This is a genomic window from Sporomusa sp., from assembly GCF_035561155.1.
Classification (GTDB): domain Bacteria; phylum Bacillota; class Negativicutes; order Sporomusales; family Sporomusaceae; genus Sporomusa.
In genome coordinates this window covers 1-57,671 of sequence record NZ_DATMYD010000010.1, presented here as the reverse complement: position 1 = coordinate 57,671, position 57,671 = coordinate 1, and the positions used below count along the sequence as shown (strand labels likewise).

Genomic DNA, 57,671 nt, shown 5'->3' with positions numbered 1-57,671 from the left:
GCTGAGAAACAACAACACTCAGGTTATTTACTACTTTATCTCTTCCATTACCATGGGTATCCTTCTGGAGAATCTCATTACTATTTTTGCCGGCAGTAACTTTTATTCCTATCCGCAATTTTTTTCGAGTGCTTCCCTGGCATTTGCCGGTTTGACCATTGCAGTACCTGACCTATTAATGCTCATCTTCTCATCTTCGTCACTAATCATCTTGCTGGGCGTACTCTATAAAACCAAAATCGGTTTGGCCATCAGGACAATGGCGTATGATGTGAATACTGCCCGTCTTATGGGTATGGACCCTAATGCTGTAATTGCTGCCACCTTTGTGGCCTCAGGCATCCTGGGGGGGATCAGCGGTGTGTTCCTGGGAATAAATTACACATTGTATCCGCAATTGGGCCAGTTAGTTGTAAAAGGGTTTGTAGCTTCGGTAATCGGCGGTCTGGGCAGTATTACCGGCGCAGTTATCGGCGCAGTGCTCCTGGGGGTTGTTGAGGTAATGCTGATTGGTCTTGTCGGTGCCGGTTGGGTACCTGCCTTTGTATTTATGATTATGTTGTTATTCCTCCTGGTACGTCCGCGCGGTATTGCCGGTATTATTGTCCAGGAAAAAGTATAAGGAGGGGTTAGCATGGAATATATACTGTCATCACTGACATTTACCGGGATAACCCTGATCGGTGTTCTGGGCGTATACCTTATTACCGGTTTAACCGGCCTATTTTCGCTGGGGCAGGCGGCATTCATGGCGGTAGGCGCTTATGTTTCAGCGGTTTTGGTAAAAACATTTGACCTGCCCTTCCCTGTTGCTGTAATTGTGGCAATAGCGGTTGGGTTGTTGGCCGGTCTGCTGGTAGGCTTGCCTACCGTTAAACTGCGCCGGGACTATATCTCGCTTGTAACCTTAGGTTTTGGTGAAACCATTATTGCCGTTTTGAACAACTCAACCAATATTACCGGTGGCGCCATGGGGCTATCAGGTATTCCGCAAATTACCAACTTTCCCATTGTGTTGGCCAGCGTCATAGTATGCTTACTTATAGTTATCAGCTACAAATACTCTAAATACGGACGCCAGTGTCTGGCGCTCAGAAGTGATGAACTTGCTGCCAAAGCAATGGGGATTGATGTTAACAAACTCAAGCTGACCACCTTTCTCTTGGCAAGTGCTATGACTAGCTATGCCGGTGTATTGTACGGCTTTTTCACCTCCTATGTTGAACCAGGTGCTTATGGTTGGCAGGTGTCTGCCGAATGGACGATCATCGTCTTTGTCGGTGGTATAAATAGTTTAACAGGCACCATTGTCGCCACCATACTCCTTACCGGACTACCTGAACTACTGCGAGCTGCTTCTGAGTGGCGGATTGTCGTGTACTGTGTCATCGTGCTCTTGATTATTAACTTCCGGCCGAAGGGAATCTTCGGCGAGTTTGAATTTAGTTTAAAGACAATTAAAGCCTGGCTGGGGAAAGGAGCAAGCGCGTAAATGACTGACTACCGTTTAGACGTACAAGGCATCAGCAAATCTTTCGGTGGGGTAAAAGCCATTGAAGACTTCTCCTTCCAAGTGCCTGCCCACGATATTGTCGGCATTATCGGTCCCAATGGCGCCGGCAAGTCAACGTGTTTCAACCTCTTGACAGGCGTATACCCGCTTGATACCGGTAAAATACTGTTAGACGGCAAAGATATCTCGGGTTTACCCCAATATGAAATTACTAAAAGCGGTATTGCCAGGACTTTTCAAAATATCCGGTTGTTCCATGGTCTTAATGTTCTGGAAAACATCATGACAGCTGCCGATCCTTACTCGACTTATGGGTTATGGGATGTCTTTACCTTCAGTGATAAAAAGAAACAGCGTGAAACAGAGGTGCGTGAGCTTAGCCGCAAATATCTGGAGATTGTTGGCCTTAAAGGCTATGAGGAATACAAACCTGAAAGTCTTGCCTACGGATTACAGCGCAAACTTGAGATTGCCCGTGCTTTGGCCACAAATCCCAAAGTGCTGCTCCTGGACGAACCTGCAGCCGGTCTTAATCCGAGTGAGGTGCGTGATTTTATCGGCTTGATAAAAAAGCTCAATAGCCAGTTTGATTTCTCTATTGTTATTATTGAACACCGTATGGAAGTTATCATGGAACTGTCTTCCCGCATTTTCGTTCTAAACTTTGGTAAACTCCTGGCCAGCGGCACTCCGGCTGAAATAGTAGCCAATAGGGAAGTTACCGAGGCTTACATGGGAGAGGAGGACGAAGCATGCTTACTATAGAAAATCTGGTGGTCTCCTACGGTCATATTCAGGCACTGAACGGCATTAGTTTAGACGTTCCCCACGGAAAAATTATCAGTATTATTGGCTCAAACGGCGCGGGTAAGACCACACTGTTAAACACTATCTGCGCTATTGTAAAGCCGCAAAGCGGTACAATTAAGTTTGAAGGCTGTGAGCTTGGCCGTGTTGCTCAAAAAATCGTTAAGCAGGGTTTGGTACACGTGCCTGAAGGCCGGAAAGTTTTTGCCGGGTTATCAGTAAAAGAAAATCTGCTGGCAGGCGGCTATATTTTGAAAGACAGCCAGCATGTCGCCCGCAATGTTGAGAAGATGTTTGATATGTATCCGATTTTGCGCGAACGCCAACACCAGCAGGCCGGAACGCTGTCAGGTGGTGAGCAGCAAATGTTAGCCATCTGCCGTGGTCTGATGTCAGAGCCCAAGATGATCCTGCTGGACGAACCGTCCCTTGGTCTGGCGCCATTGGTAGTAAAAGGGGTATTTGAACTTATTGCACAAATACGCGACCAGGGTATTACTGTTATGCTTGTAGAGCAAAACGCCAAAAAAGCATTGGCACTTTGCGACTATGCCTATGTGCTGGAAAACGGCAAAATTACCATGCAAGGTCCGGGTAAGCAGCTGTTATGTGACCCCGCGATAATGAAAGCCTACTTGGGCGAGAAATAGAGTATTGATACTATATGGAACTAACTCAGCAGGAGTAGATATTATGAAAACGATTAATTGCGATGTCTTGGTAATCGGCGGTGGCGGCGCAGCGCTTCGTTCGGCTATTGCCGCCAAAGAAGCGGCTCCCGGGAAAAAAGTCACTATTTTGACCAAAGGGCGTTTGGGTCTAAGCGGCGTAACGGCTACTGCCTGCTCAGACCGAATGGCGTTTCATGCCACGCTAGAACATACCGAACCACAGCATACCGACATGCCGGCTTGGCAGTATCATGCTGACGACATTTACCGCATTGGCGGGCAGGTCTCTGACTATAATCTTGCTGCCGTTATGGCCAGCCGTTCAGGGGAGGCTTATCGCTACCTGGAGACTGCCGGTGTGCCGTTTGTTAAAAGAGACGGGGTGGTTGACCAGTTTGTTACCGACGGCTCGGACTACGCCCGGGCTTGCTATACAGGCCCTAAAACAGCGGTGCATATTGAGCAGGCCCTTGTGCCGTGTATTGCCCAATTGGGCATTGAAGTAATCAATTATGCCATGGCGGTTAAGCTGCTAACAGAGAACAGCAGAGTGATTGGTGTAGCGGCAGCCGATACCAGGGCGAAGAATGCCGAAGAGGCATTGTTTATTGTCGAAGCAGGCGCGGTTATTCTGGCGACCGGCGGCGGCGGCTTGATTTATGAGAATAATGTGTTCCCCGGCGGTATGACCGGCGACGGATATGCTTTAGCCTATGCTGCCGGCGCCGAACTTGTCAATATGGAATTTATACAGTTTGGCATCGCATCGGTGCGCACCAAGCTTAACTGTTCAGGCAGTATGATGCGCTGTATTCCCCGGCTGATTAACGACCAGGATGAAGAATTCTTAAAGAACTATTTCCCGGCGGGAACTGCTTGGAGCGAAATATATGACGTACTGTTTAAAAAAGGTGCCAGCTGGCCGGTGTCGTACGAACACACTACCCGGATAATTGATGTAGCGCTGTATAAAGAAAAACAGGCAGGCCGTAAAATTTTTCTAGATTTTAGTAAAAATCCCGAGGGGTTTGACTTTGCTATGCTGTCAGCCGACAATCAGGCCCGCTACCGCCGTGAAATGACAGTGGAGTTAACTCAAACAGACCGGTATGAATCGCCGATCAACCGCCTGAAGGAAATCAACCAAGCCTCTATTGACTGGTTGATGGAACGCAACATTGACCTGACAAAAGGCGAGTTGCTGGAAGTAGCTACATGCGCTCAGCATTATCAGGGCGGTGTAAAAATTAATGAATTCGCACAGACTACCATTGCCGGACTATATGCTGTAGGTGAAACCGCCGGCGGACAGCATGGTGCCAACAGGCCGGGGGGGAATGCGCTGTTAGATTGTCAGGTCTATGGCGCAATTGCCGGGGAAAACGCAGCCAAGGAACAAGCTGGAGACCCAAAGGGCAATTTGGCTGATAGTCCTGAAATTCTGGCATTGCAAACAGAGCTGCGGCAGGCGGTTCATGGTAGAGCGGCTGCCCAACTCAGAAAAGCAATTAAGCGCATCATGGAAGGCGCGGCCAGCATTGTCCGCACTGAAGACCGCCTAGACAAAGCGATTGCCGAGCTGGCGCAATTGGCCAAACAGCCGGTAGCCCTTGATGACAACGGCGTAGCTTACTATTTCGAAGCGAAAAACATGTTGAAAGTTGCGGCGATGGTTCTTGCTGCTGCGCGCGAACGGGATGAAAGCCGCGGGCCTCATCTTAAGTTTGCCTGTTACCAGGATGATCAGCCCGTTCCCCGCAAAAACGGTGAGTGGGATAAGTATGTTGTTATCTATGCCAAGAATGGTCAGCTTACATTGGAACACCGTCTGCCGAATCAGCCTAAAGCATGATAACAGCTTAGCCCTGCTTAGTCTTGTGATTAACAGTCACTTTTGCCTAAAATATCTGTAAATATGTAAAGACCTGCGGCTAGCTCGCAGGTCTTTGTGCAAATGGTGTAGAATTGTATATTCGCATGACGCGAAAGGGAGGAATACCATTGCCGCAAATCATAACACTTGGTGAAAGTATGGTCATGATGGTCGCTGACCAGAGTGATTCCTTGCAGTTTGTTACAAGTTATTCGCGGAAAATTGCCGGAGCAGAATCTAATGTTGCCATTGGCCTGGCACGGCTGGGCCACGATGTCGGCTGGATCAGCGCAATTGGCGACGATCCGTTTGGCACCTATATCCGGAACACCATTCGTGGTGAAGGAGTCGACACTTCCCGTGTACAGATACTGCCCGAATATCCGACAGGCATGCTGATCAAAGAACGTAACGAAATCGGCGATCCTAAGGTGTTTTATTACCGGCGGGGTTCGGCAGCCAGTCATATTACTCCCGATATGGTGGATGAAAGCTATTTTGTTGAAACTAAAATTCTACATGTAACCGGAATCTTTCCGGCACTTAGCGAAAAGTGTCTGGAAACGTTGCTTAAGGCAATAAGCATTGCAAAAAAACAAGGGGCATTAGTAACCTTTGACCCTAACATCAGGCTGAAACTATGGAGCAAAGAACAAGCCAGAGAGACTTTACTCAAGCTGGCAAATCTGTCAGACCTGATTATGCCCGGACGTAAAGAAGCTGAAGTCTTGATCGGGACAGGCGACTGGGATCAGGTTCAGCAATATTTTCATGCTGCGGGTAACCGTTACATCGTTATGAAAGACGGACCGGACGGCGCCTTTTATTCTCACCGCGAAGGCGAGGAGACGGTCGAAACTGGCTACGCGAAAGGTTTTCCGGTGCGTAGGGTTGTAGATACTGTGGGAGCCGGTGATGGTTTTGCCGTAGGCGTATTATCAGCTTTGCTCGAAGGTCTAAGCCTGAAGCAGTCGGTCATTCGCGGTAATGCAATTGGTTCGTTGGCTGTTACTGTTCAAGGCGATGTTGAAGGCTACCCCACAAGGCGTTAACTCGAAGAATATCTGGAAGAACACTAAGCGAGTATTTAATTTAAAAAAAACCTCTTGACAAAGTACAACTGTGCCTGGCATAATGTATACAAAGTTACATATCGCGTAAGGAAGTGCGTCTAGGGTTCCGCTGTTTAACAGGACTGGGCCGAGCGATGCAAAACACGGCAGATACCGTGTTACACCGTGAGTATAAAAGGCTCTGCGGAAAGTTTCTTACTTTTTATTAAGTAAAACTTTTTCGCAGGGCATTTTTGTAACTTTTAACAGGAAAATAATGTAAAAAGTAATGACTGGGATTAAAGCTTGCGTGTAAAACCTGCTCAGAGATGCCGGTGGTTGGTGTGAACCGGTGCAGGAATGTGAGCCGTTACGTCGCCCAGGAACTCTTTTGCCGAGCACATACCGTGTGATGCAGTATGTTTTAAGCCAAAGCGGCCCGTCCGTTATCCGGGAATGAGCCCAAAGTAGGGTGGTACCGCGCGTTTAGGCGCCCCTATGACAGATTCGAATCTGCCATAGGGGTGTTTTTATTTTTCTCAGATGATGGTAAATGTGCTAGCATCTAGGCATTTAATCATCTTAATGAAAGTGGAGGTGGTAATTGTGCAGCCCAGCGTTCTTTCGGTATTAGTACACAATCAGCCAGGGGTTTTGGTCAGAGTGGCCGGAATGTTTTCCAGACGGGGTTTTAACATCGACAGTCTGACAGTCGGTGTCACACAAGACCCGGAGTTTTCCCGGATAACGGTAGCTGTCTGCGGCAACCAGGCGTTTATTGACCAAGTGAAAAAGCAAATTGAAAAACTGGTAGAGGTAGTGGCTGTGCAGATTTTGCCGCTCAATCATTCTGTGGTTCGGGGCTTGGCGCTCTTAAAGGTCAAAGCCGGCGATAACCGCTCTGAGATACTTAAACTGGCTGAGGTTTTCCGGGCCAATGTCGTCGATATTTCCGGCAGCACTGTTACGCTTGAGGTTACAGGCGAAGAGAGTAAGATTACTGCATTAGCAGAACTGTTAGCCCCTTACGGACTTTTGGAAACCATCCAGACCGGCCTTGTAGCGCTGGAACGGGGTGAAAATACAATTTATCAATATGAGGAGAGAGAAAATTATGAGCAAAATGTATTATGAACAAGACGCACGCTGGGAACTTATTCAAGGTAAAACAGTAGCAGTTATCGGCTACGGCAGCCAAGGCCATGCCCATGCGCTGAACCTGAAAGACAGCGGTGTTAAAGTTATTGTAGGTCTCCACGAAGGCAGCAAATCCGCGGCAAAAGCGCGTGAAGACGGCCTGACTGTTACTGATGTTGCTCAGGCAGTGTCCTGTGCCGATATTACCATGATTCTTATTCCTGATGAAAAGCAAGCTAAAGTATACGCTGCAGAGATTGCCCCCAACCTAAAACCCGGCTCAGCGCTAGCTTTTGCCCATGGCTTTAACATTCACTTCAACCAGATTGTTCCCCCGGCTAATGTTGACGTGTTCATGGTGGCACCCAAAGGCCCTGGCCACTTAGTACGCCGGGTATTTACCGAAGGTAAAGGCGTACCCTGTCTCATGGCCGTATATCAAGATTTTAACGGCAGCACTCAGGATTTGGCATTGGCATACGCCAAAGGCATCGGCGGTGCCCGGGCCGGGGTACTCACAACGACCTTCAAGGATGAAACCGAGTCTGATCTCTTTGGTGAACAGGCCGTACTGTGCGGCGGTGTAACAGAGCTGATCAAAGCAGGTTTTGACACATTGGTAGAAGGCGGCTATGAACCTGAACTGGCCTATTTTGAATGCTTGCACGAAATGAAACTTATTGTAGACCTCATGTATGAAGGCGGAATGGCAGCCATGCGCTACTCCATCAGCGACACGGCTGAATACGGTGATTATGTAACAGGACAGCGGATCATTACAGAAGAAACGCGTGCCGAAATGAAAAAAGTCTTAGCCGAAATCCAAAATGGCACCTTCGCCCGTAACTGGATCCTGGAGAACCAGGCAAATCGCCCCATGTTTAATGCCAAGCGCCGCCAGGAAGCAGCCCATAAGATTGAAATTGTCGGCACAGAGCTGCGCAGCATGATGTCTTGGTTAAAAAAATAAATTACCTGGGACTTGGGATCTCAGGATCGAGTAAGTAAAGTGGGACGGTTCCGGTGACTTAATAATTGCCTGAAACCAATAAGTCAGGGAACCGTCCCTTAATCACCGACAAGTGACTCAAGAGAACCGTCCCCGTGAGTCAATTATTAATGAAAGCGAGGTAATGACATGGAAATTCGGAGAATTCAAATATTTGATACTACCCTCCGGGATGGCGAGCAGACGCCAGGAGTCAGTCTGCAAACAGAAGAAAAGGTGGAGATTGCGCTAGCGCTGGCCAAACTACAGGTGGATGTCATTGAAGCCGGATTTCCGGTTGCCTCGCCTGGCGATTTCGACGCCGTGAGCCAGATTGCCGCCAGGGTAAAAGGCCCGGTAATTGCAGCTCTGGCCCGCGCCAATGAAAAAGACATAGCTACTGCTTATCAGGCCATTAAATTGGCTGAAAGGCCGCGGATACATACTTTCATTGCCACAAGCGATATTCATCTTGAACACAAATTAAAAATGACCCGGGCTCAGCTTTTAGAGCGTGTCGAACAGGCTGTGCGCTATGCTAAGAGTCTGACAGCTGATATCGAGTTCTCGGCGGAAGACGCATCCCGCTCTGACAGGGATTTCCTGTGCCAGGTATTTACCAAGGCAATTGAGGCTGGAGCTAATGTCATTAATGTTCCTGACACAGTGGGCTATACAACACCGATGGAGTTTGGTGCACTTATCACTTATATTCGTGAGCATGTGCCTAACATCAGTCAGGCCACGATCAGCGTACACTGTCATGACGACCTAGGTATGGCGGTGGCCAATTCGCTGGCTGCTGTGGCAGCAGGCGCCGACCAGGTGGAATGCACAATTAACGGTCTGGGTGAACGGGCAGGTAATGCTGCGCTGGAAGAAGTGGTTATGGCGATAAATACCCGCCGTGAGTATTATCGCGCCATATCTAATATTAATACACAGCAGATTTACCGGACGTCTCGCCTTGTCAGCACCTTGACAGGCATTGCCGTACCGCCTAATAAAGCGGTAGTCGGGGACAATGCATTTGCTCATGAATCTGGTATTCACCAACACGGCGTCCTTAATAATCCGCTGACTTATGAAATTATAAGCCCGGAAACGGTCGGTGTCAGCCGTAACGCCATTGTGCTTGGAAAACATTCAGGCCGTCATGCCTTTGAAGAACGCCTTAAACATTTGGGTTATGAAATCGACGCCGAAACCATCAACAATCTGTTTATTAAGTTCAAGGATCTGGCTGATCGCAAAAAGATGGTATTTGACAAAGATATTGAAGCACTCATTGTGGAAAAAGCTACCGTACGGCCAGAATGGTATACGCTCGCTTATCACCATGTAGTTAGCGGCAATCAGACACTGGCTACTGCCTCAGTGCAGCTTAAAACAAGCGCTGGAATATGTGAAGCTGCAAGCTGCGGTGATGGCCCGGTAGATGCAGCGTTTAAAGCGATTGAGCAGGCTGTTGGTTTTTCCGTTGGTCTCCACGATTACCAGCTTAAGGCAGTAACGGCTGGCGAGGATGCGCTTGGGGAGTCAACTGTATGGATTGAGCGTGATGGCCGTACCTTCAGCGGTCGGGGTCTCTCAACCGACGTTATTGAAGCAAGTGCCAAAGCGTATGTCAACGCAATAAATAAAATGCTGGCTGTATGCGGATTTCCCGCAATTGAGCAGGCTGCAGGGAGGTAACAACTATGGCTAGACCTATGACGATGACTGAAAAAATATTTGCCGCACATGCCGGTCTAAGTGAAGTTTCCCCAGGCGAGCTTATCAAAGCCAAGCTTGATTTGGTGCTTGGCAATGACATCACAGCACCGCCGGCCATTAAAGAGTTTGAGCAGATTAGCGATAAAGTGTTTGATAAAGATAAAATTGCCTTAGTACCAGACCACTTTACGCCTAATAAAGACATTAAATCAGCCGAAATGGCTAAAACAATGCGCGAATTTGCCAGGAAGCATAATATTACTCACTATTTTGAAGTGGGGCGGATGGGCATTGAGCATGTGCTACTGCCAGAGCAGGGGTTGGTCGCTCCCGGCGAGGTGATTATCGGCGCAGACTCCCATACCTGTACCTACGGGGCTGTCGGTGCTTTTGCGACCGGCGTTGGTTCGACCGACATGGCTTGCGCTATGGCAACTGGTGAAACGTGGTTTAAAGTCCCGGCCAGCATCAAGGTTGAACTGACAGGCAAGCTGGCTAAATGGGTATCAGGTAAAGATGTAATATTGAAGCTTATCGGCATGATTGGCGTTGACGGCGCACGCTACCAGTCGCTGGAGTTTGCTGGCGAAGGCGTAGCAGCCCTCACTATGACGGATCGTCTCACGATTGCCAATATGGCCATCGAGGCGGGAGCCAAAAACGGCATATTCCCGGTGGATGCTGTTACAGAGCAGTATTTATCCGGGCGGGTTAAGCGGGCTTACACACCAGTGGCCGCTGATCCAGATGCTGAGTATGTACGGACAGTTGCAATTAACTTAAGCCAGCTCACGCCGGTGGTGGCGCTGCCGCATCTGCCGGAAAACGTGCGCCCGGTGAGTGATATAGAGCCCACACCCATCAACCAGGTGATTATCGGTTCCTGTACTAACGGACGTATTGAAGATTTGGAGCAGGCGGCCGCCATTTTGAACGGACGCCAGGTTCATGACGATGTCCGGGCAATCATTATCCCCGGTAGCCAGGACGTGTACCTCGAAGCCGTAAAACTGGGCTATGTCGAGACCTTTGTCAAAGCCGGCGCAGTCGTCAGTACGCCAACCTGTGGTCCTTGCCTGGGGGGACATATGGGTATCCTGGCCAAAGGCGAGCGGGCCGTAGCGACGACCAATCGCAATTTCCGTGGACGGATGGGGCATGTTGATAGTGAAGTATATCTGGCCAGCCCGGCTGTGGCGGCGGCAAGTGCCGTGTTAGGGCGGATTGCCGGGCCTGAGGAGGTAGCATAATGCAATTTTCAGGAAAAGTATGGCGCTACGGTGATAATGTAGATACCGATGTTATTATACCGGCCCGTTATTTAAATACCGCGAATATGAAGGAACTGGCCGCTCATGCCATGGAAGACATTGACCCTTCCTTTGCCGGTAAGGTACAAGAGGGCGATATCATTGTGGCTGGCAAAAACTTTGGCTGTGGTTCGTCGCGGGAACATGCTCCAGGCGCTTTGAAAGCTGCAGGGATTGCCTGTGTGGTAGCCGAAAGCTTTGCCCGCATCTTTTACCGTAATGCGATTAATATCGGTCTGCCGCTGATTGAACTAGGGGAAGGCGATATTAATATTAAAGCTGGAGATACCCTGGCAGTAGACCTAGACGGCGGAACAGCCAAAAACTTAGCGACTGGCGAAACCTTTGTTGTGCCTTCGCTGCCTGGCTTTATCCAGGAGATTGCTCAGGCCGGGGGCTTGGTCAATTACACCCGCCAACTGCTTGCCACCAAGGAGGGTAATCATGAGTAACAAAAACATTGTCATTATTCCCGGCGATGGAATTGGTGCCGAGATCACAGCTGCAGCGTTAAGTGTGGCGCAGGCGGCAGCCGATAAATGCGGTTTTAGTTTTACCTACGAAACAAAGCAAGCAGGCGGGGCAGCTATTGATGCGTATGGCGTACCGCTCCCTGAAGATACTATCGAGGCGTGCCGCCGGGCTGATGGCGTGCTTTTAGGCGCTGTCGGCGGTCCTAAATGGGATAATGTCGCACCTGAGCTCAGAGCCGAAAAGGCTATCTTGGGATTGCGTAAGGCTCTTGGATTATATGCAAATCTACGGCCTGTCAAAGTTTTTCCCGCGCTGGCCGGGCAGTCGCCGTTAAAACCCGAGATTGTCAGCACGGTGGATATCCTGATTGTCAGGGAACTTAATGGCGGCATCTACTATGGCGCCCGCCAGGAGGCAACCGTGATTAACGGGGTTGAACAGGCGTGTGACAGCGAAATCTACAGTCGGCCAGAGGTTGAGCGTATTGTCCGGCTGGCCTGCCGGGCGGCCATAAGCCGCAAAGGCAAGGTGATGTCAGTCGACAAAGCCAATGTGTTGGCAACCTCCCGTTTATGGCGCAAAGTGGCTGTTGAAGTAGCGCAGGACTTTGAGCAAGTTGAACTAAGCCATATGTATGTTGATAACTGCGCGATGCAGTTGGTATTGAATCCGGGCAGTTTTGACGTAATTGTTACCGGCAATCTATTTGGTGATATTTTAAGCGATGAGGCCGCCGTGCTGTCAGGTTCGATTGGATTGTTGCCATCAGCTAGTTTAGGCGATGGTACTGGACTTTATGAGCCAATTCACGGTTCGGCACCGGATATTGCCGGCAAAGGGATTGCTAACCCATTGGGAACAATACTGTCGGCCGCGATGTTGTTTAGGTATTCGCTCAGCAATGAGCAAGCAGCTGTTATGATTGAACAAGCAGTTGAACAAGTCTTGAACGATGGTTATCGTACAGCAGATATTTATCAGCAAGGCTTTACCAAGGTGTCGACCGACGAAATGGGTCGGCAAGTAATCGCCAGATTGAGGTGATCAACTATGCTCATGACAGGTGCACAAGCTATTGTCGAGTGTCTGAGTAAACAGGGCGTAGACACGGTATTTGGGTATCCGGGCGGAACAATTTTGCCGCTGTACGACGCGTTGTACGGCTCGCCTGTTCGCCATGTGCTGACAGTGCATGAGCAGGGAGCCGCCCATGCCGCTGATGGCTACGCAAGAGCCAGTGGCAGGGTGGGGGTGTGTATTGCTACATCCGGCCCGGGAGCCACTAACTTGGTTACAGGTTTGGCGGCGGCCTTTATGGATTCAGTGCCGGTAGTGGCCATTACCGGTCAAGTGCAAACAAATCTGATTGGCCGGGATGCTTTCCAGGAGATTGATATTACCGGGATTACTATGCCGATTACCAAGCACAACTTCTTGGTCAGGGATATCAGTAAGCTACCGGAAACCCTCCGGCGTGCCTTTAACATAGCCCAGTCCGGGCGGCCTGGCCCGGTACTTGTTGACATACCGCGTGATATCCAGACCAATAAGCATGATTTTACCGATATTGACGCCGAGTATCCCAGGCAGATGCTTGTCAGGCAAGCTCCTGATTTACCGGCGCTGATCACAAAAGCGGCAGCCGCTATCAGCGCTGCCCAGCGCCCAGTTATTATCGCCGGGGGCGGTTGTATTAACGCCAATGCCGGCCAAGAGCTGATTAGATTTTCTGAGCAGTGCGGCCTGCCGGTAGTGACTACTCTCATGGGAATTGGCGCAATGCCCGGCAATCACCCCAATCTCTTGGGGATGACAGGACTGCATGGACTTAAGCAGGCGAATCATGCCGTGCACGCAGCAGATGTGCTTATTGTTACTGGCAGCAGGTTTAATGATCGGGTAACAGGCGACCGCGCCCGCTATGCCGATGGCAAGATCATCATCCATATCGATATTGATCCGGCAGAAGTGCATAAAAATGTCGATGCGGCTGTACCGCTAGTCGGTGAAATGAATAATATTCTCGCAGAGCTCACTCAGACTGTACGGCCAGGGGACTTGTCGGCCTGGTGGGAAACGATCAGGGAGTGTCAGGCGGTGTATAACACGCCTGCTGACGGGGATGAGTTTTCGGCTCCCTGGGTCATGAGTGAATTGAACCGCCAACTGAACGGTAAAGAGGTAATCTATGTTACCGATGTCGGCCAGCATCAGATGTGGGCGGCGCAGAAACTGGCTGTAAACAGTCCTCGCGGTTTCCTGACCTCAGGCGGTTTGGGCGCGATGGGGTTTGGCTTGCCGGCAGCCCTCGGGGCGCAGCTTTCAAGGCCGGATAAGCGGGTAGTTCATATTGTCGGCGACGGTGCCCTGAAAATGACGGGTTGTGAGCTTTACACCGTTTCTGCAGAGGGACTGCCGATTATCTCGATTGTTATCAACAACAACAGTCTAGGGATGGTTAGGCAGCTACAGCATTGTTTTTTTAATAAACGCTACTCGGCCTCGCTCTTACCTGTCCCGATGGACTTTACCGCTTTTGCCAGCGCTTTTGGCATTCCAGCGACAGTAACGAACAGCCCGGACGAGTTTAGTCAGGCGTTTGCCGCAGCGTGGCAACGGCCGGGGCCATCGATGATTATCGCCAATATTGCTACCGACGACCTGGTTTCACCCATGATTGCACCTGGTGGCGCCATGGATTCGTATGTTGATGTAGAGTGATGGGTATATATATTTATAGTATGGTGAAATTTTGCAAGAGCAGTGGTATCATATAGATACAACTGCTCTTGTTGTTTTTTCTTCGGCTTCTCGCCTTCGATAGGGGTATTGCGAAAGCCGTGTTTTCGTTAGCGAAAGGAGATACTATGAACACAACTGTTGTTCGCGCTGAAAACCTTGGCAAAACATATGGCGATTTTCGGGCACTTAAAGGGATCTCATTCACGATAGAGGCTGGACAGTGTTTCGGCTTCTTAGGTCATAACGGCGCCGGTAAGACAACGACAATGCGCATGATGTATGGCATGTCTACTGTTGAAGAAGGCGGACTGTGGCTGTTTGAACAGCCCATCAGGCTGACGCCGCCTGCAATTAAAGGCAGATTGGGCGTTGTTCCGCAGGAGGATAATCTTGATGATGATTTGACAGTCATTGAAAATTTGGAGGTATATGGCGTAGTTTACGGTTTAGACCGCGTCGAGTCCCGGGCACGCGGGAAGGAATTGCTCGGCTTCATGGGATTGGAAGACAAGGAAAACAGTGATATCGAGAGTTTGTCAGGTGGTCTAAAACGGCGTTTGGTGATTGCCCGGGCGCTGATGAACAGTCCGGAGATTGTCATCTTAGACGAGCCAACTACCGGACTTGACCCCCAGGCCCGTCATTTAGTGTGGCAAAAACTGAGGAGCCTCAAAGCTGAAGGGGTTACCCTTATTCTGACTACCCACTATATGGAAGAGGCAGTGCAGTTATGTGACCGATTAGTTATTATGCATGAAGGCATTATTCTTGATGAGGGCAGCCCGCGTGAGTTGATAGAACGCTGTGTCCTGCCCTACGTGGTTGAAGTGCATTTGCCGCTAGCTCAAGTGCCTGACGACGTAGAGGCTAAAGTAACGGCCTGGGGCGGCGAAGCAATCCGGGTGGTTGACGGCCTCTTTTTATACGCCGCCGACGGTGAAGCGCTGTGGCATCGTCTGGATGAGTGGGGGCTGCCCAAGCAGGCCTGTCTGTTGCGTCCAGCTAATCTTGAAGACGTGTTCTTAAAACTTACCGGCATGGGGAAAGAAGAGTAATGGCGATGCTGAAAATTTTCTACCGCCATATGGCGGTATTTCGCAAGATATGGTTTACAAATATTATGTTTAATTTTATTGAGCCACTGCTATACCTTACCGCAATGGGCTATGGTCTGGGGACGTTTGTTCAGGATATAAATGGCCTGTCGTATATTCAATATATAGCGCCCGGGATGGTAGCCTCGTCAGCCATGTTTGCCGCCTCTTTTGAGTGTACGTACGGCAGTTTTATCAGGCTCCACTATCAAAAGACCTTCCAGGCCATGCTGGCCGGGCCGGTGACTGTCCGCGACATTGTTGCCGGTGACATTTTGTATGCCACCTTTAAAAGTACGCTATTTGGGTTGGTCATCCTGACAGTAATTACCGTCCTTGGCCAGGTTCAGTCCTGGTGGGCGATCTTGATTCCGCTGTTTCTTGTGATTCCCGGTCTGACGTTTTCGCTCTTAGCGATATGTTACACTGGCATAACTGACAATATCGATAAATTCAATTATTATGTCACCTTATTCTTGACACCGTCTTATCTGTTTTCGGGCGTATTTTTTCCGATAAACTCTATGCCTGGCTGGGCGCAGGTGCTGGCTTGGTTTAATCCAATCTATCATAGTGTTGAGGTGTGCAGGGCCATGGCTTTAGGAAACATAAACCCCGGCCTGCTGGTGCATGCCGGGGTGCTGCTGGCGGTTGCCATAGTATTTATGCCGCTCGCAGTTAGGTTACTGACCAAGCGTCTTATTGTGTAAAAGTGTTTGGTTGCTATACCTTAAATCGCTCCACTGCACCGCGCAGGTGGTTAGCCATGGCACTCATTTCTTCGGCGCTGGCGGCGATCGTTTCCATCGTGGCAGTCGTTTCTTCTGTTGACGCCGAAACTGCTTGTGCGTTGGCAGCTGTTGTTTCAATACCGGAAGCTACCGAATTGATTAGTTGGATTATTTTATCTGAGGTGGCAACCTCATCGGCGGTAATATTACCAATGCTATCAATATCATGGACTGTGCTGTTAACGGCACTAAGTATATTATTCAAGGCTTCACCGGCATGGTTGACAGCTGATACGCCGTGTTCAACTTCGGTACGGCTGTGCTGGGTTGCGGCAACAGCTGCAGCCGTGCTTTCAGCAATTTTCTTAACAAGTTCGGCTACTTCGCTGGCGCCATGGTTAGACTGTTCAGCCAGTTTGCGAACTTCTTCAGCTACAACGGCAAAGCCGCGTCCGGCTTCACCGGCCCTTGCCGCTTCAATGGCGGCGTTTAAAGCCAACAGATTGGTCTGACTGGCAATATTGGTTATCGTGTCAGTCAACAAACCAATTTGCTCGGAATATTTACTTAACACAGCAATTTGTTCTTCTGTTTCGACGGTCTTTTCTTTTATTCCTGACATCCTGGTAACCGCTTCGGCTACCGTCCCGGAACCAGCGGTGGCCGTTTTCAGGGTAATTTTAGAGTTTCTGACAGAGGATTCGGCTAGCTTTCTGGCAATTTGAATCATGGATGATAATTCAAGCAGTACCTTGGAAGTATCTACTACCGCCTGGTTGCCGGATTCGGCTTCCTGGGCCACTTCCTGCACGTTGCGCGCCACCTCGGTGGCTGTTGATGATACCTCTTGGCTGGAGGCAGCTAGCTGCTCTGAGGCACCGGACAGTTCAACAGCAGCCTGACGTACTGTGCTGACAATCTTGCGCTGATCATCAATCATGGCATTAAAAGCCTGCGTCAGATGACCAATTTCGTCAGTTGAGTCCACGTGTTCCTGCACAGTCAGATTACCGTGCCCGACTTCGACTGTCATAGCCTGTAGCCGCTTAATGGGATTAACAATCAGCCTTGAGAAGAACAAGCCTAATGATAAGGCTAGAATAACCGCGGTAATAATCGATACCAGAATAGTTGTTGCTGCGTTAGTCGAATCCCGTTGGCCTTGTTCGTTAGCTGCGACAGCTTTTGCATCGCTGTAATCAGATAACTCTTTAAGTAGAACATTGGTGATATCTAAGTACTTTAACGCATTTTGTTCATAATTTTCATAAGCTAGCTGCTTTTGTCCGGCCATAACCATATCAAGACTTTTATTTCGGGCAGTGCGATAGGCGTTCAAGGCTTCTTTAAGCTTGACCAGCCTCTCTTGCTCATAATTATCCAGCGGGATTTTTTCATAGATAGTCATAAGTTCGTTAAATTCGGTAACCCGATTAGTAATTTCAGATGTAAGATGATTTTCGCGGGCTTTGTCGATATTGGGCAGGAATAATTCGACAATATTTGCTTCAATCGCCCGGGAGTGAGCTCTCATGGCATTCAGATATTTTACTGGCAGTAATCTGTTATCGTACATGTTATCTAGGCTGGTGCTTAGTTTGGCAGTAAAGTAATAACCGACATAGCCAACACAGGTCAAAAAGACGGTGACTAGCAATACTAGGCCAATTATTTTTTTGGCAGTCGCAAGATTTTTAACAAATTGCATAATAACCTCCACGCTCTTCATTGCTATATACTATGTAAAAAAACAGGCGCTGTGATATTCTCAGCTGTTTTCGACATACTTCTAGATATTTCCTTCAAAATGTGTTAGATTATTTGGAAATAATAAACCGCCAGTCTGCGGCAGCAGCTTGGCGGTTATGTAAATATCCCGGCAGGGCCGGGCCACATATTAACGAGAGCTAAGGTGACTTGTTTTTTTAAGCCTGTTAATTTTGGGGAGAGTGTCTGAGACGAAGGTAACCCGTCCGCAGGTGCGGCAATGGGTTGTACCATACATAGTATGGTCTAGATCAGTCTCAGGACACCCGGTAATTGCGTGCCAGAACCAGCGAGAAATAGACATTGTCTCACCCCTTCTTCAATAGTTTTCAATCCATTGTATCTTGCTGAGTACCTGATAGCAACAGCCGTGGCAAGCTGTAAAACAGCAACAGGAGGAGCACGGGTTTATTCTATGCTTATGGGTCGCCCAATCTCATAATTTGGCCGGATAGGGTACTGCTTCTAATATATGGTTATGAATTAGGTATTTATTTCGGATTTGCCGATGAAAATTAGAGAGAAGGTGAACTTATGAAGGCAGATAATCGTCATATAGCAACAGTTACCTTGGTAGGGGCGGCTGCTGGTTTTTTTCTGAGCTACCCTCATCAGCACACCTTCTGGGGCGCGCTGTTAACTAGTGGCTTTAGTGCCGCTATGGTCGGCGGCCTGGCTGACTGGTATGCTGTGACGGCGCTGTTCAGAAAGCCTTTGCAAATACCTTACCGTACCGCGATTATCCCGAGAAACCGCGACCGTATTTTTAAGGCAATTATTATTATGGTAGAAGAAGAACTCTTAACCGCCGATAATATCAGAGAAACATTACGCCAGGCTGGCTTAGCCAGGCTGATTATGCATTATGCCGGACAGGCTGAAGCCAGGCAGCAATTGCATATTTTAGCAGGTGGGTTTGTCCAGAAAGCCAGTGGTGCCATAGACACGGCTAAGATATCAGCCGCGATTGACCTGGTGCTTAGAGAACACAAAGATAAGGTAAAAATTGCGCCACTGGCTGGTCAGGCTCTGGACTGGTCGTTAGCAAGCGGTTTTGCAGATGAGTTGATCGATTTTGGAATTACGGAAATTAAACAGATGGCCCGCGAAAAATACATAACAGAAATTATCGCTACTATGTATAGCAGCGCCCTTAAAGACTATGCTGCCAGGCAGAACCAGCGCAAGTTTGCGGGTTGGATACTAGAGAACCTGCTCAGCCTTGATCCCGTCACAGTTGCTGGTATGATCCAGGAGCAGGCGGCAGGCTTGCTGGAAGGAATGTATAGCCGCGACCACCACCTGCGTCAGCGACTGAACGGCTGGCTTGTTAAGCTTGCTGATGACTTACAAACTGACGCTTTGCTCGGACAACAGGCAGAGGAAAAGTTAAGGCCAATAGCAGTAAAACTCGCAGAGCGACTGGCAGAGTATCAGGCTGCTGAACCAGAAATGGCTGCAGGTTGGTCTAAGTGGTTGGTCAGGCAGGCGGCAAAACTTGCCGACGACTTAACAGGTGATACTGGCAGGCAAGACCAGCTTGATGCACTGCTGGTTGACTGGTTGGTTAGGTGGGTGAATAAGAACCACGGTGAGATTGGGCGCCTTGTCGCCAGTTACCTGGAGAGCTTTAGCGATGCTGAGCTTGTAGACTATATTGAGTCAAAGGTTATGAACGATTTACAGATGATAAGGATTAACGGTTCTATTGTTGGCGGTTTGGTCGGTATAGTATTGTTCCTCATTATTTATGCAGTTGGGGTGAGGCCATGAGGGCGGTCAGGGGGCGGGCCAATCAAGCGCTGGCAGCGGCTGCCGGTTTATTTGTGATTGCCCTGGCGCTAACATCTTCTTATCCAGGCAACTGGTGGACTAATGCATTGTTAACCGTAGCTGAAGCCAGTTTGGCAGGCGGCGTAGCTGACTGGTTTGCAGTAACAGCACTATTTCGCCGTCCACTTGGCTTTCCTTATCATACTGCTCTTATTCCGCGGAACCGTGAACGGCTTATTGAAGGCTTAGCTCGTGCTGTGGAAAAAGACTTTCTTAGCAAAGAGTCTATAAATGTACGGCTGATCGAAGCTAACATTATTAAACAAGTGCTTACGCACACTGAGAGCATCAGCATTAGACCGTTTATCAGGCAAGCGGCTGATAAACTGATTGATGGGCTGGTACAGACATTTAATCCGGATACTGCCGTTAAATATTCCGAAAGAATGATTAAGCTTGTTCTAAAGCATCAATCAGCAGCGCCCCACGCTGAGGATGTTGTCCGTTGGTCTTTAGAGCAAGGCAGGGGACGGCAAATATATCTAGCGATTATCGGCGAACTTGCCATACTGGCGCGGGAGGAGAAAACCCGGGACACTATTTTTCTCTACTTGGAACAGGTCAAACAAAAAACAGCCAAGAAAAATTGGCTGTCCGCAATGGTTACTGGATTTATGGAAACCATTGATGGGATTAACCTGACAGATGCCGCCGATGCTTTACACCAGGAACTGATTAAAACAGTAGATGAACTCCAGGATGAAGATCATCCTGTCCGGCATTGGTTTGAAGATCAGCTTTCAGAGCTAACCATGAGGCTGGAAACGCCTGAGTGGGAAACGGCGATCAATGGCTGGAAAGATAGCCTGGTTACTCGAATTTCCCTTACTGAGCCGCTTACGGCATTAATTCAGGCTGTGCTGAATGCGCTCAGGCAGCCATCCGAGTATCGCCATTATGTGGCAGAATGGCTTGCTGGCCATGTAGAAAGCAGCTGGGAGCAGTTTAAACAGAGCCCCACGATGCAGATGCAGGCTGAGACCTATGTTAAGGTACTTATCAGGAACATGATTGATAACGAACATCATCTTGTGGGAAAGGTAGCAAGTCGTGCATTGCAGAAGCTTTCTGATGAGGATCTTAATCGGTTTATTGAAGACAAAGCAGGTGAAGACCTGGAGTGGATTCGAATTAACGGTGTTATCGTTGGCGGTTTGGCCGGGCTGGGGCTTGCAGTCTTTAAGGCACTAGTATAAAGAATAGTTCACGCAAACTGCGGGTCAACTGTGATGCCGTTTCAGGTGCCGTACTCTGTACAGCAGAATCATTTTCGGTCAGATCAAGCTAGAAAAGAGTCTCAGCATACATAGACGCTGAGACTCTTTTCCTATAATCTCATAGCTGCTTCTGCGGCTAACGGGGAGCGTTCACATTCTTCCGGAAGCATGGTAATCTGATAACAAAGCTTAGAGCCGATCATTTTTTCGCCGGCGTAGCACAGCCCATTTGACTGACTGTCTAAAAGTGGATTATCAATTTGTGCCGGATCACCCAGCATGATGATCTTTGTTCCTTGACCTGATCGGGTTAATACGGCTTTAGCCTGCCGGGGGGTTGAGTTCTGCATTTCATCAAACATGACCCAGTAGCGTTGTAGTGAGCGGCCGCGCTGATAGGCGAGGGCTTCAGTCTGGATAATACCTTTTTCAAACATCATACTTACGGTGTCTTCGGCTTGAGCAACATCTTTGTCATCGGTCATTGAGCAGCCGGACATTAAGGTAAACAGGTTATCTTTTATTGACCGCATATAGGGTTCTAACTTTTCCGACTCTGTTCCTGGAAGAAAACCAAGCCCCTCATCAAGCATACAGTGAGGCCGGCAGATCAAAATATGATGGTACTCTCTGGGACGACAGTCCATGTTTTTATATAGGCCTACCGCCAAAGAGTAAAAGGTTTTAGCCGTTCCGGCAGGGCCCTTGATAATTACGAGCGGTGCTTCTTCGGCGCTCATCATGAGACATTCCTGCATAAATATTTGTCCAACATTTCTTGGTATTACGCCAAAAGGATTACGGTTCCGGTATCTGAGCTGGACGATTTTTTGTCCGTCAAACCGGCCAAGAGCGGTATGACGGGCATTATCAGACGATTTTATTAGCAGAAATTGATTTGTGATAAAATGGGCAGGAGTCGTTAGTCCGGCGTTTTCATCATAGGCAAAAAGCTTTGCCGGGTCTAGGCAATTAACATCATCACGATAGAACTCATTAATAATCTCACTGGAGGTGTATACTGTCTGGCGGCCGGTATATTGTTGGTCGATACTTGCGACTTTGTCATTGCGGAAGTCTTCTGCCGGGATTTCAAGGATCGCCGCTTTGACCCGCATATTGGTATCCCGGCTTACAAGAATTGCCTGATAGCCGGTTTCCATTAAACCTTTGCATATTTGGAGAATCCGGTTATCGCCTTTTTCTTTGTCCCAGTGAACCGGCATTTCGGTACAGGTATGGTTGGCCTCAAGTCGCAGCACGCCGCCAAACTCATTAAGGGGAACACCCTCTAACAAGTTGCCTTGTAACCGGAACTTATCTATAAGTCTGCTGACGTGACGGCTATGGGCACCACGCTCACTGCTTTCCTTTTTAAAGCGGTCAAGCTCCTCAATCACGACTTCCGGGAGTACGATCATATGCTCATTGAAGGCGAATAAGGCATTAGGTGAGTGAAGCAAAACATTGGTATCAAGTACATAACATTTTGACATTAACTATGGCCCCCTCAAGTATGACGTAACGCTCTGGAATCAAAGCTATCCCCCTTCTTTATCTTTGCATAACTAAGGCTACGGTATATTGGCAAACTAGGTGCCTATGTTAAATTGTACTGGCGGTTAGGCTTGAGTATGTTAGTAATTTGTTAATTGGGTGTTAAATTCTGAACATGTGCCATATTCTGCACCACCTACCGGTAAGGGGCATATATTACAAAGAATTTGATGCATTTCCAAAAAAACATTCCCATGCTAATGATACGTAAGAATGACTGAGAATTTTGCAGTGCCGAAAGGACCAATTGGCAAAAGTTAAGTCCTTTCTTACTATTGTATGAGTGCTGGGGAGGGAAGGTAACCTGATTAGATGAGGTGGCTAAGATGAAAGCGGTTGGTTTGATTGGCGTAGGGCGCATGGGTAAAGTACTTACAGGCAAGTTAGCTGGTCATGTCAATCTTAAAATTTTTGACCGCGATGAGAACCGGCTGCAGGCGGTTGCCCAAGAGCTGGGTGTTTCAGCAGCCGCAAACCTTGAAGAGTTGGCTGATTGGGGCACGATACTCCTGGTCGTGCCTGACAGGGAAGTCATTAGTTTAATCAAAGACTTTAACCAGTTGGAACGGCCGATCAACATGATCAATGTGGCGACCAATGTGGCCAAACATGTGCTGGCAGTAACGGCTTCCCCGCAGGTTAGATGCATTGGGGCCAAATTTGTCGCGCAGGCGAGGGAAATGGCGCAGGGGGCTGAGCCTATTATTATTGTGGATGAACAGCCGGAGGAACTTGCCGCACTGGCCCAGGAGATATTAGCGCCGGCAGGCAAGATTATCCTTGGTCAGGCTGACTGTGTTACGTATATAAATACACAGGCTGCTGAAAAAGCGCTGACAGCCGCCGTGTTGCTTGAAGAGACACTGCGTTGCCAGCCCTACGGGAGCACCGATGTAATTAAAAGTGCCATTCGCCAGGTAGCCGCCGGGATAATGAAGGCCTATGCCGACGATGATCTTGGCCCGTTTGCCCGCGAGATTGTCCGGGCAGTAAAGGCAAAACTAGGTAAGTGATAAAGAAGAAGAGCTATCGGCAACCGCCGATAGCTCTTCTTCTACTTGGCTGCTGCCGCCTCTTATGGGGGTTCAGCGCCCTTATTATGCTCCACATTCTTCTAACAGTTTTTTTGCTTCGATATATAGGGCAATGCCTTGAGCCACTTTTTTCGCTTCCTTCATCGCTAGTACGACAGTAGCCGGTTCATGCACAACATCGCCGCCGGCGAAGACACCGCGCCGGGTAGTCATGCCATATGGGCGATCTTTGGTAATCACATAGCCCTTTTCGTTGACCTCAATGCCTGTGGTTGTTGAGACAATTCGGGCAGCCGGACGTTGGCCAATCGCCAAAATTACTTTGTCGGTATTGATCTTTTCTAAGCGCCCTGTCCCCCGGATATTTTTATCGTCGTCAATCTCCATTACTTCATACTCGAGACTGGTCAGTTTGTCTTGGCCAAAAAACTTCGTGGTACTGGCCAGCCAAATGAATTCTACGCCTTCCTCTTTTGCCTGCTGATATTCAGAAGGTAGGGCGGTAATCTCTTTTTCGGTGCGATGATAAACGACACTAGCTCTTGCGCCCAGGCGAATTGCGGTACGGGCAGCATCCATGGCTACATTGCCGGCACCAACAACAAGGACTTTATCGCCAAGCTGTACAGGCACTTCCCGGCGATCAACATTGCCGCCTCTGGCTAAAGCGACCATCTGTAAAAAGTAGCTGGCCTGCAGCACACCCGGCAAATCTTTGCCTGGAACATCAAGTGTGCGGGGCAAGGCTGTACCTGTGCCGATAAAGATAGCGTCATAGTCATCAGCAAACATTTCGTCAATCGTAATATCAGGCCCTACCAGAACTTCGGTGCTGAATGTCACACCCAGCCTTTCAATACGCTGGATTTCCCGCCGAACAACATCCTTTTTTAAGCGGAACTCGGGAATCCCGTATACTAAGACACCGCCAGGTTCGGATTGGCTTTCAAACACAGTAACCTCATAACCGGCTTTAGCCAGATCACCGGCCACTGTGAGACCAGCCGGGCCGGAGCCGATAACCGCTACTTTGCCCGCAAACTTGCTGGGCAGAGTATGCGCCGTAAGTTCCATTTCGGCGTCAAAATCAGCAATAAATTGTTCAAGCTTACCTATTCGGATGCCTTTTCCCTTTTTGGCCAGTATACAGGCACCTTCGCATTGCTTTTCATGCGGACATACTCTGCCGCATACGGCCGGGAGATTGCTGCGACGGGCAATAATAGTGCTGGCTTCGCCGACATTGCCTCTAGCCAGCGCGTCAATAAATTGAGGAATTTCATGTTCAATCGGACAGCCTGTCCGGCAGAGTGGGTTTTTGCAGCTTAAGCACCGCTTGGCTTCGGTAATAGCTTCACGGGGATTAAAGCTATTGTCAGGTTCATCAAACGAAAGTGAATTTTTAATTCTTGCATTGTCAGCCATAAGCCTAAGTCCCTCCTAACTCGTATCAATGGTGCATAAGAACTGTTTACCTAATACCCATACTTGTCAAAAAGGTTATACGATAATAATTGCAGCTAGGTCAATAGGCTTGTAACAATAGTACCAAAAGATAAAAGTCGAATCAAGTCGAATAATAAAGAAAAATAGCAAAGAGGCACGATCGACAAATAATGAGCGCTGTTGAGAACAATTGCCAGTCAAGCTAACAAAAGGTTGCTATGGTGGCTGCAAAACTCAAACAGGAGATAGTGGGTTCCGGATATAGGCAAAGGTTACAAAGAAGGCCAGGAAGCTTTATACGCTTCCTGGCCTTTTTCGTCCTGATAGAAAGTATAACTTTCTCCTGGATAAGGGCAACATTACCCCAAGGGCACAGGCGGCTTTTCCGCTTTCGCCAAAGGCTCGGCGAAAGCCGTGTTTTCTTTATCGTTATGTACCTTTTCGCCAACTGGCAAGTGCGCCTGTCCCCAGGCCGACGCCCATAAGTACCAGGATTAGTGCTATATAATGCTGCCATACCAGCTGTTCATTTAAGAACAGCGCTGAGGCGAAGAGGCCGACGACTGGCTGACCGTTTAAAAACAGCGAGGCTGTTGAGGCGCCAATATGATGAACACCGGTGTTCCACAATAGCGCGCCCAGGGCTGTGCTAAACCAACTGGAAAAGAGTAAAATGGCGAGTGGCCAAGGCTCAAAAGCGCCTTCGTACACCCAGACCGGGTTAGCAAATAAGCCGAGTAGTACCAGGGCAGGAGCTGCTACCAAGTGGCTGTAAGTCGTGACAATGAGCGGCGGGGCGTAAATCGTGCCATTTTTGACACACAGCGAACCGAAGACATAAGCGAGCATGGCAATGACCATGACGCCATCGCCCAAGAGGGTCGCTCCTACTGTATCAGCCTTGCCGGATATAATAAGCAATACCCCGGCCAGCCCTAAGACCACACCGAGTAATTTGTTCCGGCTAAGTGGTTCGCGAACAAGCCAACTGGCCAGCAGAGTGGTTAGCAACGGATTCAGTGCAAGTATCAGCGTAGCGTGCGTAGCGCTGGTTGCTTTTATGCCCCATGACAAGGCTATCTGGTGTAGGAATATATTAAACAGTGCCACACCGCAGATAGGCCCCCAGGCGGCCCGGGGTACAGGCTGCCAGCCGCCCGGATACAGTACAGCCGGCAGTAAGAAGGCAGCAGCCAGTACCATGCGAATACCGGCAAGAGCCAGGGGCGGATAATAATTGGTCAAATATTTAATCATAACGACATTGATGCCCCACAGGAAAATGACGGCAATCATCATCATGGTTATGCGATTATTATTCACAGGTAGTCTCCTTAGTATGGTTTACAGATCCACTATCACCGATAGTACCATGATGAATCAGTCTGAAGCAACCCTTTTATCGTAAACTAAAAAAAACACAAAATAGTCTAAAAAAAGTGTTATACCATTAGCAACATTCAGACTATAGAATTAAGTAAGACAAAATCTCAAACTAGATCCACAGTTAATTGAACTGCAAAATACAATTGGGGGGTACGGGTATGAATAAACTTAACAACCAGCTCCATCCTGCAGCTGCATTGCCTGAGCGGGTCATTCAGTTCGGCGAGGGCAATTTTTTACGGGCATTTGCCGACTGGATGATTCATCAGATGAATCAGCAGGGCTTGTTTAACGGCAGGGCCGTACTTGTGCAGCCCATTGCCGAAGGCTTATCTAAGCAGATCAACGAACAAGACGGGCTATACACGCTGTTCTTGCGTGGACTTAAAAACGGCCAGCCCTACGAGGAAAAAGAAATTATCAGCTCTGTGAGCCGTTGTATCAACCCCTATGGACAATGGAACGAATGTCTCGCCTGCGCCGAAAATGCGGACATCGAATTTGTTATCAGCAACACTACTGAGGCTGGGATTGCCTACGATCAGACTGATAAGCTGGAAAACCAACCGCCGGTATCTTTCCCAGGCAAGCTAACCGCTTATCTCTACCACCGTTTCGGCCATTTTAACGGTGATCCGGCCAAGGGTATGGTGATCCTGCCGTGTGAACTGATTGACCGCAATGGCGACAATCTGAAAAAAGTTGTATTGCAGTTAGCCGATGCCTGGCAGTTACCGGCAGAGTTTGCGAGCTGGATTGAGCAGCACAACTACTTCCTGAATACACTTGTTGACAGAGTTGTAACAGGCTATCCCCGTGATGAAATCAAAGAATTGGAAGCAAAGCTGGGTTATCAGGATACCATCTTAGACACCGGTGAACTGTTCCACCTCTGGGTTATTGAAGGCCCGGAACAGCTGGCTAACCGTCTGCCGTTTACTAAAGCCGGTCTTAACGTGATCTGGACCGATGACATGACTCCGTATCGAACTCGTAAGGTCAGGATTTTGAACGGGGCGCATACTTCATCAGTGCCGGCGGCCTTTCTGTACGGTCTTGATACTGTAGGCGAGATGATGGAGCATGATGTTATGGGTAAATATGTCCGGCAAATTGTTTTTGACGAAATTGTGCCGTCCATTAACCTTGATAAAGCCATGCTGGACGATTTTGCCGAAAGCGTGATGGAGCGGTTCCGTAATCCGTTCATTAAACATTATCTGTTAAGCATTCTCCTGAATTCATCTTCTAAATTTAAGGCCAGAGTGCTGCCGTCCATCCTGGAGTACAAAACTAAACATGGCAGCTTGCCGGTCAAGCTGACCTTCTCACTGGCTGCCCTGATTGCCGTATACAAAGACGGTCAAGTTGAAGGATCTGGAATGAAGGCCCGGCGCGAACAAGGCGATTTCGTCATGAAAGATGATGTACCTGTGCTGGAGTTCTTTGCTGAAGTGTGGACAGCGTTTGACGGCTCCCCTGAGTCGGCAAGCCAAGTTGCACAAAGAGTACTAGCCAATATCAGTCTATGGGGTCAGGATTTGACGCAAGTGGAAGGGCTTGTTGCCAAGACAGGCGACTACCTCTATCGCATTGCGACCAATGGTATGAGAGCCGCTGTACAAACGATTGTGGATTAAGGAGGTGCTGACTTGTCACACTTAAAAATTCATGAAAAAGATAATGTTGCCGTAGTTCTTCATCCTGCCGAGGGCGCTAAGGCCGGCAGAGGTCATAAAGTAGCCTTGACTGATATTCGCGCCGGTGAGCATATCATCAAATACGGTTTTCCTATTGGTCACGCCACGTCTGATATCAAGGCCGGCGACTGGGTTCATACCCACAACATTAAGACCAATTTAGGAGACATTCTAGAGTATCAATATCAGCCTGAGCCCGCAGCAGACCAGGCGACACGTGATTGCCCGACTTTTCAAGGCTATCGCCGGGCCAACGGGAAGGTTGGTGTCCGTAACGAAGTATGGATTATTCCTACCGTGAGCTGTGTCAATCAGAATATTAGGCTGATGGCCCAGCAGGCAACGGCTCGGTTTAAGGGCACGCCCAATGTCGATGGCGTTTTTGAGATTACCCATCCATATGGTTGTTCGCAGTTAGGGGATGACCATAGCAGTACACAGCGCATTTTAGCTGACTTGGTGCGCCATCCCAATGCCGGGGCTGTGCTGGTGGTTGGCTTGGGGTGTGAAAACAACTATATTGACGACTTTAAAAAAGTGCTGGGCGATTACGACCCTGAGCGGGTAAGGTTTTTGGTGGCTCAGGAAGTGGAGGACGAGATTGCCGCCGGGGTAGAACTGCTTGGCGACCTTGTCCAATATGCCTCAGGGTTTAACCGGGAAGCTTGTCCGGTGTCAGAACTGGTCATTGGTCTTAAATGCGGCGGCTCTGACGGGTTTTCAGGTATCACTGCCAATCCTCTGGTCGGCGCGTTCTCTGACAGTCTCCTTGCTTGTGGTGGCAGCACTGTGCTGACTGAAGTGCCGGAGATGTTTGGGGCGGAAACAATTCTGATGAACCGGGCTATCGATTGTGCTGTATTCGACAAGACGGTACAGCTGATTAATGACTTCAAAGCGTACTTCCAAGGCTATAACCAGCCGATTTATGAAAACCCCTCGCCTGGTAACAAAGAAGGTGGCATCAGCACACTGGAAGAAAAATCGCTAGGCTGCACCCAAAAAGGTGGAAGAGGCCGGGTGACAGATGTACTAGGTTATGCCGGGCAGGTTACTAAAAAAGGGCTGACACTCTTAAGTTCGCCTGGCAATGACATGGTTGCCGCTACCGCTTTGGCGGCTGCCGGCTGCCAGATCATCCTCTTTACTACAGGGCGGGGCACGCCGCTTGGCACAGTGGTACCTACTGTTAAAGTCGCTACCAACAGTGAGGTGTTTGCCCGCAAAACTAATTGGATGGATTTCGATGCCGGACAGCTGCTTGCCGGCGTGAGTATGCAGCAACTGAATGAGCAATTTTTTGCCTATGTCGTTGAAGTGGCTTCAGGTAAGCCAACCAAAGCAGAGCACATGGGTTTTAGAGAGATTGCCATATTTAAGAACGGTGTAACCCTGTAAGTCAGGCTAAAAAAAACACAAAATTACCTAAAAAAACTAATATACTAAATATTTTGAAAGAACAGTAAAATGTACAAAGAACCCTATGCGTAATTTTAATAAATATTGCAAGGAGGTATGACGTGGAGACGCTCAAAAAAATTGCTCTAGCTATAGATACCCTATTCGAAAGTTTTGCGCTTCTAGGCCTCGCCAGTATGATTCTTATTGTTATCACCCAGGTCATGACCCGGAAACTTTTCAATTTCGTATTCTTCTGGTCTGAGGAGATGACACTGCTTCTTTTAGTCTGGTTCGCGTTTATGGGTATGGCGATTGGCTTTCGTGAAGATTTACATCTTGGTGTTGACTCTTTTACTGCTTTTTTACCTGACATGGTTAACCGTATCCTTGATAAAATTATCGGACTCTCTATTTTTGGCTTCGGCGTGTATCTAATTGTTTACGGCTGGGATTTTACCGTCATGATGCACGAATCCACCTTGGCGGCCACTAAGCTGCCTAACAGTATACTGTATTTAGTTTTGCCTGTGTCCGGCGTTATGACGTGTGCTTATTCAGCCCTGCAGGTTGCCGGTTTTGATACCAAACGTCACAAAGGCAATGAAGTTGAAATGGGCGGCGCTATGGGAGGTGAGGAATAGTGGACCAGCAAGCAGTAGCAGTTACCTTACTCGTTGTTAGTTTTATCGGATTCATGGTTCTCAGATTCCCGGTAGCAATGGTACTAGCCTTTTCTACTATGCTGACTATGATTTACATGGATCTGCCGCTGGCCGTACTCGGCCAACAAATGATTCAAGGGATTAGCAGCTTTTCGCTCCTAGCCATTCCGTTTTTTATTCTTACTGGACAAATTATGGGTGAAGGCGGCTTGGCCGTCAGAATGGTTAACCTAGCATATCTGATTGTCGGACGCATTCGGGGCGGCTTGGCGCTTGTTAACTGCGTAGCCTGTATGTTCTTCGGCAATATCTCGGGCTCGGCGGTAGCTGATGCCTCTTCAGTAGGCTCTGTTATGATCCCGATGATGAAGAAAAAGGGCTATGATGCCGACTACTCAGTAGGACTAACAATTTCTTCAGCGATTCAAGGCGTTGTTGTTCCGCCAAGTCATAACCTGGTTTTATACTCTATTGTCGCTGGCGGCATCTCTATTAAAAGCCTGTTCTTAGCCGGTATTGTTCCTGGATTTATCTTACTTGGTACCCTTATGACTGTTGCCTATATCATCGCCCGTAAACGCGGCTATCAAAAAGGCGACCCAATTGACAAGTCTCAAGTTCCCAGTATCCTGTTCCATGGTCTTCTGTCTTTATCACCGGCTGTTATTATTCTCGGTGGCATTATCTCCGGTTGGTTTACAGCTACGGAGTCGGGTGCTATGGCTGCGCTGTATTCCTTTATTCTGGCTTTCGGCGTGTACCGTGAGGCACCGCTGTCATCTATGATTCCTGTGCTTAAGCGTACCCTTCGTACTGTGCTTATGGTGTACTTCTTAATAGCCGCCTCTGCGGCCTTTGGTTGGGTACTTGCCTACCTTAAGATCCCTATGCTTGTTACCGACTTCTTCATGAGCGTTTCAGACAGCCCAATTGTCATTATGATGCTGATCAATATTCTGCTGCTGATCTTGGGCGGCCCAATGGATATGGCTCCAATGATCCTGATTATGACGCCTATTCTGCTGCCTGTGTGTACTGCAATTGGCATTGATCCAGTACACTTTGGCTTGATTCTCATCTTCAACGCCGGCATGGGGCTCTTAACACCGCCGGTTGGTACAGTTCTATTCGTTGGCTGCGCTATTGGCGGGGTAACACTGTCCCAAGGAACTAAGGCGATGATGCCGTTCTTCTATGCCATGATTGCAGTCCTGCTGCTCATTACCTATGTTCCGCAGACTGTTATGTGGCTGCCCACAATGTTTAAATAGTAGGTACTATTAACTTATGGGGATTCATCCCAACATTATTTAAGGGGGATATTAATAATGAACAGAAAGAAACTGATTGCGGGTGCTCTGTCCTTGCTGCTGGCCGGTTCGCTTTTCGCTGGCTGCGGTTCCAAAGACAGCGGTTCGGCTGAAAAGAAAGCCGAAGGAGCTAAGTACACGTTCCGCTTAGCAGAAACCCATCCGGCCGATTACCCCACTACCCTGGGTGACAAAAAATTTGCCGAACTGGTTAATGAACGGACAAAAGGCCGCATCAAAATTGAAGTATTCCCATCCTCTCAGCTTGGCGAAGAAAAGGCTGTTATTGAGCAAGTACAGCTTGGTGCCATTGAGTTTACTCGCGTAAGCTCCTCGCCACTGGCTGAATTCAACAAAGCCTTTGGTGTATTCTCACTGCCTTATATCTTTGACAATGACGCTCATATGTGGAAGTTTCTTAGCGGTGAAGCCGGTAATAAGATGCTTGACGGTCTGGAAAAATCAAAAATGAAGGGCCTGGCTTACTATAGCTCTGGTTCCCGCAGCTTCTATACCAAGAAGCCAGTCGCCAAGGTTGAAGACCTGAAAGGTCTCAAAATCCGTGTGCAACAAAATAAGATCAATATGGATCTCATTAGTGCTCTGGGTGCCAGTGCTACCCCCATGCCTTACGGCGAAGTATTCAGCGGCCTGCAGACCGGCGTAATTGACGGCGCTGAAAACAATTCGCCCAGCTATTTGACTGCTAACCACTATCAAGCAGTTAAGAACTTCATTCTGGACGGACACCAACGTGTTCCTGAAGTACTCTTAATCAGCAAAGTGACTTGGGATAAGCTGTCTGAAGAAGACCGCAAAATCATTAAACAAGCCGCTATTGATTCAGTAGCAACCCAACGAGATCTGTGGGAGAAGTTTGAAAAAGAATCCATGGACAAACTTAAAGCCAACGGCGTAGTAGTTACTGAGGTTAACGACGTTAAACCGTGGCAAGCAGCTGTTAAGCCTGTTATTGATAAACATGGTGAGAACTACAAAGAAGAATTGGCTGCTATCGAGCAAGCTCGCAAGTAATAGTCATAAAAGTAGGGAGATGCCGTGAGGCTTCTCCCTATTTGTTATCCTGTTAGAAAGTATAACTTTCTAACAGGATAAGGGCAACATCGGCTTCCGCTGTCGCCAAAGGCTCGGCGCAAGCCGTGTTTTCTTTATAGTAAGCAGGATATAAAATTTGTATCGCGAAATATTATTACTTATGAGAAAATCATTACTTAAGTTTATTAGTGAAACCATTTGGTTGAAAGACCAACTGTTAACAGCCAAGTTATTTACTTTTTCAGCAGTACTTGTTATCATCCCCATGGTCGTAGTTGGAGTTATCTCTTATTACCGTTCCTCCACAATTCTCGAAGGGGAGGTAAGGAATTATAGCTGGCAGATTAATGAGCAGGTTAAAACTCAGATTGAATATTATCTGCGGGATGTTGAGATAAATTCGCTTAAAATACTCAACGATCACGACATGATCAACTTTTTAAAAGCGGGCGAAGTCAGCGACGTTAAGCGTCTGGAGCTGATTGAAGCAGTTCGGGAGCTTTTGGTGAGTATAGCCTATTCGCGTTCCGATATTTCGAGTGTAGCAGTAGTGATCGATGGTGTTGGTGTCATTGACAGCCTGGGTTACAGGGGACCGTATCCTGTTGGTGAACTTGAGAAAGAATACTGGTATGCGTCAGTACCAGCCAACGGCAACTCCATGCTGGTCAGCCGCATTATTAAATGGGGTAACGAGCAAGAGCCTGTCATAACGATTGCCAGGCGAATCCATAGTCCGTATACGCTGGAACCCATGGGCATGCTGCTTATTGATGTGAACTTCCGCCGCCTCCAGGATCTTGCTGACGAGGTGAACAGTGTCGGCAAAAGCTCCTTCTATATTTTAGATGCAGAGGGCCACTATGTATACCATCCTGACAGTTCTAAGCTTGGACGGCGTTCAGAGCTTCTCAATCTGGAGAGCATCCTGTCGTTACAGGACAACTCCTTTATATCAGAGCAAGACCAGGTAGTTATTCTAAACCATTCCTCCTCCTTGGGCTGGCGGTTTGTTACAGCCATTCCCCGGGCTGAACTGTTTAAAGGGACAGCCCATATTGGTTTTACTATCCTTTGGACAGTTGTCATTACGCTCCTTATTGCCTATGTGCTGGGCGTCAGTTTTGCCAGCACGATTATCAGGCCTATCCGCCGCTTACAGCGGTTTATGAAAAACGTACAGGTTGGGGATTTCTCACGGCGATTGCCTGTGGAATCAAGTGATGAAATCGGGCAGCTTACGAATGGCTTTAACCAAATGGTCGAGAAACTTTCGGAGCTTATGGAAGAGGTATACTTTTCTAAATTACGGGAAACAGAAATGTCGTTGGGGCAAAAAGAAATGGAACTAAAGGTGCTGCAGTCGCAAATCAACCCACACTTTCTCTGCAATTCACTGGAAACCATTCGCGGCATGGCTCTGGAACAGAATATGGGCGACATCGCTGCGATGGCCGCATCGCTTGGTACGCTCTTAAGGTACAACTTAAAGACAGTATCGCCTACGGTGACCTTGCGCGAGGAAATCAATTTCTGCACCGTCTACCTTAAAATTCAACAGTACCGATTTGATAAAAATGTTAAATACTGCTTTGAAATCCCCCAGTGGGCCATGAATGCGATGATTGTTAAATTCTCCCTGCAGCCTTTAGTTGAAAACTGTTTTGTCCACAGTGTTGGGGCTGGGCCTGAACCAACCCGCATCATTATCTCGGCTTATCAGCAGTCCGATAACCTCATTATCCGGGTGGCCGACACCGGGGTAGGTATGGTAGAGAGTGTGTTGGACAAGATTAACCATGACCTTATTAATAAAGACATCACTGCCGGCGGTGCCAATATCGGGATAGTCAATGTCCATCGCCGGATTGTCAACCTTTTTGGCCCCGATTATGGGGTAACCGTTGAGAGTATCCCAGGCCAAGGCACAACGGTGCTGGTCAAGTTGCCACTTGTTAAAAAGGAAGAGGGCGGGGACCACAATGAACAATATTCTTATTGTGGATGATGAAAAATGGGTTCGGTCTGCCCTCAAATGGACAGTCGAACAGACCGGCCTGCCGGTAAAGGTCGCCGGCGAATGTAGCAATGGTTTGGAAGCGTTGGATTGGCTAAAGACCAATCAGGTCGATTTAGTGCTTGCTGACATTACCATGCCGGTTATGACCGGGCTGACGTTTTTAGAAAACCTTAGGCAGGCTGGCAATGAACAGGATGTCATCTTTATTACGGTAAACGAAGATTTTTGTTGTGTCCAGCAGGCCCTCCGGGCAGGGGCCATTGATTACCTCTTAAAGCCAGTCGAAGAAGAGCAGCTTACTGCTTGTCTGACAAAATGGCTAACCCGCCGGAACAAAGCGGCTAAGGAGCAGGAAGCCGGAGAACCTTTGCGGGTTACTCCGCTGTCGCCTGTAGAACAGGTACTAAAATATATTGAATCATTGCCGCCCGGCCAAATAACACTGGCTGAGGCTGCCAAGCATGTATACATGAACCCAAGTTATCTAAGTCAATTGTTTAAGCAGCAGCAAGGGATTAATTTTATTGACTATGTGACTCAGATTAGACTAAAAGAGGCCAAACGTCTCCTGTCTTCAACTACCCTCAGAATTTCTGAGATTGCTGAGCGTTTAGGGTACTCGGATCTGGCCTATTTTACCAATATATTCAAAAAAAGCTGTCAGGTTACACCGTCAGAGTACCGGAAAACTCAGGGGCGTCATTAGGAGTCAAACAGTCCCATGCCCACCGTGCATGGGATATTGGTGAGTTAGGAATAGGCAAGTGACTCACGAGAGACGAGATTGCAGCATTCAGCTGCAATCTCGCTTTTGTATACTGTTTAGGTTTCAGGATGAGTCTAGTAAAGTTGACGCTGGGCGTAATCTGGAATAAACTAGTAGTTATCTGGTGCGATGGGAGGTGAGTAAGTTGCTGGAACTAGACATAAAAGAAACCTTTCGGGCGCTGAGGCATCGTAACTACCGGCTATTTTATTTTGGGCACGGTATGTCGCTTGTCGGCACTTGGATGCAGCGGACAGCGACAATTTGGCTGGTATACCGCCTGACGCAGTCACCGGAGATACTGGGAAATGTCGATTTTACCGGGCAAATCGCCGGGGTAGTGCTGATACCTGTTGCCGGAGTGCTCTTAGACCGTTGGAACAGATACCGGGTGATACTCTGGACTCAGGTCTTAAGCATGGTGCAGGCGCTAGCCCTGGCGGCGCTGGTGTTTACCGGCACAGTGGCTGTGTGGCACATTGTCGTGCTGAACACAGTCCTGGGCATGATTAACTCGTTTGATATGCCGGCCCGTCAGGCGTTTATCTCTCAGATTGTCGAGGATAAGGAAGACTTAGCCAACGCGATTGCTCTTAACTCAGCTATGTTTAACGGAGCGCGGATTATTGGTCCTTCAGTCGCCGGGCTGGCGATTGCAGCCTTTGGGGAGGGTTTATGCTATCTGTTTAACGGACTTAGCTATATCGCTATCCTTGGTGCGCTGCTGGCCATGAAACTGACTGTGTCGCAAGAGGTTGCGGCTACCTCGGACAATATCATGGGTGGGTTAAAGGAAGGGTTTATTTATACATATAATTCACTGCCGATTCGGATGGTGCTGTTGTTGCTGGCGCTCTTGAGCCTGGTGGGTTTTCCTGTTCTGCCGCTCATGCCGCTATTTGCCGGACAAGTTTTGGGAGGCGGCCCTGAGACGCTGGGCTGGTTAATGGCGTCTTTTGGGATTGGGGCGTTTGTTGGCACAATTTGTTTGGCAGCCCGTAAAACCGTTGTGGGCATTGAAAAGGTTATTGCGACAAATTCAGTCATTTTTGCTGTGGGTCTAATCGCCTTTTCGCTGTCAACAGCATTATGGCTTTCGCTGGGCATTGCCTTTATTATGGGCTTTGGCCTCATTGCCCAGATGGCTTCAACCAATACGATTATTCAGTCCCTGGTGGATGAAGATAAACGGGGACGCGTTATGAGTTTATATGTCCTGTCTTTTGGCGGAATTACACCGATTGGCAGCTTGCTTGCGGGTCATGCGGCCGGGATGATTGGAACGCCTGGCACTTTTCTCATTGGCGGATTGCTGGCGCTCACTGGGGCGGTTATCTTTGCCTGGAACTTACCTGTGTGGCGAATAGCCGCTTGTCCGATATATAGTAAAAAAGGACTTATTTAGGAACCAGAAAAAACCGATGGACACGATTGGTGTCTATCGGTTTTTTCTGGTTAAAAAGCACAACCCCCGCAGATAATAGGCTAAAATCCTATATCAGCGGGGTAACCTTTTGCGAATAATCAGTGTTGAATGTATTGTAATGTACATTTGGGTATTTTTGATTGTTTGGGTAAATGTTCAAACCACTATCAGTGGTAGTTTTATCATAGGCATTACTCTTCCTATGCTGCTTTATATTCATTATGTAGACAGAAAGAATTTATCAGAGTATTTGCAGATTCGAATGGATAGATGCTTGTGCGGTATTAGTTGGGGATTAGGATTTAGCCTGTTATTTGCAGGTGTTAGTTTAAGTAAGGCAATGATTATTGGGCATGGTAAGCTTTGGTTTACCTGGCCGGTTGACTACTGGCTAAACTCTGTTATTGCGGCAAGCACAGTAGAAGAACTGTTTTTCAGGGGATTTCTCCTGAATAAGTTGATTGAGAGAATCAACTTATTCAGTGCAAACGTTGTGGTAAGTATTATGTTTGTAGTCATTCACATTCCCGTTTGGCTGGCTGACGGAATACTTGGATGGAACATGCTTGGTAACGCGATGTATATAGGAACATTAAGCGGTCTCTTTGGTTACTTATATTGCCGGACTCAGTCTTTATGGACACCGATCATCCTCCATGCTGCGAATAATTATCTGACATTGGTTACTATCGGAGTTGTTTATCAGTAGCAACAGAACCAATATCTGCATATTATGTAGCATAAGTGAACCTTCGAGCTTTCTTAGCCGAAGTGACAAAGCTAAAGGAGGAATTTTAGATGGCTTATAAAAAGCGCCCTGATTGGGAAGATCCTGAACTTGAAGAATGGGATGACGATGAGGACGAATGGGATGATGACTCTGATGTGAGAAGTGACGACCGTCAGTTCATTGTCGGTGTTGGCTTTGGCTGTTTTCCCGGTAGTTTTTGCTTCCCCCGGCAGTTTGGCTGTTTCCCCCGTAGGTTCTGCTTCCCCCGGCAGTTTGGTTGTTTCCCCCGTCAAGGCTGCTTTCCGCGTCAAGGCTGCTTTCCGCGTCAAGGCTGCTTCCCGCGTCAAGGTTGTTTCCCACGTGAAGGCTGCTTCCCGCGGTAAGATACTAATAGTTACTCATAAAGCTGGCCTCCGTGGGAGGTCAGCTTTAAATCTACAATCCCCGGAGAAGCTTTCAAAACTCTCCGGGGATTGCATTGTTGCTACTTGTCACTAAGCAAGTTGTGGACCAGGCCTGGCTATGTAATAACCTTGAGAAAAGTCAATATTATACTTCTGGACAGTCGTAAATACTGACTCAGAGTGGACGAACTCAGCGATTGTTTTAATGCCCATATCCTGAGCAAAGGCAACAATGCTTTTGACAATGGATTGTGAACTGGCATCCTGATCAATATTTCTGATGAGAGAGGCGTCAATTTTCAGATAATCAAAGTCAAGCGACAGTACATAAGCAAAGTTGGAATAACCTGAGCCAAAATCATCGACAGCCAATTTGCAGCCAGACGTTTTAAGGTTCTTTAAGAATTGAACGGCAGCAGTGTGGCTTTCCAGACTATGGTTTTCCAATACCTCAAAAGCCACTTTTCGGGTCATGTTATATTTCTCCAGCAGTTCATGAATCATAGTGGTTGTTTGAAGATCCAGCATATCTTCTACATCGAGGTTGATGGATATTTCGTTAGGGAGGTGTTTGAATACCGAAAACGATTTTTGGATAATGGCTTTCGTTATGGCCGGATATTGTCTGGTAGCTTTGGCAACGTCGAGAAACTGGTGAGGGGAGATAATCTTCCCTCGATTATCCACCAGCCGCGCAAGTACTTCGTAATGACGGTTATTAGGATCTCGATGATTATATATTGCCTGAAAATACGGAACAATACGGTCATATTTAATGGCTTCCTGCAGTAATTTCGCCCATTTGATATTATCCTGGTAGCGGGCGTCTATGCCATCAGCTTCTCTAAAAAAGAGGTAAGGCTTACGTTGCGCGCGAGCCTCACGCAGGGCGATGTCAGCCTTGATAACCAGACTTTTAGGATCGGCACTGGCTGTGAAGGCTATGCCGGTGCTTACCCGTAAAAGGACTTCCTGGTGGTTTGTGGAAAACCGGGTTGTAAGAATAGTTGAAGCAATATGCTTGGCCAGTCCTTCAAAATTATCTAAAATTGCAGGCAAATTGGCTGCAGTCTGAGCATCAAGAAAGATTGCGTATTCGTCCGCATGCATTTTATAAAGTGCATAAGCGGGGTTAGGTAAAATATCCGATAGCAGCCGTGCCAGGCTGACGAGAATAAAATCACCTTCAGCATAACCGTAAAAGTTATTTATTTGTTCAAAATCATCAATGTTAATAAGTGCTACAACAGGTACTTTAGATTTGGCAACATCCCGGAGCAAGCGTAAGCGGTTAGGGAGGCTGGTTAGCGTATCGGTATATAGCAGCCTAACAAGCTGATCTTCCTGGCCTTTAAGCGCTTGTGTGCGTTCGATAACCTTTTTCTCCAGGTTTTGATTAGTGGTAATAAGCTCGCGTTCATGACGTTTGCGCTCAGTAATATCTTTGATATATGTAACAATCCCTGTTAGCTCGCGTGAGGGATTTAGTAACGGTGTGGCTGTTAGTATACAATCTATTTCGTCCCCGACGCCGTTTTTAAAAGTAATATCAAAATCAATGCATTGCAGGGAATCAGCAATGCGAAGCATGGGGCAAGACGGGGTTTGGCAGTACGGATTAGGTGTTAACGTATAACACTTTTGCCCAATAGTTTGCTCGCGTGTGAAGCCGGTCATCGCAGTAAAGGCATCATTTACTTTCAGCACAGTGAAATCACGGGCAATAACACACATGCCGTCAGCAGCTGCATTAAATATCTGTTGAAATTCGTTATAGTTGGATTCAAGTTGAGTCACACCCGGATTTACCTCCTGATTTTTGTCACGTAAATTTATCATAACATTGGTACTAATTTGACTATATAGGACTTTTGTCCCGGACGAAAAAATATACCAGGCAGGAGTTGGCGCGGCTGCTGTTGAAAATATCACCATTAACATTTTGCGAGGTTACTTATGATTTGTATTCAAGGGTTAATAAAAAAATTCGGTGAGCGAATAGCAGTAAATAACCTGAATTTGACGATTGAACAGGGAGAAACCTTTGGTTTGCTTGGTCCTAACGGTGCCGGTAAAACTACGACAATACGAATTCTGACCATGCTTACCCGGCCAACAGCCGGTAATATTACAATTAACGGCTGGCGGCTGCCACAGGATGAGCTAGCCGTCAAATCAGTTATTGGCGTTGTTCCTCAGCACTTAAATCTTGATATTGATCTGACAGCCAAGGAAAACCTGGATTTACATGGACGGCTGCACCATATGTCCAGCGAACTGAGGGAACAGCGTATTGAAGAGTTATTGGATTATGTCGAGCTTACAGAACGCGGCAATGATATGGTGAATACTTTTTCAGGTGGTATGAAACGGCGGCTGATGATCGCGCGGGCACTCCTGCATAAGCCGCAGGTTTTGTTTCTGGACGAACCTACTGTAGGGCTTGATCCCCAGGTGAGACGGCGTTTGTGGGATCTTATTCGTCGTATGAATGCTGATGGGTTAACGGTGCTATTGACTACCCACTATATTGAAGAGGCTGAAAGCCTCTGCCAGCGTGTTGCCATCATGGAAAAGGGGCAGCTAATTGCGCTCAACAGTCCAAGGTTGTTATGTGAACGGTTAGGCAACTATGTGGTGGAATGGACAGAGAGCGAAGGTACGCAATATCGCTTCTTTGCCAGCCGGAGTGAAGCTGCGGCGTTTGCCGGGACATTGGCAACCAATACAACACTGCGGCATACGAATCTGGAGGATGTATTTGTTGAATTGACTGGTCGACGTGTCAACGGCTAAAGGAGTACACTCTATGGAAACAGCCAGAAAGATTATGAAGGCGCTTGAGGCTGCCGGTTATGAGGTATACATTGTGGGCGGCGCGGTGCGGGATATAGTACGCGGTTCCCAGCCTGTCGACATCGATTTGACTACCAGTGCAATCCCGGAGGAGATCGTAGCTATTTCAGCGCGTCAGGGCTGGCGGGCTATCACTGTGGGGGCTGCTTTTGGTGTGGTGATCATTGTGGCCGGCGATCATAACTATGAGGTAGCGACATTTCGCAGTGAACGTTATGGCACCGACAGTCACCGACCGGAAACAGTTGAGCTCGGGGTGAGTCTGGCAGAGGATCTGGCCAGGCGCGACTTTACGATTAATGCCATGGCTATGGGGACTGACGGCCGTATTATCGATTTGTTTGGAGGGCAGGAAGACTTAGCAGCTGGGATTATTCGTACAGTAGGCAACCCGCATGAACGGTTTGCCGAGGATGGGCTGCGGATGTTCCGGGCTGCCCGCTTTGCCGCCCGCCTTGGGTTTAACCTGGAAAGTGGCACAATGGCTGCTATTTCGGCCAACCTGGGCCGGGTGAGTGGTTTGTCAGTCGAGCGAGTACGGACTGAGATCGAGAAAACGCTGATTGCTGACTTCTCATCACAGGGTTTTGGCGTACTGCTTAAAACAGGGTTGCTGGGGGCTAAATGTCAGGCCAAAGAACAGGGGAAGGCATATGCTGTGCCTATTCTGCCTGAGCTTGAGCACCTTAGCGGATTACCGCAAAACCCGAAATATCATCTGTACGATGCCTGGCGGCATACGCTTGCGACTGTTGAGTTGATACCGCCGGAGGCCGTCCTGCGCTGGAGTGCGCTATTGCATGATGTTGCTAAAGGTTGGCCGGGAGTACGTACTATGAATCGGGAGGGCCAGCCGTCTGATCCCGGTCATGATAAAGCCGGGGCTAAGGCAGCCGCGGCTATCTTGGCAAGATTACGGGTAGAGCGTCAGATGGTCGAACGGGTGGAATGGCTCATTCGCAATCATCTGGTTTTCCCGGAAGCTGAGCGTAAAGCTGTGCTAAGATGGCTCAAGCGTTTGGCTGGTGACTTTAAAAACTGCAGTCAATTTAATGCCGCTTTGGTGCAGCTGTTTACCTTGCATCAGGCCGATCGGTTGGCCGGGCACACTCAAAGTGATATGGCCGGGCTAAAAGCCGTCAGGGAAATCGCTAGCGAGATTTTGCTTGAGGTACCATTTTTTCCAGCGCAGCTTAGGCTGAGCGGACAGGAAATTGCCGCCAAGATTGGCGGAGGCCCTGGCGTTGGCCGCTTTCAGCAGAATCTGTTGGAGCGAATTCAAGCCGGACGGTTAAACAATACACACGCCGCGCTTACTGCTGCCCTTGACGCTCGTGTTCGGCGCATGTTTATAAAACAGCAGGAATGTTTTTGATAGTTTTTCGGTAAAATACACTTGACTGCGGTCGGCGCATAATGTATAATCGAAAACAAGTTAAATAGCGTAACATGATGAACAGGAAGTTAATTGGTTACAATCTTCAGAGAGCCAGCGGTTGGTGTGAGCTGGTGTGAGTAATGATTAATTCCGCCTGGGAGTGGCTTATGATGAATCTGACGGGTCCGCCCGGTATAGCGGCAAAAGTTGGCCGGAAGGCAACATGGGTGGCAACGCGGGAATAGCTCTCGTCCCTGTAGGGGATGAGGGTTTTTTGTTTTATGCGGAGTTGGCTGTGCTGTTAGGTCTAAACTGGGTGGCACCGCGAGATATCTGTTTCGCCCCATACATAATATTTGCATGTAGGGGCGAGATTTTTATGAGGTGATTTTTATGGAAAAGAACAGTAAAAGAGTATACAACTTCAATGCCGGACCAGCTGCGCTGCCGCTTACAGCCCTTCAAAAAGCGCAGGAAGAACTACTTGATTTTAACGGAACAGGCATGTCGGTTATGGAACTCAGCCACCGCAGCAAAGATTATGAGGCAGTACATAACAGGGCAATTGAGCTATTAAAAGAACTGCTGGCGATCCCGGCAGGCTATGAGGTTCTATTCCTGCAAGGCGGCGCCAGCCTCCAGTTTGCTATGGTGCCCTTGAACTTCTTGCCGACAGGTAAAAAAGCGGGTTATGTCATGACTGGAGTCTGGTCTGAGAAAGCCTATGCTGAAGCTGAGCAGCTGGGCGAGATATTTGTCGCCGCTTCAGCCAAGGAGGGCAACTACCGCCGTATACCGGCAGTTGAGGAATTGAAATACAATGCTGACGCTGCCTACCTGCACATTACTTCCAACAATACCATTTATGGTACAGCGTGGCAGGATTTCCCTGACACCGGGACTGTACCGCTCATTGCGGATATGTCAAGTGACATCTTGTCAAAACCGTTTGATGTCAGCAAGTTTGCCCTGATTTACGCCGGAGCGCAAAAAAACCTTGGCCCTTCTGGCGTAACTGTAGTGATTATTCGCCGTGATTTATTGGAACAAGCCAACAAAAAAGTTCCGACAATGCTCCGGTATGGAACGTATGCCAAAGACAACTCTTTGTACAATACGCCACCCACTTTCAGTATCTATATGATAAAACTTATGCTGGAGTGGGTCAAAGAGCAGGGAGGAGCAGCCGCGATCTACAAACAAAATCAGCAAAAGGCAGCACTTATCTATGATGTCATCGATGACATCAACGGCTTTTACATTGGTCATGCTCAGCCGGACGCACGGTCTCTAATGAATATTACGTTCCGCCTAGCCAATGAAGATTTGGAGAAAAAGTTCCTTGATACTGCGAAAAAACTAGGATTTGTCGGTTTGGCCGGACATCGCTCTGCGGGCGGCTGCCGGGCATCTGTTTACAATGCCGTGCCTTATGAATCCTGCCAGGCCCTACGCGAGCTCATGCTTGCCTTTCAAAAGGAAAACGCATAAAATAGGGAACGCTCTACTGCCACAGTAAAAATTTACTTTGTTGTAGCAATATGAATAAGAAAATACTAGTAGCGTTCCGGTAACGGCCCGTTATAGTTTAAGGAGGAAAACATGGCAATCACCCGATTTATATTAGTCCGCCACGGTGAGACTACCTGGAATAAGGAAGGCCGCTATCAAGGCCAAATTGATACACCGCTCACCGCGTTCGGGAGAGAGCAGGGACAAAAGGCAGCCAAAGCTCTTAAGGATGTTTCAATTGATGTTTGCTATGCCAGCCCGCTATCTCGGGCTGTGGATACAGCCATGATGTGTGTGGCTTCCCATGGGTTACCGGTTAATACCGATAGTCGGTTATTAGAGATTCACCATGGCGAGTGGGAGGGGCTGTTAAGCGATGATGTTGGCAAAACCTATCCGGAACTTTTAGCCCAATGGAAGAGTACTGTAGTAGGTGTTACCATGCCTGGACCAGGCGGGGAAGATATCACGGCTGTTCGTGACCGTTCCATGGCAGCATTCCGTGAATTGGCCGAAAAGCATCAGGGTCAAACAGTGCTGGTTGTTGCTCATGACGCGGTTAACAAAGCCGTGCTGTGCGATATATTGGATATTGATTTATCACACTTCTGGCAGATAAAACAAGACAATACATGCATTAACGTGTTCGAATACCAGGATGGTAAGTGGCGGCTGGTACTTATGAACTCAACAACACACTTGGGATTCTTATTTAGCGGAATAGAACAAAAAGGACTATAAAACGCCATCGGTCTTCTAGGATGCCCATGAAGGAGCATCTTAGAAGACCGATTTTGATTGCTCTGCTATGTTTCATATGTATTTAAGCGGTGCTACAAAGTACAAACGACCTTGTGGCTCTCGGCCAACGCCAGCAATGAATCAACGTGACTCTTAGGCGGAGGCTCAAGCTCGGTTAATGGATATCCCCAACCAATACGCTCATATTTGGATATGCCATACTTGTGGTAGGGCAATATTTGTATTCTTTCTAAGTTATTGAGGCGTGCGGCAAAGCGGACAGTCTCGCCAAAGTCCTCAAGGCTGTCGTTAAGGCCTGGGATAAGCGGAACACGAATCCGGATTGGTTTTTGCAGTTGATCCAAGCGCTGGGCATTTTGTAGAATAAGGGCATTGCTTTCGCCGGTGAGTAGTTGGTGTTTTTCGGCATTAGCATGTTTTATATCCAGATATATAATATCCATTAGTGAAAAAGCTTCTACAGCAGAATCCCAATGAAATAGGCCGCAGGTTTCAATAACCAAGTGTAGTCCCTGTTGTTTAAATCGCTTAGCCATGGCGGTCAGAAACTCCGGTTGGTAGGTTGGCTCGCCGCCGGTAAAGGTGATTCCGCCACCTGAGTTTTGATAAAAGATAGCATCACGCATCACGATATCACAGAGTTCTTCTTCAGTGGCAACCTGACCAATTAGTTGTAGCGCGCCGGAGCAACACGACTGGGCACATGCCCCGCAGTGATTGCATAAAGTCAGGTTTACTTTCTCAATAAGCGTCTTGCCAGCAGGTCTTACCGCTTTCACCGGGCAGGCTTTAGCACAACTACCGCACCGGATGCACTGCGACGGAAAATATGTTATTTGCGGTTCTTTACGCACTGACTCTGGGTTTTGACACCAGGCACACCGCAAAGGGCACCCCTTCATAAAGATCGCCGTTCGTATGCCAGGACCATCATGAACGGTAAAGCGTTGAACGTCGAATATTACACCTGTCACAGTAGATTCCCTCCCTCCCGTTGCCGTAAAAAACAAATACTTAGTTGATAGTTTTGGGAGCAGAAAAGAATCTGCTCCCAAAACTTTTTCTGCTACTAAAAATCGTGTTCAGTTCTGGCGATAATATCTTCTTGGAGGCTCTTGTCAAGAGAGGTAAAGAAGGCGCTGTACCCTGCGACCCGGACTACCAAGCCGCGGTATTGTTCCGGATTACGCTGAGCGTCCTCCAGTGTTTCTTTACTAATGACGTTGAATTGTACATGTAAGCCGCCCAGACTGAAGTAACTGCGTATCAGGGCTGCGAGATTTCCTAGACCAGCCTCACCTTTTAAGGCGTTGGGAAGGAACTTTTGGTTAAACAGAGTACCGTTTGACGCAATCTCATGGTCAAGTTTGGCTACAGATTTAGCGGCAGCCGTTGGGCCTTTAATATCCCGGCCAGATACCGGAGAAACGCCATCAGCGAGCGGTGTGCCAGAGAGTCGTCCATCAGGTAAAGCTCCAACGACTGCGCCTAAAGGAACATTGGCCGAAACAGGGTATAGTCCAGCCTGGAATTGGCCGCCGCGCGGGTTGGTATACTTTTCAACTTCTTCGCAATAGATTCGAGCAGCTAAGCGGGCAAGTTCATCAGCGGCATCATCATCATTGCCGAACTTAGGCGCTTGGTTTAACATTACCTGACGTTCATTTTCGTAGCCGGTCCAATTTTTATTGAGTGCATCAGCTAACGTTGTTCTGCTAATGACCTCTTCAGCATAAACCAGTTTCTTTAACGCTACTAGTGCATCGCCGACATTGGCTACCCCAACACCCTGCGGCCCGGTGAAATTATAATGGGCGCCACCTTCTTGCAGAGACTTGCCTTTGACTACACAATCCTGAACCATGGAGGACAAGAGGGGTAATGGACATATGCTGCCATGAGCAATATCGCAGCAGTTGTTACTAATGACCAGCAATTTAACAAAATACTCTATTTGTGTGCGGTAAGCATCCATAACCTCATCAAAAGTGGGCATTGTCGCAAGTGTTCCAGTCTTGAGGCCCAGTTGAACGCCGGAAATAGGATCAACACCGTCATTTAATGCCAACTCCAGGCATTTTGCCAGACTAAAGAAAGCCGCGTCATGCCAACCTTCGGTCTTACCGCCTTTTTGCGGTTCAACACAACCAATGACACAATAATCACGGGCATCTTCCAAAGATACTCCTCTGGCGGCTAGCGAAGGAATAATGACATGATCATTATACATCGCAGGCATACCTAGACCCAGAGCAGCGACTTCACTGGATTTAATCAAGAACTTCTGCGGCGTGCCCTGATGAAAGCGAATAGACAGTGATGGCTGAGGAAGACGAACATTTTCGGTAGCTTCCAGACATAAGTAAGATAATTCGTTAGTACTATCGCGGCCATCGGTGGTTTGTCCACCCACAATTAGGTTCTGGAACATGGGATATCCGCCAAAGGCTTTAGTAGAAGCCTCGTCACGAACTTTATTAATCTCGTTGAATTTTACCCACAGGCATTCGATTAATTCCATAGCCTGTTCTGGCGTCAGTTTACCCGACATAACATCTTTTTTGTAATAAGGATACATATACATATCAAACCGGCCGGGGGAAATAGAATGACCATTTGATTCTAACTGAATGATTAGCTGGACGAACCAGAAGGACTGCAATGACTCATAGAAGGTTTGTGCAGGGTTTGCCGGAACCTTGCGGCAGTTTGCGGCAATTGTCAGTAATTCCTGTTTACGTTGGGCATTGGTTTCAGTCTGGGCTTGTTTTTCAGCTTCATCTGCAAACCGGGCGGCAAAACTAATTGCGGCGTCACAAGCAATCTCAACTGCCTGCAGGAATTGTGATTTCTTTAAGTCTTCCGGATTGGTAAGATCAAGCTTGAGTTTTTCCTTAAGGACATCAGCCTTTATACCCAAATAGCCTTTTTGCAGAACCATGCCGTAGTCTACACAAATATGGCCAACGCCAAGGAAAAAGTAGTTTCCGACCGTAAACACACCGTTGGTTTGAGCTGCTTTGGCGTCTGCGGGCATAAGATTAGCAGCATATTCTTGGGTTGTTTTACCTTGCCAATATTTAAAAACGGTACTTAATTTTTCTTTACACTCGTCAGAGATTAAAAATACATCACCGGCACGCTGGGCTAAACGATCAAATTCAGCTTCGATCCAAGCAAAAGAAAACTCAGGGAAAATAGGTGAACTGCGCGGTTTGGGCGTGTGATTGCCAACAATCAGTTCATCAGGCTGAATGCGAATAACCATTTTCTCCAAAATTTTCTCAAGAGCTTTGGCCCGCCGTAAAATAATCGGCATCCCTTCTGTCTCTTTGTAAGATTCAGTGATTAGTTCGGCACGTTCATAGCAAATTTCAGGAGTAATGCTTAATAATCGATCTTTTAATAAACCTGCGCGGGACGAAATAGCCGAAGGAGTTTTTTGTGGTTCAAACTTGATCGCCGGACTTGCCATTATTTTTACCTCCCTTATATGATGTAGTTTAATTCTAGCACTAAGTATAAAAAGTAATTTTGATTATTTTGACCTAATATTGGAATATATCTACTCTATTTATTGTACTATTTTGACTATTCAAGGAAGCTTACATTAAAAGATAATTGCTGTGAGCATAGAAAAAGTGTAAAAAAATGATCTTTATAAATTAGCAATAAAATCCATTCGATATCCCTGAAAAAATGCTATAATATTCAATGAATTAACAAGTTGATCTAACAGTCTGAAACTTAGTTGCCAATTGCTTATTTGCAAGATAAGGAGGGCCTGTTACGATGAAGCTAGCGGAAAAAATGAAATTAACGGATATTATTGATATGAATACACTTCACGGTATTCAGGAAAAAATGGGGAAATTAATTGATATCCCCCAAATAACCACAGACACGGAAGGGATTCCTGTCGGAAAAATCAGTAACTTCATCCCTTTTTGCAGGCTCATCCGTTCCTCACCCAAAGGCTCTCAGCAATGTATGGTGTGTGACCGGCAAGCTGGCCGGTTAGCCATGGAAGAAAAACAACGCAGAATCTATACATGTCATACCGGGCTTATTGATTGTGCCGCTCCGATAATAGTAAACGATTATCATGTGGGCTCTGTCTTAGGCGGTCAAGTACTGCTTAAAGGCGAAAAAACCAGAGACTCAATTGATATAGAACGAATCTCTAGACAATTTGACATTTCGCTCGATGTACTCAAGGTGGCAGTTGAGTTTATTCCGGTAATTTCCCGTGAACAATTGCAAGACTCTGTCGAATGCTATTCGTTGTTGGCTAATTATATAGATCAAATAGGTGTCAACCGACTAGCGAAAGAGCAATTACTGATGGAGGCGCAAGAGAAAATACTGCTTGAACAAAAGGCAAGACAAATGAAGCTGAAAACAATTAAGGCTCAAATGCATCCTCATTTTTTGTTTAATACGTTGAATTCAATTGCCCGTATGGCTTTGCTTGAAAATGCGTCGCAAACTGAGGAATTGATCTATAGCTTGTCTGATCTATTAAGATATAACTTAAAAAATGAGGATAATTTCCCTAAAATTCGTGATGATATCAGCAATATAAATAAATACCTATTTATCCAAAGCCAAAGTTATAGTGATAGAATAAGTTATGAAATTGACATTGATGAGTCTATTATGGACTACCGAATTCCGTCAATGATTCTGCAGCCTATTGTTGAGAACAGCATGATCCACGGACTTGAGACCAAAAGGGAGGGCGGAAAAATAGAAATTGTTGGACGGCTGATTTCAGAGCGTGAATTAGAAATAAAAATTACGGATAATGGTAAAGGCATTAAGGGTGAAGTACTGAATTTAATACGCCAAACAGGAATAAATTCAAATAAAGAGTTGGGAATTGGTCTAGTAAACACATATGACCGCCTGAGGCACTATTTCGGCGAGCGCTGTGGGCTGACAATTGAAAGTGCGCCTAATGTTGGTACCTGCGTTTCCATTCGTATTCCTTGTGTTCAAGAGTATTCTTGATAAGAGGACGGTATTAAAATGTATAAACTGCTGATTGTAGAAGATGTACCATTAGAAAGAAGGGCACTGCGAAAAATAATTCAGAGACAGTATTTCAATATTGATATTTTAGAAGATGCAAAAAACGGAACCGAAGCAATTGAGAAAGCCAAGCTTTATCGGCCTGATATAATCCTCATGGATATTAGAATCCCTGAAATATCTGGTCTTGAGGCTCAGAAACGAATAGTAAAAATTGTACCCAATGTAAAGACTATTATTTTAACAGCATACAGTGAATTTGACTATGCACAGGAAGCTATAAAAAACGGAGTTGCTGATTATCTTTTAAAACCTGTAAGACCTGAGGAGTTAGTAAAGGCTATTGATTCAGCTATTGTTTCATTAACTAAAGCTATATCAGTGGTAAGTAAAGGTCAGAGTAGCACTGGTACTGAAAGAGACATCCTCAAAAGCGTATTAAATTATATAGAACGCCATTACTGTTTAGAAATAAAGCTCAATGCTGTGGCAGAACTCGTACACTTAAACCCGCAATACTTTAGTCGATATTTCAAGAAGGAAATGGGCATAACCTTTTCCAATTATGTTATGAAACTGAGAGTTGAAAAAGCAAAAAAACTGCTTGCCGATACAAATTATCCTATCTATCGAATAGCAGCAGAATTAGGGTTTTCCGACCCGTCTTATTTTAACAAAGTGTTCTTGAAATATGAAAAACAGCCTCCGTACAAGTACAAACAAATGATTAACAAGTAATATAAGGATATCTATATATTAAAAGCAGCCAGAAAGTTGCCTTAATAGTCCCCAAATTTTTGCAATAGTAGCAGGTGTTGGAGATGGAAAACGCGAACATTATATAGTAATTAATAGTAATTCAATTTTGCACATTCGGAAAGGGAGATGTTTAATATGCATAAAGATACAGGTTGTGATGAAGCCGCATGTGCGGCTTGCGACTGTGGCTGTTCAAGCTGCGGTGGTACGGAGGACAACCAGTTTGGGGAGCAAATGTATGAACTGTACCAAGCCGGTCAAACAGACGACATAGTGGCGGCCTGCACTAAGGTGCTGGCAGAAGACCCGAATAACAGTGACGCTTATTATTGGCGCGGAGTAGTAGCCGCTGTTGCCAGCGACTTTGAACAAGCGCTTGCTGATTACACCAAGGCAATTGAACTTAACCCCAAAAAAGCTGCTTACTATTCTTATCGTGGCAGCGCTTATGCCATGCTTGATGATATAAAAAATGCCGTTCTGGACTATTCCAAAGCCATGCTTTATGAACCAGGCGATTGGGTTAACTATGCCAACCGTGGTGTATTGTATCTCAACAACAGGATGCTGGAGCATGCTATTGATGATTTCAATAAAGCCATCGAACTGGAACCCGAAGATATGGGGTCATACTTAAACAGGGGCGATGCATATGTTGGCCGCAATCTATATTCGGTCGCCATTGCCGACTACAGTAAGGTACTGGAGCGGTTTCCTGAAGAAACCGGCGCGCTGATTAAACGGGGACAAGCCTACTATGAATTAAGTCTGAATGAAGAGGCCTTGGCCGATTACAATAAAGTAATTGAGCTAGAGCCTGATCATATTCAAGCCATTGCCGTCAGGGCGTCCATTTATCTGGGGCAAGGCAAGACCAGTGAGGCTGTAGCCGACTTTACCCGTGCTATTGAACTTGACCCCGAAGACGGCAGACCGTATTTTTTCCGGGGCGTGGCGCAAGCTGCTCAAAAGGCTTACGACGAAGCCATCGCTGATTTTACCCGTGCGGCCGAACTGAATCCCGGTAACGTTCTTGCCTACCACAATAAGGCGCTCTGCTGTGAAGTTCAAAACCGGAAGGATGAGGCTATTGTTGCCTATAAGAACTTTTTATCAGGTGCCAATCAGGATGCACCCGAAGCAGCCCACGCCCGTGAGCGCTTGCAGGAATTAACTAAAACAACAGGTGAAACTCAACTGCAATAGGAGGAAGTTATGGAGAAAAGGCGCTTAGGGCGTACCGGATTTATGGTTACGCCTATCAGTTTTGGAGCACTGCCGGTGCAGCGTTGCACTATGGAAGAAGCTGGCGAGGTGCTTAACGCTGCATTAGATGCAGGCATTAATTTTTTTGATACAGCCAGAGCCTATACTGACAGCGAGGAAAAAATCGGCAGACATATGTCTGGCCGGCGTAGTGAATACTATCTTGCTACTAAAAGTATGGCTAGAAATAAAGCAGCCATGGCTCATGACGTTGACCTTAGTCTTGCAGCCATGAAGACAGATTACATCGATTTGTATCAGTTTCACAATGTCAAGGCAGAGCAGGAGTGGAACGAGATCATGTCCCCGGGTGGGGCGCTTGAAGCGCTTAAAGAGGCCAAAGCAGCCGGAAAAATTCGAAATATCGGCATAACCGGGCATAATCTCGACTTACTGGTCAGGGCGGTTAAAACCGGTGAGTTCAGCACTGTGCAGGTGCCTTTCAATTGTGTCGAGCAAGGTGCTGCGAAAGAGCTGTTCCCGTTAGCCAAATCACTGGATGTAGGTGTTATTGTAATGAAGCCGCTGGGAGGCGGACTGATTGATCATGTTGATTTAGCTTTACGTTTTGTTCTTCAGCACGATGATGTTGTGGCAATTCCGGGCATGGATCGGGTTGAACACATTGAACAGAATCTGGCACCGACGAAAGACTTTACTCCTTTGAATGCTGAGGAAACAGCGAAACTGACTGCCGAAGCGGAAGCACTCGGCTCTAATTTTTGCCGTCGTTGTGGGTACTGTACGCCTTGTGTGGTAGGAATTGAGATTCCGGCCATGTTTATTTTACACCTTCAATATACAAGATATGATATGAAGACCGCAATTCCGGAGCGGTATAAAGGTCTTAAGGTCAAAGCTTCTGAGTGTGTCGAATGCGGCGAGTGTGAAGCCCGCTGTCCATACAACCTGCCCATTCGTGAACGTATGAAGAAAGTGGCCCAAGACCTCGGTTAATACAAGGAGGAATGGATATGGCCGAGGACAATAAGTTTGATATTGCCGTTATTGGCGGCGGCCCGGCTGGGTTGTCTGCAGTACTGACAGGGCGCATCCGCAACAAAAATATCGCGCTGTTTGAACATCTTGATTTTAGCCAGAAGCTGCAAAAAGCCCATTTAGTAGACAATTACCTGGGATTACCAGAGGTAACTGGCAAAGGTTTAATGCAGCATTTTGCCGGTCATGCGCTAGCACATGGGCCTACACTTATTAAGGAAAAAGTGCTCAACGTATTTCCGGGAGACGACGTGTTTACCCTTCTCACGCCCAAAAATACGTATGAAGCCAAGGCTGTTATTTTTGCTACAGGCGTAGTGAGTACATTGCTGTTTGAAGGGGAACGCGATCTGCTTGGGCGAGGGGTCAGCTACTGTGCTACCTGTGACGGGCGTATGTTTGAAGGGCGGGATGTAGCAGTCATCTCCTATACTCAAGAGGGTGAACATGAGACAGCCTTTTTGGGAGAGCTCTGCCGTAACGTGTATTATCTGCCGCAGTATAAAGGCGACTTTGGCCATATGCGTTCACCTGTTAAGGTGCTGTCAGCCAAGCCTAAGGCAATTGCCGGTGATGGCCAGGTAGAGAAGCTGGTAACTGATCAAGAAGAATTGAAAGTCCATGGCGTATTTATCATGCGTCAGTCTGACCCGGTTGAAAACCTGTTGCCAGGCCTGGAACTTGATGGTGAAGTGATTAAGGTAAATCGGGACATGTCAACAAATATTCCTGGTGTGTTTGCCGCAGGCGATTGCACAGGTAAACCCTGGCAGATTGCCAAAGCCACCGGTGAGGGACTGGTTGCGGTACTTAGTGCCATTACTTATATTGACAAATAAGCCACAATGAAAAAAAGCGAGATTGCAGCACTGTTTTCGCATGACGGCCCCGGATTGTGTACTTCCCGTCATCGCAAGCTCAGCGTGGCGATCTCGCTGTTTTGTTTTACTAAGTCGCTCTTTATACCAAGCCCAGCCACTTCCAATAGGTAGCACCTAAAAGTAGAATAAGCAAATAAGCAATAATGGTAAGCGGAATACCTGTCTTAATAAAGTCCCGCACCTCGAAGGTTTCGGTACCATAGGCCACCATGTTTTGCGGGGCATTTACCGGCAGAATAAAACCGAAGCTGACGACATATTGCAAAATCATGGTCATACCGACCACATTGATCCCCGGTGTTTTGACGCTTTGCAAGATAGTAATAATGATAGGAATCATGGCAGCAGCCAAAGCGGTAGCGCTGGCAAAACCAAGATGGATAATAATGAGGAAAGCGGCAATAACGGCCAGGATAATAAGGGCCGGCATAGTCTGCAGGCCAAACAGACCAACAATAATTTTAGCCAGCCAAGCGGCTGCTTTAGTGCTAAGCAGCGCTGACCCCAGGCTGATGCCGACGCCAAATAAAATGAGCGTACCCCAGGGGATTTTCTCCTGAGCCTGTTTCCAGGTCATGACCCCAATACCGGGCAGGAGCATGAGGGCGATGGCGGCAATGGTTGTGGAGGAAGTATCAAAGGGATGCACGATTTTTTCAGTGGACCAGAAAAACAAAAGCAGGACCGACATAGCCATTAGCTTTTTCTCAGACAGTGTCATAGGGCCAAGCTCGCTTAAAGCGCGGGCGATCGCTTCTTTGCCACCTGCAACCTCTTCTGTTTCGGGCGGTATAAGCTTGAGCAGCACATAATACAAGACAATCGACATGATTAGAGCAAAGGGGGCAGCGGCAACGAACCAATCCAGCCAGGTAATATATTTGCCAAGTTGCTTTTCGATGAAGCCCATAGCAATCATGTTTTGGGCGGCCGCTGTTTTAATGCCAACGTTCCAGATGCTGTCGGCTTGCGCGGTGGCAATCATCATGACGGCAGCAAACCGGCTCTTTTTATCTACTCCAAACGCCAGGATAATACCCATGACAATAGGTACCATACATGAGACACGGGCAGTCGTGCTGGGGACAAAGAAGCTTAGAATAAAGCCAACCAGGATAACCCCGGCAAGAACGCGGTTCGTTTTAGCGCCGATCTTGGAAAGTACCACTAAGGCGATACGGCGGTCCAGCCCGGTCTGCATCATGGCTGCCGCGATAAACAGCGCGCCGCCGACAAGAGCCAGGGCTGTATTGCTAAACCCGCCGAGTGCCAGCGTAAGCGCTTTAGTTGTACCCAGCAGTTCTTTAGGGTTGGCTACATCCGGAGACATTCCCAGTAAAAAGGACATAAGTGCCATAATAATGGCTGCGCTGACCGGATACGAAATGGCGTCAGTCATCCATATGATAATAGAAAACAGTAAGATACCGAGCATCCGCTGTCCGGCTACCGGTAGGCCGTCAGGCGTGGGCAGGATCATAATAATCAGCAGTGCAATAAGGCTTATGGCTAGACCGTAACGTTTCATAAACGGCTCAGGTGCTAGCGAAGTAAGTGGGCTAACCGAAGTAGGCATAGATGATTCCTCCTTTAATTTTTTATTACATCTTAACCACTCATATTATAAAATCCTGCCGATTATACTGAGTATACATAATTATTGAAAATATAATAAAAAAAAAGGTATACAGCCAATGACTGTTTACCGTAGTGCAACTCTTCGCTCTTCGCGCCTTCCACTGTATAGTGCCAGCAAATCAGGCGGTTCAGGCGATTTTAACGTATATTCGGGAGCTAACTCCAAACATTTTTCTACAGCTGCTTTAAGGTCATAGTATACTTCCCACTTACCCTTAACCAAATCTTTGCCAGTAAGGCGGAGGAGGTAGGCCGGGTGGTAAGTTGCTATGGCAGGGATACCGTACTTGGTCGTGAACCACTGGCCGCGGTCTTTGGTGATGCGGGCATTAGGAGACATCAGATACTTTAAAGCCACGCTGCCCAGCGCAATGATAACCTTAGGCTGGACTAGAGCCAGCTCTTGGTCAAGCCAGGTAAGGGCACAAAACTGCCCTTCTTCAACAGTGGGTGTGCGGTTGTTTCTGGGACGGCATTTAATTACATTAGTGGTATATATTTTATCCCGGGTAACGCCGACACTAGTCAGTGCTTTATCTAGCAGTTGGCCCGAAGGGCCTACCAGGGGTACGCCATACTCATCCTCGACCCCGCCCGGTCCTTCACCGACAATGACCAACGGACTGTACGGCGTACCGTTATAGGAGGTCGGGCCAATGGCGTCCTGACGCAGATGGCATGCGGCGCAGGCAAGGAGCGACTGCTCAAGCTGTTCGTGAGCGTCATGTGTCATGATATCACCTCATTAGTTCATTTCGCTTTGCAATAAAGAACTCCTTTAGGGGAAACCGCCAAAAACTATCCTAGGATATAATTCTTTTGCCAGTAATATAAAGTGAGACTTAGCTTCAGGTGGGGTTTTAACCCCGTCTGAAGTTTAGTCGACCTTATCCAGGGACTTAGACGCTATTAACTACCGCTTACAAAAGCGGGAGTCTTAGAGTGACTTAGTCATCGGATAAACGGCTAGGAGTGTTGAGTATGATCAAGAAGGGAATTATCTTGGCCGGCGGTTCCGGTACAAGGTTGTATCCGTTGACCAAAGTAATAAGCAAACAATTGATGCCTATTTATGACAAGCCTATGGTCTATTATCCACTAACTACGCTTATGTTGGCAGGGATATCTAATATACTGGTTATTTCAACTCCGCAAGATTTGCCGTTATATGAGCAGCTTCTCAAAGACGGAACACAATGGGGGATAAATATCTGTTATGCAGCGCAGCCCTATCCGGAGGGGATTGCCCAGGCATTTATTGTTGGGCAGGATTTTATTGAGGATAAAGGCTGCAGCCTAGTGTTAGGGGACAACATTTTTTATGGTGATGGCCTTGCGGTCAAACTTCAACAAGCGGCCAGTAAGGAAGCAGGCGCAACTGTCTTTGGGTATAGGGTCAACAATTCGGAACACTACGGTGTAGTTGAGTTTGATAAAACGGGTAGAGCTATAAGCATTGAAGAAAAGCCGGTACAGCCTAAATCGAACTATGCAGTAACAGGACTATATTTTTATGATCATCAGGTAGTTGATATGGCGAAAGCGCTCAAACTAAGTGCCAGAGGCGAACTTGAGATTACCGATATAAATAGACTTTATCTCAGGCAAGGTCAACTCAAAGTTGAGCGTTTGGGGCGGGGGGTTGCGTGGCTTGATACAGGAACGCATAGGTCACTTCTTCAGGCAGCAAATTTTATTGAAACAATTGAGCAAAGACAAGGATTAAAAATAGCATGTCCTGAAGAAGTTGCTTTCCGTATGGGCTATATTTCTGTTGAGCAATTATTAAAAATTGCCGACTCCTACAGAAATAATGGTTATGGCGAATATCTATTAAACCTGGCACAGGGGGAGGCCGCTCAATGAGGTGTTATGAAACGTCTTTGCCGGATGTAAAGATTTTTGAACCTGAGGTATTTGAAGATAGTAGGGGCTTTTTTATGGAAACTTGGAACTCAGCCCGTTATTTACAGTGGGATATCCCAACCAATTTTGTTCAAGATAATTTATCGTTGTCCACAAAAGGAATTCTACGGGGGCTTCATTATCAGCAGCCTAATCCGCAGGGTAAGTTGGTGTATGTATTGCAAGGAGAAGTTTTTGATGTGGCCGTAGATATAAGATACGGGTCGCCTACCTTTGGCCACTGGGTTGGTATAATTTTATCCGCACAAAACCGGCGCCAGATGTATGTACCAGAGGGCTTTGCACACGGCTTTTGCGTAATGAGTGAAACGGCTTTGTTTGCCTATAAATGTACAGACTTTTATTCACCACCAAGTGAAAGGGGAATTTTTTGGAATGATCCGGATTTAAAAATAAACTGGCCTATATCGCATCCTACCTTATCGGAAAAGGATAAACAGCATTTACAACTTAGAGACATTGCGGTAGAGTATCTGCCGGTATATCGTTAGGTGACAGTATGAGAATAGTTGTTACTGGCGGCACAGGGCAGCTAGGGAAGGCTTTTGCTTCTTTAGCACACTTATATACCGGACAAATGTTTATATTGGGATCAAGGGACATGGATGTTACAATTGAGCGACAGGTCATTGACGTTTTCAATCAGATATTACCGGATGTTGTTATACATGCCGGGGCTTACACTGCTGTTGATGCTGCAGAAACAGCACAAGATGAAGCTTTCAGGTTAATATGTTTGGTACCCGTAACGTTGCTGCTGCTTGTTTAAACTATAATAGCAAATAACTTCCGTCTCTGGCAGGATGCACTTGTCGAATATATAAATATAGAGGATAT

The 57,671-nt window shown here is 47.4% G+C and carries 49 protein-coding genes (1 of these 49 running past the window's edge); 40 read left to right on the top strand and 9 right to left on the bottom strand.

Annotated features, from left to right (window positions below):
- The 15 genes from VN447_RS02025 to VN447_RS01955 form a co-directional block, all read left to right on the top strand.
- On the top strand, positions 1 to 622 hold the 3' portion of the coding sequence (locus VN447_RS02025; protein WP_325522291.1) for a branched-chain amino acid ABC transporter permease. Its footprint begins 269 nt before the window's first position; 622 of the gene's 891 nt are visible here — the last part of the coding sequence; its start codon lies beyond the left edge, outside the window; the stop codon is at positions 620 to 622.
- A 12-nt stretch (positions 623 to 634) separates the two neighbouring features.
- Positions 635 to 1,492, top strand: a complete 858-nt coding sequence (locus tag VN447_RS02020; RefSeq protein ID WP_325522289.1) for a branched-chain amino acid ABC transporter permease — start codon at positions 635 to 637, stop codon at positions 1,490 to 1,492.
- Positions 1,493 to 2,278, top strand: a complete 786-nt coding sequence (locus VN447_RS02015) for an ABC transporter ATP-binding protein (protein WP_325522287.1) — start codon at positions 1,493 to 1,495, stop codon at positions 2,276 to 2,278. It begins immediately after the preceding gene.
- Positions 2,266 to 2,970, top strand: coding sequence for an ABC transporter ATP-binding protein (locus VN447_RS02010; RefSeq protein ID WP_325522285.1), 705 nt, complete (start codon positions 2,266 to 2,268; stop codon positions 2,968 to 2,970). Before VN447_RS02015 ends, VN447_RS02010 begins: the two co-directional genes overlap by 13 nt.
- A gap of 43 nt (positions 2,971 to 3,013) precedes the next feature.
- Positions 3,014 to 4,843: an FAD-binding protein gene (locus VN447_RS02005; RefSeq protein WP_325522283.1), complete on the top strand. Its 1,830-nt coding sequence runs from the start codon at positions 3,014 to 3,016 to the stop codon at positions 4,841 to 4,843.
- Positions 4,844 to 4,992: 149 nt separating this feature from the next.
- Entirely contained in the window at positions 4,993 to 5,916 is a 924-nt protein-coding gene (locus VN447_RS02000; RefSeq protein WP_325522281.1) for a sugar kinase, read from the top strand.
- Between the two features lie 585 nt (positions 5,917 to 6,501).
- Positions 6,502 to 7,050 carry an acetolactate synthase small subunit gene (gene ilvN / locus VN447_RS01995; protein WP_414714866.1) on the top strand — a complete coding sequence of 183 codons (549 nt, stop codon included), beginning with the start codon at positions 6,502 to 6,504 and terminating at the stop codon, positions 7,048 to 7,050.
- Positions 7,031 to 8,023 (top strand): ketol-acid reductoisomerase, encoded by a 993-nt coding sequence (gene ilvC / locus VN447_RS01990; RefSeq protein WP_325522277.1) that lies wholly within the window; start codon positions 7,031 to 7,033, stop codon positions 8,021 to 8,023. Before ilvN ends, ilvC begins: the two co-directional genes overlap by 20 nt.
- A gap of 168 nt (positions 8,024 to 8,191) precedes the next feature.
- The gene (locus tag VN447_RS01985) at positions 8,192 to 9,736 is read left to right on the top strand and encodes a 2-isopropylmalate synthase (RefSeq protein WP_325522275.1); all 1,545 of its coding nucleotides are present in this window, start codon (positions 8,192 to 8,194) and stop codon (positions 9,734 to 9,736) included.
- Positions 9,737 to 9,741: 5 nt separating this feature from the next.
- Positions 9,742 to 11,007 (top strand): 3-isopropylmalate dehydratase large subunit, encoded by a 1,266-nt coding sequence (leuC, locus tag VN447_RS01980; RefSeq protein ID WP_325522274.1) that lies wholly within the window; start codon positions 9,742 to 9,744, stop codon positions 11,005 to 11,007.
- On the top strand, positions 11,007 to 11,519 hold the full coding sequence (gene leuD / locus VN447_RS01975) for a 3-isopropylmalate dehydratase small subunit (RefSeq protein WP_325522273.1): 513 nt from the start codon (positions 11,007 to 11,009) through the stop codon (positions 11,517 to 11,519). Before leuC ends, leuD begins: the two co-directional genes overlap by 1 nt.
- Positions 11,512 to 12,585, top strand: coding sequence for a 3-isopropylmalate dehydrogenase (leuB, locus tag VN447_RS01970; protein ID WP_325522271.1), 1,074 nt, complete (start codon positions 11,512 to 11,514; stop codon positions 12,583 to 12,585). Before leuD ends, leuB begins: the two co-directional genes overlap by 8 nt.
- 12 nt (positions 12,586 to 12,597) lie before the next feature.
- Positions 12,598 to 14,262: a biosynthetic-type acetolactate synthase large subunit gene (gene ilvB, locus VN447_RS01965; protein ID WP_414714865.1), complete on the top strand. Its 1,665-nt coding sequence runs from the start codon at positions 12,598 to 12,600 to the stop codon at positions 14,260 to 14,262.
- A 146-nt stretch (positions 14,263 to 14,408) separates the two neighbouring features.
- On the top strand, positions 14,409 to 15,338 hold the full coding sequence (locus VN447_RS01960; RefSeq protein WP_325522266.1) for an ABC transporter ATP-binding protein: 930 nt from the start codon (positions 14,409 to 14,411) through the stop codon (positions 15,336 to 15,338).
- A complete protein-coding gene (locus tag VN447_RS01955; protein ID WP_325522264.1) occupies positions 15,338 to 16,087 on the top strand; it encodes an ABC transporter permease in 750 nt (249 codons plus the stop codon). Before VN447_RS01960 ends, VN447_RS01955 begins: the two co-directional genes overlap by 1 nt.
- Positions 16,088 to 16,100: 13 nt before the next feature.
- Here the strand turns inward: VN447_RS01955 and VN447_RS01950 are convergent, their stop codons facing one another.
- A complete protein-coding gene (locus tag VN447_RS01950; protein ID WP_325522262.1) occupies positions 16,101 to 17,816 on the bottom strand; it encodes a methyl-accepting chemotaxis protein in 1,716 nt (571 codons plus the stop codon).
- Between the two features lie 593 nt (positions 17,817 to 18,409).
- Here VN447_RS01950 and VN447_RS01945 point away from each other — a divergent pair.
- Together VN447_RS01945 and VN447_RS01940 are read left to right on the top strand one after the other, a co-directional pair.
- The gene (locus tag VN447_RS01945) at positions 18,410 to 19,648 is read left to right on the top strand and encodes a DUF445 domain-containing protein (RefSeq protein ID WP_325522260.1); all 1,239 of its coding nucleotides are present in this window, start codon (positions 18,410 to 18,412) and stop codon (positions 19,646 to 19,648) included.
- Positions 19,645 to 20,904: a DUF445 domain-containing protein gene (locus VN447_RS01940; RefSeq protein ID WP_325522258.1), complete on the top strand. Its 1,260-nt coding sequence runs from the start codon at positions 19,645 to 19,647 to the stop codon at positions 20,902 to 20,904. Before VN447_RS01945 ends, VN447_RS01940 begins: the two co-directional genes overlap by 4 nt.
- Before the next feature lie 131 nt (positions 20,905 to 21,035).
- On the opposite strand, the gene VN447_RS01935 is transcribed toward VN447_RS01940, so the two are convergent.
- Positions 21,036 to 22,421 carry a PhoH family protein gene (locus tag VN447_RS01935; protein ID WP_325522256.1) on the bottom strand — a complete coding sequence of 462 codons (1,386 nt, stop codon included), beginning with the start codon at positions 22,419 to 22,421 and terminating at the stop codon, positions 21,036 to 21,038.
- 387 nt (positions 22,422 to 22,808) lie between these two features.
- Between VN447_RS01935 and VN447_RS01930 the strand changes: the two genes are divergently transcribed.
- Complete coding sequence (locus tag VN447_RS01930) at positions 22,809 to 23,495, top strand: NAD(P)-binding domain-containing protein (protein ID WP_325522254.1); 687 nt, start codon at positions 22,809 to 22,811, stop codon at positions 23,493 to 23,495.
- Between the two features lie 84 nt (positions 23,496 to 23,579).
- Here the strand turns inward: VN447_RS01930 and VN447_RS01925 are convergent, their stop codons facing one another.
- Both VN447_RS01925 and VN447_RS01920 read right to left on the bottom strand, forming a co-directional pair.
- A complete protein-coding gene (locus tag VN447_RS01925) occupies positions 23,580 to 24,941 on the bottom strand; it encodes an NAD(P)-dependent oxidoreductase (protein ID WP_325522252.1) in 1,362 nt (453 codons plus the stop codon).
- A 450-nt stretch (positions 24,942 to 25,391) separates the two neighbouring features.
- On the bottom strand, positions 25,392 to 26,285 hold the full coding sequence (locus VN447_RS01920) for a DMT family transporter (protein ID WP_325522250.1): 894 nt from the start codon (positions 26,283 to 26,285) through the stop codon (positions 25,392 to 25,394).
- Between the two features lie 221 nt (positions 26,286 to 26,506).
- On the opposite strand from VN447_RS01920, the gene VN447_RS01915 reads away from it, so the two are divergent.
- From VN447_RS01915 to VN447_RS01870, 10 genes are all read left to right on the top strand, one after another.
- Positions 26,507 to 27,988, top strand: coding sequence for a tagaturonate reductase (locus VN447_RS01915; RefSeq protein ID WP_325522248.1), 1,482 nt, complete (start codon positions 26,507 to 26,509; stop codon positions 27,986 to 27,988).
- 27 nt (positions 27,989 to 28,015) lie between these two features.
- On the top strand, positions 28,016 to 29,446 hold the full coding sequence (locus VN447_RS01910) for a UxaA family hydrolase (protein WP_414714864.1): 1,431 nt from the start codon (positions 28,016 to 28,018) through the stop codon (positions 29,444 to 29,446).
- 122 nt (positions 29,447 to 29,568) lie between these two features.
- Complete coding sequence (locus VN447_RS01905) at positions 29,569 to 30,090, top strand: TRAP transporter small permease (RefSeq protein ID WP_325522244.1); 522 nt, start codon at positions 29,569 to 29,571, stop codon at positions 30,088 to 30,090.
- Positions 30,090 to 31,382 carry a TRAP transporter large permease gene (locus VN447_RS01900; protein ID WP_325522242.1) on the top strand — a complete coding sequence of 431 codons (1,293 nt, stop codon included), beginning with the start codon at positions 30,090 to 30,092 and terminating at the stop codon, positions 31,380 to 31,382. The genes VN447_RS01905 and VN447_RS01900 overlap by 1 nt, the downstream gene beginning before the upstream one ends.
- A 57-nt stretch (positions 31,383 to 31,439) precedes the next feature.
- Positions 31,440 to 32,456, top strand: a complete 1,017-nt coding sequence (locus VN447_RS01895) for a TRAP transporter substrate-binding protein (protein ID WP_325522240.1) — start codon at positions 31,440 to 31,442, stop codon at positions 32,454 to 32,456.
- A 157-nt stretch (positions 32,457 to 32,613) separates the two neighbouring features.
- Positions 32,614 to 34,485, top strand: a complete 1,872-nt coding sequence (locus VN447_RS01890) for a sensor histidine kinase (RefSeq protein WP_325522238.1) — start codon at positions 32,614 to 32,616, stop codon at positions 34,483 to 34,485.
- Positions 34,460 to 35,203 carry a response regulator transcription factor gene (locus VN447_RS01885; protein WP_325522236.1) on the top strand — a complete coding sequence of 248 codons (744 nt, stop codon included), beginning with the start codon at positions 34,460 to 34,462 and terminating at the stop codon, positions 35,201 to 35,203. The genes VN447_RS01890 and VN447_RS01885 overlap by 26 nt, the downstream gene beginning before the upstream one ends.
- 205 nt (positions 35,204 to 35,408) lie before the next feature.
- On the top strand, positions 35,409 to 36,668 hold the full coding sequence (locus tag VN447_RS01880; RefSeq protein ID WP_325522233.1) for an MFS transporter: 1,260 nt from the start codon (positions 35,409 to 35,411) through the stop codon (positions 36,666 to 36,668).
- A 109-nt stretch (positions 36,669 to 36,777) separates the two neighbouring features.
- A complete protein-coding gene (locus VN447_RS01875) occupies positions 36,778 to 37,398 on the top strand; it encodes a CPBP family intramembrane glutamic endopeptidase (protein ID WP_325522231.1) in 621 nt (206 codons plus the stop codon).
- Between the two features lie 89 nt (positions 37,399 to 37,487).
- On the top strand, positions 37,488 to 37,802 hold the full coding sequence (locus VN447_RS01870) for a hypothetical protein (protein ID WP_325522229.1): 315 nt from the start codon (positions 37,488 to 37,490) through the stop codon (positions 37,800 to 37,802).
- Between the two features lie 111 nt (positions 37,803 to 37,913).
- Here the strand turns inward: VN447_RS01870 and VN447_RS01865 are convergent, their stop codons facing one another.
- Positions 37,914 to 39,620, bottom strand: a complete 1,707-nt coding sequence (locus tag VN447_RS01865) for a bifunctional diguanylate cyclase/phosphodiesterase (RefSeq protein ID WP_325522227.1) — start codon at positions 39,618 to 39,620, stop codon at positions 37,914 to 37,916.
- Positions 39,621 to 39,779: 159 nt separating this feature from the next.
- Between VN447_RS01865 and VN447_RS01860 the strand changes: the two genes are divergently transcribed.
- The 4 genes from VN447_RS01860 (at position 39,780) to VN447_RS01845 (ending at position 44,310) form a co-directional block, all read left to right on the top strand.
- On the top strand, positions 39,780 to 40,619 hold the full coding sequence (locus VN447_RS01860) for an ABC transporter ATP-binding protein (RefSeq protein WP_325522225.1): 840 nt from the start codon (positions 39,780 to 39,782) through the stop codon (positions 40,617 to 40,619).
- A gap of 13 nt (positions 40,620 to 40,632) precedes the next feature.
- Complete coding sequence (locus tag VN447_RS01855) at positions 40,633 to 42,054, top strand: CCA tRNA nucleotidyltransferase (RefSeq protein ID WP_325522223.1); 1,422 nt, start codon at positions 40,633 to 40,635, stop codon at positions 42,052 to 42,054.
- 396 nt (positions 42,055 to 42,450) lie between these two features.
- A complete protein-coding gene (serC, locus tag VN447_RS01850; protein WP_325522221.1) occupies positions 42,451 to 43,548 on the top strand; it encodes a 3-phosphoserine/phosphohydroxythreonine transaminase in 1,098 nt (365 codons plus the stop codon).
- Positions 43,549 to 43,659: 111 nt separating this feature from the next.
- Positions 43,660 to 44,310, top strand: a complete 651-nt coding sequence (locus VN447_RS01845; protein WP_325522219.1) for a histidine phosphatase family protein — start codon at positions 43,660 to 43,662, stop codon at positions 44,308 to 44,310.
- Between the two features lie 92 nt (positions 44,311 to 44,402).
- Here VN447_RS01845 and VN447_RS01840 read toward each other — a convergent pair whose 3' ends face one another.
- Together VN447_RS01840 and VN447_RS01835 are read right to left on the bottom strand one after the other, a co-directional pair.
- A complete protein-coding gene (locus VN447_RS01840) occupies positions 44,403 to 45,305 on the bottom strand; it encodes a glycyl-radical enzyme activating protein (RefSeq protein WP_325522217.1) in 903 nt (300 codons plus the stop codon).
- A 95-nt stretch (positions 45,306 to 45,400) separates the two neighbouring features.
- Positions 45,401 to 47,806 (bottom strand): glycyl radical protein, encoded by a 2,406-nt coding sequence (locus VN447_RS01835; protein ID WP_325522215.1) that lies wholly within the window; start codon positions 47,804 to 47,806, stop codon positions 45,401 to 45,403.
- 317 nt (positions 47,807 to 48,123) lie between these two features.
- Between VN447_RS01835 and VN447_RS01830 the strand changes: the two genes are divergently transcribed.
- The 5 genes from VN447_RS01830 (at position 48,124) to VN447_RS01810 (ending at position 53,228) form a co-directional block, all read left to right on the top strand.
- Positions 48,124 to 49,344: a sensor histidine kinase gene (locus tag VN447_RS01830; RefSeq protein ID WP_325522213.1), complete on the top strand. Its 1,221-nt coding sequence runs from the start codon at positions 48,124 to 48,126 to the stop codon at positions 49,342 to 49,344.
- A gap of 18 nt (positions 49,345 to 49,362) precedes the next feature.
- Positions 49,363 to 50,103, top strand: a complete 741-nt coding sequence (locus VN447_RS01825; protein ID WP_325522211.1) for a response regulator transcription factor — start codon at positions 49,363 to 49,365, stop codon at positions 50,101 to 50,103.
- 156 nt (positions 50,104 to 50,259) lie between these two features.
- A complete protein-coding gene (locus VN447_RS01820) occupies positions 50,260 to 51,330 on the top strand; it encodes a tetratricopeptide repeat protein (protein ID WP_325522210.1) in 1,071 nt (356 codons plus the stop codon).
- Positions 51,331 to 51,339: 9 nt separating this feature from the next.
- Positions 51,340 to 52,347, top strand: coding sequence for an aldo/keto reductase (locus tag VN447_RS01815; RefSeq protein WP_325522208.1), 1,008 nt, complete (start codon positions 51,340 to 51,342; stop codon positions 52,345 to 52,347).
- A 17-nt stretch (positions 52,348 to 52,364) separates the two neighbouring features.
- Positions 52,365 to 53,228 (top strand): NAD(P)/FAD-dependent oxidoreductase, encoded by an 864-nt coding sequence (locus VN447_RS01810; protein WP_325522205.1) that lies wholly within the window; start codon positions 52,365 to 52,367, stop codon positions 53,226 to 53,228.
- Positions 53,229 to 53,349: 121 nt separating this feature from the next.
- Here the strand turns inward: VN447_RS01810 and VN447_RS01805 are convergent, their stop codons facing one another.
- Positions 53,350 to 54,846 (bottom strand): DASS family sodium-coupled anion symporter, encoded by a 1,497-nt coding sequence (locus VN447_RS01805; protein ID WP_325522203.1) that lies wholly within the window; start codon positions 54,844 to 54,846, stop codon positions 53,350 to 53,352.
- 126 nt (positions 54,847 to 54,972) lie between these two features.
- Positions 54,973 to 55,641, bottom strand: a complete 669-nt coding sequence (locus VN447_RS01800; RefSeq protein WP_325522201.1) for a uracil-DNA glycosylase — start codon at positions 55,639 to 55,641, stop codon at positions 54,973 to 54,975.
- A 248-nt stretch (positions 55,642 to 55,889) separates the two neighbouring features.
- Here VN447_RS01800 and rfbA point away from each other — a divergent pair, with 248 nt between their 5' ends.
- Genes rfbA through VN447_RS01785 form a run of 3 tightly spaced genes read left to right on the top strand, consistent with a single transcriptional unit; the run spans position 55,890 to position 57,603 of the window.
- Positions 55,890 to 56,774, top strand: coding sequence for a glucose-1-phosphate thymidylyltransferase RfbA (gene rfbA, locus VN447_RS01795; RefSeq protein WP_325522199.1), 885 nt, complete (start codon positions 55,890 to 55,892; stop codon positions 56,772 to 56,774).
- Positions 56,771 to 57,325 (top strand): dTDP-4-dehydrorhamnose 3,5-epimerase, encoded by a 555-nt coding sequence (rfbC, locus tag VN447_RS01790; RefSeq protein WP_325522197.1) that lies wholly within the window; start codon positions 56,771 to 56,773, stop codon positions 57,323 to 57,325. The genes rfbA and rfbC overlap by 4 nt, the downstream gene beginning before the upstream one ends.
- A gap of 8 nt (positions 57,326 to 57,333) precedes the next feature.
- Positions 57,334 to 57,603 carry a sugar nucleotide-binding protein gene (locus VN447_RS01785; protein WP_325522195.1) on the top strand — a complete coding sequence of 90 codons (270 nt, stop codon included), beginning with the start codon at positions 57,334 to 57,336 and terminating at the stop codon, positions 57,601 to 57,603.
- Positions 57,604 to 57,671 lie beyond the last annotated feature (68 nt).

Excerpts from the sequence above, each read along its gene's own strand:
- VN447_RS01930 (WP_325522254.1), top strand. The coding sequence starts at position 22,809 with ATGAAAGCGGTTGGTTTGATTGGCGTAGGGCGCATGGGTAAAGTACTT.
- ilvN (WP_414714866.1), top strand. The coding sequence starts at position 6,502 with ATGAAAGTGGAGGTGGTAATTGTGCAGCCCAGCGTTCTTTCGGTATTA.
- VN447_RS01895 (WP_325522240.1), top strand. The coding sequence starts at position 31,440 with ATGAACAGAAAGAAACTGATTGCGGGTGCTCTGTCCTTGCTGCTGGCC.
- VN447_RS01925 (WP_325522252.1), bottom strand. The coding sequence starts at position 24,941 with ATGGCTGACAATGCAAGAATTAAAAATTCACTTTCGTTTGATGAACCT.
- VN447_RS01800 (WP_325522201.1), bottom strand. The coding sequence starts at position 55,641 with ATGACACATGACGCTCACGAACAGCTTGAGCAGTCGCTCCTTGCCTGC.
- VN447_RS01885 (WP_325522236.1), top strand. The coding sequence starts at position 34,460 with ATGAACAATATTCTTATTGTGGATGATGAAAAATGGGTTCGGTCTGCC.
- VN447_RS01870 (WP_325522229.1), top strand. The coding sequence starts at position 37,488 with ATGGCTTATAAAAAGCGCCCTGATTGGGAAGATCCTGAACTTGAAGAA.
- VN447_RS01915 (WP_325522248.1), top strand. The coding sequence starts at position 26,507 with ATGAATAAACTTAACAACCAGCTCCATCCTGCAGCTGCATTGCCTGAG.
- VN447_RS01785 (WP_325522195.1), top strand. The coding sequence starts at position 57,334 with ATGAGAATAGTTGTTACTGGCGGCACAGGGCAGCTAGGGAAGGCTTTT.
- VN447_RS01835 (WP_325522215.1), bottom strand. The coding sequence starts at position 47,806 with ATGGCAAGTCCGGCGATCAAGTTTGAACCACAAAAAACTCCTTCGGCT.
- VN447_RS01935 (WP_325522256.1), bottom strand. The coding sequence starts at position 22,421 with ATGTCAAAATGTTATGTACTTGATACCAATGTTTTGCTTCACTCACCT.
- VN447_RS01960 (WP_325522266.1), top strand. The coding sequence starts at position 14,409 with ATGAACACAACTGTTGTTCGCGCTGAAAACCTTGGCAAAACATATGGC.
- VN447_RS01985 (WP_325522275.1), top strand. The coding sequence starts at position 8,192 with ATGGAAATTCGGAGAATTCAAATATTTGATACTACCCTCCGGGATGGC.
- ilvC (WP_325522277.1), top strand. The coding sequence starts at position 7,031 with ATGAGCAAAATGTATTATGAACAAGACGCACGCTGGGAACTTATTCAA.
- VN447_RS01805 (WP_325522203.1), bottom strand. The coding sequence starts at position 54,846 with ATGCCTACTTCGGTTAGCCCACTTACTTCGCTAGCACCTGAGCCGTTT.
- VN447_RS01950 (WP_325522262.1), bottom strand. The coding sequence starts at position 17,816 with ATGCAATTTGTTAAAAATCTTGCGACTGCCAAAAAAATAATTGGCCTA.
- VN447_RS01945 (WP_325522260.1), top strand. The coding sequence starts at position 18,410 with ATGAAGGCAGATAATCGTCATATAGCAACAGTTACCTTGGTAGGGGCG.
- VN447_RS01855 (WP_325522223.1), top strand. The coding sequence starts at position 40,633 with ATGGAAACAGCCAGAAAGATTATGAAGGCGCTTGAGGCTGCCGGTTAT.
- VN447_RS01810 (WP_325522205.1), top strand. The coding sequence starts at position 52,365 with ATGGCCGAGGACAATAAGTTTGATATTGCCGTTATTGGCGGCGGCCCG.
- VN447_RS01940 (WP_325522258.1), top strand. The coding sequence starts at position 19,645 with ATGAGGGCGGTCAGGGGGCGGGCCAATCAAGCGCTGGCAGCGGCTGCC.
- VN447_RS01820 (WP_325522210.1), top strand. The coding sequence starts at position 50,260 with ATGCATAAAGATACAGGTTGTGATGAAGCCGCATGTGCGGCTTGCGAC.
- VN447_RS02015 (WP_325522287.1), top strand. The coding sequence starts at position 1,493 with ATGACTGACTACCGTTTAGACGTACAAGGCATCAGCAAATCTTTCGGT.
- leuD (WP_325522273.1), top strand. The coding sequence starts at position 11,007 with ATGCAATTTTCAGGAAAAGTATGGCGCTACGGTGATAATGTAGATACC.
- leuC (WP_325522274.1), top strand. The coding sequence starts at position 9,742 with ATGGCTAGACCTATGACGATGACTGAAAAAATATTTGCCGCACATGCC.
- VN447_RS01845 (WP_325522219.1), top strand. The coding sequence starts at position 43,660 with ATGGCAATCACCCGATTTATATTAGTCCGCCACGGTGAGACTACCTGG.
- VN447_RS01815 (WP_325522208.1), top strand. The coding sequence starts at position 51,340 with ATGGAGAAAAGGCGCTTAGGGCGTACCGGATTTATGGTTACGCCTATC.
- serC (WP_325522221.1), top strand. The coding sequence starts at position 42,451 with ATGGAAAAGAACAGTAAAAGAGTATACAACTTCAATGCCGGACCAGCT.
- rfbA (WP_325522199.1), top strand. The coding sequence starts at position 55,890 with ATGATCAAGAAGGGAATTATCTTGGCCGGCGGTTCCGGTACAAGGTTG.
- VN447_RS01830 (WP_325522213.1), top strand. The coding sequence starts at position 48,124 with ATGAAGCTAGCGGAAAAAATGAAATTAACGGATATTATTGATATGAAT.
- ilvB (WP_414714865.1), top strand. The coding sequence starts at position 12,598 with ATGACAGGTGCACAAGCTATTGTCGAGTGTCTGAGTAAACAGGGCGTA.
- VN447_RS02005 (WP_325522283.1), top strand. The coding sequence starts at position 3,014 with ATGAAAACGATTAATTGCGATGTCTTGGTAATCGGCGGTGGCGGCGCA.
- VN447_RS02020 (WP_325522289.1), top strand. The coding sequence starts at position 635 with ATGGAATATATACTGTCATCACTGACATTTACCGGGATAACCCTGATC.
- VN447_RS01825 (WP_325522211.1), top strand. The coding sequence starts at position 49,363 with ATGTATAAACTGCTGATTGTAGAAGATGTACCATTAGAAAGAAGGGCA.
- VN447_RS02010 (WP_325522285.1), top strand. The coding sequence starts at position 2,266 with ATGCTTACTATAGAAAATCTGGTGGTCTCCTACGGTCATATTCAGGCA.
- VN447_RS01955 (WP_325522264.1), top strand. The coding sequence starts at position 15,338 with ATGGCGATGCTGAAAATTTTCTACCGCCATATGGCGGTATTTCGCAAG.
- rfbC (WP_325522197.1), top strand. The coding sequence starts at position 56,771 with ATGAGGTGTTATGAAACGTCTTTGCCGGATGTAAAGATTTTTGAACCT.
- leuB (WP_325522271.1), top strand. The coding sequence starts at position 11,512 with ATGAGTAACAAAAACATTGTCATTATTCCCGGCGATGGAATTGGTGCC.
- VN447_RS01860 (WP_325522225.1), top strand. The coding sequence starts at position 39,780 with ATGATTTGTATTCAAGGGTTAATAAAAAAATTCGGTGAGCGAATAGCA.